49 protein-coding genes (1 of these 49 running past the window's edge) are annotated in these 57671 nt (G+C 70.0%); 35 read left to right on the top strand and 14 right to left on the bottom strand.

Features of this window, described 5'->3' with window-relative positions:
• The 19 genes from RT2_RS18525 to RT2_RS26140 all read left to right on the top strand — a co-directional run.
• A protein-coding gene (locus tag RT2_RS18525; protein ID WP_072846269.1) for a UDP-N-acetylmuramoyl-tripeptide--D-alanyl-D-alanine ligase crosses the window boundary here: on the top strand, positions 1 to 1496 show its 3' portion. It extends 34 nt beyond the left edge of the window; only the last 1496 of its 1530 coding nucleotides appear in the window; its start codon lies off the left edge, out of view; it ends in the stop codon at positions 1494 to 1496.
• The gene (mraY, locus tag RT2_RS18520) at positions 1493 to 2581 is read left to right on the top strand and encodes a phospho-N-acetylmuramoyl-pentapeptide-transferase (RefSeq protein WP_072846268.1); all 1089 of its coding nucleotides are present in this window, start codon (positions 1493 to 1495) and stop codon (positions 2579 to 2581) included. The genes RT2_RS18525 and mraY overlap by 4 nt, the downstream gene beginning before the upstream one ends.
• Before the next feature lie 24 nt (positions 2582 to 2605).
• Positions 2606 to 4051: a UDP-N-acetylmuramoyl-L-alanine--D-glutamate ligase gene (gene murD / locus RT2_RS18515; RefSeq protein WP_072846304.1), complete on the top strand. Its 1446-nt coding sequence runs from the start codon at positions 2606 to 2608 to the stop codon at positions 4049 to 4051.
• 95 nt (positions 4052 to 4146) lie between these two features.
• Positions 4147 to 5625, top strand: a complete 1479-nt coding sequence (ftsW, locus tag RT2_RS18510) for a putative lipid II flippase FtsW (RefSeq protein WP_371851186.1) — start codon at positions 4147 to 4149, stop codon at positions 5623 to 5625.
• Positions 5622 to 6803: an undecaprenyldiphospho-muramoylpentapeptide beta-N-acetylglucosaminyltransferase gene (murG, locus tag RT2_RS18505; protein WP_072846266.1), complete on the top strand. Its 1182-nt coding sequence runs from the start codon at positions 5622 to 5624 to the stop codon at positions 6801 to 6803. The genes ftsW and murG overlap by 4 nt, the downstream gene beginning before the upstream one ends.
• A gap of 64 nt (positions 6804 to 6867) precedes the next feature.
• Positions 6868 to 8376 carry a UDP-N-acetylmuramate--L-alanine ligase gene (murC, locus tag RT2_RS18500; protein WP_072846265.1) on the top strand — a complete coding sequence of 503 codons (1509 nt, stop codon included), beginning with the start codon at positions 6868 to 6870 and terminating at the stop codon, positions 8374 to 8376.
• A complete protein-coding gene (locus RT2_RS18495; protein WP_307718220.1) occupies positions 8373 to 9137 on the top strand; it encodes a cell division protein FtsQ/DivIB in 765 nt (254 codons plus the stop codon). Before murC ends, RT2_RS18495 begins: the two co-directional genes overlap by 4 nt.
• A gap of 288 nt (positions 9138 to 9425) precedes the next feature.
• The gene (gene ftsZ, locus RT2_RS18490; protein ID WP_072846264.1) at positions 9426 to 10673 is read left to right on the top strand and encodes a cell division protein FtsZ; all 1248 of its coding nucleotides are present in this window, start codon (positions 9426 to 9428) and stop codon (positions 10671 to 10673) included.
• Entirely contained in the window at positions 10670 to 11398 is a 729-nt protein-coding gene (gene pgeF / locus RT2_RS18485; RefSeq protein ID WP_072846263.1) for a peptidoglycan editing factor PgeF, read from the top strand. Before ftsZ ends, pgeF begins: the two co-directional genes overlap by 4 nt.
• A gap of 1 nt (position 11399) precedes the next feature.
• Entirely contained in the window at positions 11400 to 12155 is a 756-nt protein-coding gene (locus RT2_RS18480) for a YggS family pyridoxal phosphate-dependent enzyme (RefSeq protein ID WP_072846302.1), read from the top strand.
• Positions 12156 to 12201: 46 nt separating this feature from the next.
• Positions 12202 to 12825: a cell division protein SepF gene (locus RT2_RS18475; protein ID WP_072846262.1), complete on the top strand. Its 624-nt coding sequence runs from the start codon at positions 12202 to 12204 to the stop codon at positions 12823 to 12825.
• 80 nt (positions 12826 to 12905) lie between these two features.
• A complete protein-coding gene (locus RT2_RS18470) occupies positions 12906 to 13193 on the top strand; it encodes a YggT family protein (protein ID WP_072846261.1) in 288 nt (95 codons plus the stop codon).
• A 146-nt stretch (positions 13194 to 13339) separates the two neighbouring features.
• Positions 13340 to 14155, top strand: coding sequence for a DivIVA-like cell division protein Wag31 (gene wag31, locus RT2_RS18465; protein ID WP_072846260.1), 816 nt, complete (start codon positions 13340 to 13342; stop codon positions 14153 to 14155).
• A 47-nt stretch (positions 14156 to 14202) separates the two neighbouring features.
• The gene (locus RT2_RS18460) at positions 14203 to 14421 is read left to right on the top strand and encodes a hypothetical protein (RefSeq protein WP_072846301.1); all 219 of its coding nucleotides are present in this window, start codon (positions 14203 to 14205) and stop codon (positions 14419 to 14421) included.
• A gap of 242 nt (positions 14422 to 14663) precedes the next feature.
• Positions 14664 to 17840: an isoleucine--tRNA ligase gene (gene ileS, locus RT2_RS18455; RefSeq protein WP_092776362.1), complete on the top strand. Its 3177-nt coding sequence runs from the start codon at positions 14664 to 14666 to the stop codon at positions 17838 to 17840.
• A gap of 47 nt (positions 17841 to 17887) precedes the next feature.
• Positions 17888 to 18223, top strand: a complete 336-nt coding sequence (locus tag RT2_RS18450; protein WP_072846258.1) for a TfoX/Sxy family protein — start codon at positions 17888 to 17890, stop codon at positions 18221 to 18223.
• A 58-nt stretch (positions 18224 to 18281) separates the two neighbouring features.
• Positions 18282 to 19616: a DNA polymerase IV gene (locus RT2_RS18445; RefSeq protein WP_443096390.1), complete on the top strand. Its 1335-nt coding sequence runs from the start codon at positions 18282 to 18284 to the stop codon at positions 19614 to 19616.
• Positions 19617 to 19699: 83 nt separating this feature from the next.
• The gene (locus RT2_RS18440) at positions 19700 to 20194 is read left to right on the top strand and encodes a WKL family lipoprotein (RefSeq protein ID WP_174556730.1); all 495 of its coding nucleotides are present in this window, start codon (positions 19700 to 19702) and stop codon (positions 20192 to 20194) included.
• Between the two features lie 242 nt (positions 20195 to 20436).
• Positions 20437 to 20640 (top strand): hypothetical protein, encoded by a 204-nt coding sequence (locus RT2_RS26140; RefSeq protein ID WP_072846255.1) that lies wholly within the window; start codon positions 20437 to 20439, stop codon positions 20638 to 20640.
• Here the strand turns inward: RT2_RS26140 and RT2_RS18425 are convergent.
• Positions 20637 to 21398: a sensor domain-containing protein gene (locus RT2_RS18425; protein WP_245709493.1), complete on the bottom strand. Its 762-nt coding sequence runs from the start codon at positions 21396 to 21398 to the stop codon at positions 20637 to 20639. The two genes, RT2_RS26140 and RT2_RS18425, sit on opposite strands and share 4 nt — an antisense overlap.
• Complete coding sequence (locus tag RT2_RS18420) at positions 21395 to 22318, bottom strand: hypothetical protein (protein WP_072846253.1); 924 nt, start codon at positions 22316 to 22318, stop codon at positions 21395 to 21397. The genes RT2_RS18425 and RT2_RS18420 overlap by 4 nt, the downstream gene beginning before the upstream one ends.
• Before the next feature lie 191 nt (positions 22319 to 22509).
• Between RT2_RS18420 and lspA the strand changes: the two genes are divergently transcribed.
• The 3 genes from lspA to RT2_RS18405 are packed head-to-tail and all read left to right on the top strand — an operon-like array spanning position 22510 to position 24627.
• The gene (gene lspA, locus RT2_RS18415) at positions 22510 to 23040 is read left to right on the top strand and encodes a signal peptidase II (protein ID WP_217635625.1); all 531 of its coding nucleotides are present in this window, start codon (positions 22510 to 22512) and stop codon (positions 23038 to 23040) included.
• The gene (locus tag RT2_RS18410) at positions 23040 to 23966 is read left to right on the top strand and encodes an RluA family pseudouridine synthase (protein ID WP_072846251.1); all 927 of its coding nucleotides are present in this window, start codon (positions 23040 to 23042) and stop codon (positions 23964 to 23966) included. The genes lspA and RT2_RS18410 overlap by 1 nt, the downstream gene beginning before the upstream one ends.
• Complete coding sequence (locus RT2_RS18405; protein ID WP_072846250.1) at positions 23959 to 24627, top strand: hypothetical protein; 669 nt, start codon at positions 23959 to 23961, stop codon at positions 24625 to 24627. Before RT2_RS18410 ends, RT2_RS18405 begins: the two co-directional genes overlap by 8 nt.
• A gap of 16 nt (positions 24628 to 24643) precedes the next feature.
• On the opposite strand, the gene RT2_RS18400 is transcribed toward RT2_RS18405, so the two are convergent.
• Positions 24644 to 25693, bottom strand: coding sequence for an alpha/beta hydrolase (locus RT2_RS18400; protein WP_072846249.1), 1050 nt, complete (start codon positions 25691 to 25693; stop codon positions 24644 to 24646).
• A gap of 158 nt (positions 25694 to 25851) precedes the next feature.
• Complete coding sequence (locus tag RT2_RS18395; protein WP_072846248.1) at positions 25852 to 26928, bottom strand: alpha/beta hydrolase; 1077 nt, start codon at positions 26926 to 26928, stop codon at positions 25852 to 25854.
• Between the two features lie 191 nt (positions 26929 to 27119).
• Here RT2_RS18395 and dnaE point away from each other — a divergent pair, with 191 nt between their 5' ends.
• Positions 27120 to 30662, top strand: coding sequence for a DNA polymerase III subunit alpha (dnaE, locus tag RT2_RS18390; RefSeq protein WP_072846247.1), 3543 nt, complete (start codon positions 27120 to 27122; stop codon positions 30660 to 30662).
• 34 nt (positions 30663 to 30696) lie between these two features.
• Here the strand turns inward: dnaE and RT2_RS18385 are convergent, their stop codons facing one another.
• Positions 30697 to 30939 carry a hypothetical protein gene (locus RT2_RS18385; RefSeq protein ID WP_072846246.1) on the bottom strand — a complete coding sequence of 81 codons (243 nt, stop codon included), beginning with the start codon at positions 30937 to 30939 and terminating at the stop codon, positions 30697 to 30699.
• A 112-nt stretch (positions 30940 to 31051) separates the two neighbouring features.
• On the opposite strand from RT2_RS18385, the gene RT2_RS18380 reads away from it, so the two are divergent.
• The 4 genes from RT2_RS18380 to gabT all read left to right on the top strand — a co-directional run bounded on the left by RT2_RS18380 (position 31052) and on the right by gabT (position 34843).
• Positions 31052 to 31486: a nitroreductase family deazaflavin-dependent oxidoreductase gene (locus RT2_RS18380; protein ID WP_072846245.1), complete on the top strand. Its 435-nt coding sequence runs from the start codon at positions 31052 to 31054 to the stop codon at positions 31484 to 31486.
• A gap of 312 nt (positions 31487 to 31798) precedes the next feature.
• On the top strand, positions 31799 to 33148 hold the full coding sequence (gene ilvA / locus RT2_RS18375) for a threonine ammonia-lyase IlvA (RefSeq protein ID WP_072846244.1): 1350 nt from the start codon (positions 31799 to 31801) through the stop codon (positions 33146 to 33148).
• 29 nt (positions 33149 to 33177) lie between these two features.
• Positions 33178 to 33489: a DUF6191 domain-containing protein gene (locus tag RT2_RS18370; protein ID WP_072846243.1), complete on the top strand. Its 312-nt coding sequence runs from the start codon at positions 33178 to 33180 to the stop codon at positions 33487 to 33489.
• 13 nt (positions 33490 to 33502) lie between these two features.
• On the top strand, positions 33503 to 34843 hold the full coding sequence (gene gabT / locus RT2_RS18365) for a 4-aminobutyrate--2-oxoglutarate transaminase (protein WP_072846242.1): 1341 nt from the start codon (positions 33503 to 33505) through the stop codon (positions 34841 to 34843).
• Positions 34844 to 34949: 106 nt separating this feature from the next.
• On the opposite strand, the gene RT2_RS18360 is transcribed toward gabT, so the two are convergent.
• A complete protein-coding gene (locus RT2_RS18360) occupies positions 34950 to 35507 on the bottom strand; it encodes a TetR/AcrR family transcriptional regulator (RefSeq protein ID WP_072846241.1) in 558 nt (185 codons plus the stop codon).
• Positions 35508 to 35627: 120 nt separating this feature from the next.
• Between RT2_RS18360 and RT2_RS18355 the strand changes: the two genes are divergently transcribed.
• Positions 35628 to 37154 carry an MFS transporter gene (locus tag RT2_RS18355; protein WP_245709492.1) on the top strand — a complete coding sequence of 509 codons (1527 nt, stop codon included), beginning with the start codon at positions 35628 to 35630 and terminating at the stop codon, positions 37152 to 37154.
• A gap of 6 nt (positions 37155 to 37160) precedes the next feature.
• Here RT2_RS18355 and treZ read toward each other — a convergent pair whose 3' ends face one another.
• Positions 37161 to 38954 carry a malto-oligosyltrehalose trehalohydrolase gene (gene treZ, locus RT2_RS18350; RefSeq protein ID WP_083577478.1) on the bottom strand — a complete coding sequence of 598 codons (1794 nt, stop codon included), beginning with the start codon at positions 38952 to 38954 and terminating at the stop codon, positions 37161 to 37163.
• Between the two features lie 176 nt (positions 38955 to 39130).
• Here treZ and RT2_RS18345 point away from each other — a divergent pair, with 176 nt between their 5' ends.
• Together RT2_RS18345 and RT2_RS18340 are read left to right on the top strand one after the other, a co-directional pair.
• Positions 39131 to 39580 carry an FAS1-like dehydratase domain-containing protein gene (locus RT2_RS18345; protein ID WP_072846300.1) on the top strand — a complete coding sequence of 150 codons (450 nt, stop codon included), beginning with the start codon at positions 39131 to 39133 and terminating at the stop codon, positions 39578 to 39580.
• Positions 39577 to 40005, top strand: coding sequence for a MaoC/PaaZ C-terminal domain-containing protein (locus tag RT2_RS18340; protein WP_072846239.1), 429 nt, complete (start codon positions 39577 to 39579; stop codon positions 40003 to 40005). Before RT2_RS18345 ends, RT2_RS18340 begins: the two co-directional genes overlap by 4 nt.
• A 68-nt stretch (positions 40006 to 40073) precedes the next feature.
• On the opposite strand, the gene RT2_RS18335 is transcribed toward RT2_RS18340, so the two are convergent.
• On the bottom strand, positions 40074 to 41960 hold the full coding sequence (locus RT2_RS18335; protein ID WP_072846299.1) for an alkyl/aryl-sulfatase: 1887 nt from the start codon (positions 41958 to 41960) through the stop codon (positions 40074 to 40076).
• 237 nt (positions 41961 to 42197) lie between these two features.
• On the opposite strand from RT2_RS18335, the gene RT2_RS18330 reads away from it, so the two are divergent.
• On the top strand, positions 42198 to 42803 hold the full coding sequence (locus RT2_RS18330; RefSeq protein ID WP_072846238.1) for a DUF4203 domain-containing protein: 606 nt from the start codon (positions 42198 to 42200) through the stop codon (positions 42801 to 42803).
• A 90-nt stretch (positions 42804 to 42893) separates the two neighbouring features.
• Here RT2_RS18330 and RT2_RS18325 read toward each other — a convergent pair whose 3' ends face one another.
• The 3 genes from RT2_RS18325 to glgX form a co-directional block, all read right to left on the bottom strand.
• Entirely contained in the window at positions 42894 to 43709 is an 816-nt protein-coding gene (locus tag RT2_RS18325; RefSeq protein ID WP_072846237.1) for a mycofactocin-coupled SDR family oxidoreductase, read from the bottom strand.
• A gap of 110 nt (positions 43710 to 43819) precedes the next feature.
• On the bottom strand, positions 43820 to 46168 hold the full coding sequence (treY, locus tag RT2_RS18320; protein ID WP_072846236.1) for a malto-oligosyltrehalose synthase: 2349 nt from the start codon (positions 46166 to 46168) through the stop codon (positions 43820 to 43822).
• Positions 46165 to 48285, bottom strand: a complete 2121-nt coding sequence (gene glgX, locus RT2_RS18315) for a glycogen debranching protein GlgX (RefSeq protein WP_072846235.1) — start codon at positions 48283 to 48285, stop codon at positions 46165 to 46167. Before glgX ends, treY begins: the two co-directional genes overlap by 4 nt.
• Here glgX and RT2_RS25540 point away from each other — a divergent pair.
• The 4 genes from RT2_RS25540 (at position 48277) to RT2_RS18300 (ending at position 52273) form a co-directional block, all read left to right on the top strand.
• On the top strand, positions 48277 to 49119 hold the full coding sequence (locus tag RT2_RS25540; RefSeq protein WP_342742032.1) for a DUF4097 family beta strand repeat-containing protein: 843 nt from the start codon (positions 48277 to 48279) through the stop codon (positions 49117 to 49119). The two genes, glgX and RT2_RS25540, sit on opposite strands and share 9 nt — an antisense overlap.
• 51 nt (positions 49120 to 49170) lie before the next feature.
• Positions 49171 to 50682 (top strand): HNH endonuclease signature motif containing protein, encoded by a 1512-nt coding sequence (locus tag RT2_RS18310; protein ID WP_083577471.1) that lies wholly within the window; start codon positions 49171 to 49173, stop codon positions 50680 to 50682.
• 162 nt (positions 50683 to 50844) lie between these two features.
• Positions 50845 to 50970, top strand: coding sequence for a hypothetical protein (locus RT2_RS26550; RefSeq protein ID WP_255312553.1), 126 nt, complete (start codon positions 50845 to 50847; stop codon positions 50968 to 50970).
• A gap of 109 nt (positions 50971 to 51079) precedes the next feature.
• Positions 51080 to 52273, top strand: coding sequence for a TRAFAC clade GTPase domain-containing protein (locus RT2_RS18300; protein WP_072846234.1), 1194 nt, complete (start codon positions 51080 to 51082; stop codon positions 52271 to 52273).
• A gap of 439 nt (positions 52274 to 52712) precedes the next feature.
• On the opposite strand, the gene RT2_RS26135 is transcribed toward RT2_RS18300, so the two are convergent.
• The 3 genes from RT2_RS26135 to RT2_RS18280 form a co-directional block, all read right to left on the bottom strand.
• On the bottom strand, positions 52713 to 53456 hold the full coding sequence (locus RT2_RS26135; protein WP_072846233.1) for a GDSL-type esterase/lipase family protein: 744 nt from the start codon (positions 53454 to 53456) through the stop codon (positions 52713 to 52715).
• Positions 53457 to 53586: 130 nt separating this feature from the next.
• Positions 53587 to 55569 (bottom strand): Ig-like domain repeat protein, encoded by a 1983-nt coding sequence (locus RT2_RS26545; protein ID WP_245709491.1) that lies wholly within the window; start codon positions 55567 to 55569, stop codon positions 53587 to 53589.
• Between the two features lie 232 nt (positions 55570 to 55801).
• The gene (locus tag RT2_RS18280; protein WP_072846231.1) at positions 55802 to 57511 is read right to left on the bottom strand and encodes an Ig-like domain-containing protein; all 1710 of its coding nucleotides are present in this window, start codon (positions 57509 to 57511) and stop codon (positions 55802 to 55804) included.
• Positions 57512 to 57671: the final 160 nt, after the last annotated feature.

The raw sequence follows: 57671 nt of genomic DNA, 5'->3' as shown, positions 1-57671 counted from the left end.
TCGTCGGCGGCACCCTGCACGACGTGCCGGACCCCGACGTCCTCGTCACCGGCGGCGTCGAGTTCGACTCGCGCAAGATCACGTCCGGCGGACTGTTCCTGGCACTGCCCGGCGCCCGCGTGGACGGCCACGAGCACGCCGCGGCCGCCGTCGCGGCGGGCGCGGTCGCGGTACTCGCGGCCCGGCCGGTCGGGGTGCCGGCGATCGTCGTCTCGCCGCTGTCGCCGACGCAGACCAACGCGATGGCGCTCGAACACGACACGGACGGTTCCGGCGCGGCGGTGCTCGCGGCGCTGGCGAAGCTGGCCCGGGTGAGCACCGACCAGCTGACCACTGCCGGTCTCACCGTCGTCGGGGTCACCGGCTCGTCCGGCAAGACCTCCACCAAGGACCTGCTGGCCGCCGTGCTCACCCCGCTGGGGTCGGTGATCGCCCCGCCCGGGTCCTTCAACAACGAGATCGGCCACCCCTGGACCGCGCTGCGTGCGGACGCCGACACCGACTACCTGGTCCTCGAGCTGTCGGCCCGGGGCGTCGGACACGTCGCGGCGCTCGCCGAGACGGCGCCGCCGCGGATCGGTGTGGTCCTCAACGTCGGCACCGCACACCTCGGCGAGTTCGGCTCGCGTGAGGCGATCGCGGAGGCGAAGGGTGAACTGGCACAGGCGCTTCCGCCGGCCGACCAGGGCGGTGTCGCGGTCCTCAACGCCGACGACCTGCTGGTCGCGGCGATGGCGGAGCGGACCCGCGCGCGGGTGGTGCTGGTCGGTCAGTCCGAGCGGGCGCACGTGCGGGCGGTCGACGTCCGGCTCGACGACGAGGCCCGGGCCTCCTTCGACCTGATCTGCCCGCAGGGCACCGTCGCGATCACCCTCGGCGTGCACGGCGAGCACCAGGTCGGCAACGCGCTCGCCGCGGCCGCGGTGGCGCTCGAGTGCGGCGCGAGCCTCGACCAGGTGGCGGCGGCGCTGGCCGCGGCCCGACCGGTCTCCGCGAAGCGGATGCAGGTGCAGCAGCGCGGCGACGGCGTGACCGTCGTCGACGACTCGTACAACGCGAACCCGGACTCGATGCGGGCGGCGCTCAAGGCGCTGGTCACCATGGCGCGCGCCGGTTCCGGCGGGAAGCGTCGTACCTGGGCGGTGCTGGGGGAGATGGCGGAACTCGGACCGGAGTCGGTCATCGAGCACGACGCCATCGGCCGCCTCGCGGTCCGCCTCGACGTCACCCGGCTGATCGTCGTCGGCACCGGCCGGCCGTCGCGGGCGATGAACCAGGGCGCGGTGATGGAGGGCTCCTGGGGCGAGGAGTCGATGGTGGTGCCCGACGCGGACGCCGCGCTCGCGGTGCTGCGGGCCGAGGTGGCCGAGGGCGACATCGTGCTGGTGAAGGCCTCCCAGGCGGTGGGGCTGTGGGCGGTCGCCGACGCGCTGCTCGCCGACACGGGGTCCACCGACGAGACGGGTAACACGACGACCACCAGGGAGAACCAGTGAGACAGATCCTCTTTGCGGGAGGCATCGCGCTTGCTGTGGCGATCCTGCTGACCCCGATCCTGATCAAGATGTTCTCGCGGCAGGGCTTCGGCCAGGAGATCCGCGTCGAGGGCCCGGCCAGCCATCAGGCCAAGCGCGGCACCCCGACCATGGGCGGCGTCGCGATCATCGTGGCGCTGTGGGCCGGCTACTGGGGCTCGCACCTGATCGGCATCGGTTACGACGCCCAGGGTCCGACCGCCTCCGGCCTGCTGGTGCTGGGCCTGGCCACCGCGCTCGGCGCGGTCGGCTTCCTCGACGACTTCATCAAGATCCGCAAGCAGCGCAACCTCGGCCTCAACAAGACCGCCAAGCTGGTCGGGCAGTTCGTCGCCGCCGTCGTCTTCGGCATCCTGGCGCTGCGGTTCCCCGGTGCGGGCGGCCTCACCCCGGGCAGCACCCACCTGTCCTACGTCCGTGACATCGCCACCGTGTCGATGGGCTCGATCGTCTTCATCCTGTTCTGCTACCTGCTGATCAGCGCGTGGTCCAACGCGGTGAACCTCACCGACGGGCTCGACGGCCTGGCCGCCGGCTCGATGAGCATGGTGCTCGGCGCCTACGTGGTGATCACCTTCTGGCAGTACCGCAACGCCTGCGTCGGCGGCCCCAACGAGCCGACGATCGGCTGCTACGACGTGCGCGACCCGCTGGACCTGGCGCTGATCTGTGCCGCCGCCGCCGGCGCCTGCATCGGCTTCCTGTGGTGGAACGCCGCACCCGCGAAGATCTTCATGGGCGACACCGGCTCGCTGGCCCTCGGTGGCCTGCTCGCCGGCCTGTCCATCACCACCCGCACCGAACTGCTGATGGTCGTCGTCGGCGCGCTGTTCGTCGCCGAGGCCACCTCGGTCGTCATCCAGGTGGCGGTGTTCCGTTCCAGCAGACGCCGGGTGTTCCGGATGGCCCCGTTCCACCACCACTTCGAGCTCGCCGGGTGGGCGGAGACCACGGTCATCATCAGGTTCTGGCTGCTCGCCGGGATCGCGTCGGCGGTCGGCCTCGCGCTGTTCTACAGCGAGTACCTCTCCGTCATCGGGAACTAGGCCGTGACCGTGCACCCCGAGAACCTGCCGACCGAACTGGGCGGCCTGCGCGGTCGTGGCGTGCTCGTCGCGGGCGCCCGCGTCTCCGGTCTCGCGCTGGTGGCGCCGTTGCGTGACCTCGGCGCCGTGGTCACCCTCACCGACGGCAACCAGGCCTCCCTCGACGACGCGGCGGCCGAACTCGCGGTCGACACCCTGACGCCCGAGGCGGCGGCCGCCGGGATCGAGCGGTTCGCGCTGGTCGTCACCAGTCCCGGCTGGCGGCCGGACTCGCCGGTGCTCGCCGCGGCGGCTGCCGCCGGGGTGCCGATCTGGGGGGACGTCGAGTTCGCCTGGCGGCTCGACCGCGCCGAGGTGTACGGCCCGGCGCGGCAGTGGCTGGTGGTGACCGGAACGAACGGCAAGACCACCACCACCTCGATGCTCGAGTCGATCCTGCGGGCCGGCGGGGTCCCCGCGGTGGCGTGCGGCAACATCGGCCTGCCGATCACCGACGCCCTGCGCGCGGACCCGCGCAACGACGCACTCGCCGTGGAGCTGTCCTCGTTCCAGCTGCACTGGGCGCCGTCGGTGCGCCCGGCGGCGGGCGTGGTGCTCAACATCGCCGAGGACCACCTGGACTGGCACGGTGGCATGGCCGGCTACGTCGACGCGAAGGCAGGCGCGCTCACCGGCGACGTCGCCGTCCTCGGTCTCGACGACCCGGTCGCGGCCGGCCTGGTCACCCGCTCGACCGCGGGACACACGGTCGGCTTCCGGCTCGGTGCCCCGGCGGCGGGCGAGCTCGGCGTCGAGGACGGACGCCTGGTCGACCGCGCCTTCGCCGACGCGGCGACCCTCGCGCTGACGTCGGAGATCACCCCGCCCGGACCCGCCGGACTGATGGACGCACTCGCCGCGGCCGCGTTGGCCCGCTCGATCGGCGTCCCGGCGGCGGCCGTGGGCGACGGACTGCGCAGCTACAAGGTGGGCCCGCACCGGGCCGAGCGGGTCGCCGAGCTGGACGGCGTCACCTACGTCGACGACTCCAAGGCGACCAACCCGCACGCGGCCCGGTCCTCGCTGCTCGCGCACCCTCGGGTGGTGTGGGTGGCGGGAGGCCTGCTCAAGGGAGCCCGCGTCGACGAACTGGTCGCCGAGGTCGCCGACCGGCTCGCAGGCGCGGTGCTGCTCGGCCGGGACGCGGACCAGATCGCCGAGGCGCTGCGGCGACACGCGCCCGAGGTCCGCGTGGTCCTGGTGCCGACGGGAGACGATGGCACGGTGAGCTCCGATCCGAGCCGGGAACCGGACCCCGACGCAGTGATGGCCGAGGCCGTCACGGTGGCCGCCGCCCTGGCGACGCCGGGGGACACGGTGCTGCTGGCGCCGGCCGCCGCCTCCCTCGACATGTTCACCGACTACGGGCACCGCGGTCGCGCCTTCGCGGAGGCCGTGCACCGCCTCGGCGGGTCGGGCACGCAGCGATGAGTGCGCCCGCGGGTCCGCGTGCCCGGTCCGGATCCGGGTCGAAGAAGGTGTCCGCGGGTCCGCGCACCCGGGTCGGTGCCTGGCTGGCCCGACCCATGGCCTCCTTCCACCTGATCGTCACCATCGCCACCCTGCTCACCGTGCTCGGCCTGGTGATGGTGCTCTCGGCGTCGAGCGTCGAGGCGTACGCGGACACCGGCTCGGCCTACGGCATGTTCACCACGCAGCTGATCTTCGCGGTGCTCGGCGTGGTGCTGTTCTACGTGGCGCTGTGCACGCCGGTGCGGCTGATGCGCAAGCTCGCCCTGCCCGCCTTCGTGGTGTCGGTCGTGATGCTGGCGCTGGTCCTCGTCCCCGGCATCGGCAAGGAGTCCGGCGGCGCCCGGCGCTGGTTCGAACTCGGTGGGTTGTCCTTCCAGCCGTCGGAGCTCGCCAAGGTCACGCTGGTGGTGTGGGGGGCGTCCGTGCTGGCCACCCGTCGTCCGGGTGCGCCGCTCAAGGAACTGCTGATTCCGCTGGTCCCGGGCGCTCTCCTGGCGTCGGTCCTGGTCATCCTCCAGCCGAACTACTCGACGACGGTCACGTTCGTGATCGTGGTCGGCGCCCTCCTGTGGTTCGCCGGGTTGCCGCTCCGGATCTTCGGGGTCGCGGTGGCGGGCGTCGCGGTCGCCGGGGTGGTCCTGGCGCTGTCCGCCGACTACCGGGCCGCCCGCATCTTCGGCTTCCTCAACCCCGGCGACGACCCGCAGGGCGCCAACTACCAGAGCCGTCAGGCGAAGTTCTCGCTCGCCGACGGCGGCCTGTTCGGTCGTGGTCTCGGTCAGTCCCGCGCCAAGTGGAGCTACCTGCCGAACGCGCACAACGACTTCATCTTCGCGATCATCGGCGAGGAACTCGGCTTCATCGGTTGTGTCGCGGTGCTCGGGCTCTTCGCCCTGTTCGTGTTCACGGGCCTGCGGATCGCGATGCGTTCGGTCGACCCGTTCCTGCGGTTGCTGACCGCGGCGGCGACCACCTGGATCCTGGCCCAGGCGATGATCAACATCGGTTACGTGATCGGCCTGCTCCCGGTCACCGGGCAGCAGCTGCCACTGGTCTCGGCGGGCGGCACCTCGACGGCGATCACACTGCTGATGTTCGGCATCCTCGCCAATGCCGCGAGGCACGAGCCGGAGGCGGTGGCCGCGCTGCACTCCGGGCCCGACGGCCGCTTCGCCCGGCTGTTGCGGCTGCCCAAGCCCGAGCACTACTCGGCCGCGCGTGCGGAGGCGGCGCGCAAGGCCGCACAGGCCAAGGCCAAGGCCAAGGCGGCGCAGGCGAAGGCCGTGCAGGCGCAGCAGAAGGCCGCGCAGGCCAAGGCGGTCGCCAAGCGTCGCGCGCTGGCCGCCGGGCCGCCGCCGGGCGAACGTCGGCGGCCGGCTCCGGGCCAGCAACCGCCGGTCCGGCGGCGCACCGACCCCCGCGCAGCGGCCGACCCGCGGCGGTCGGATCCGCGGCGCGACCAGGCACTATCATCAGACGAGCGGCTGCGTCGATCGAGCGGCCGAACAGGAGAGCGAGGATTTCGTAGGTGAGCGGCACTTCAGAGGAACATCCCGTCGCGTCGCCCACTTCGGCCGGCCAGTCCGGCCCGTCCGTCGTCGTTGCCGGCGGCGGCACCGCCGGACACATCGAACCCGCGTTGGCCGTGGCCGACGCGCTGCGCCGGCTCGACCCCACCGTCACGGTGACCGCGCTGGGCACCGAGCGGGGCCTCGAGACCACGCTGGTACCCGAGCGTGGCTACCCGCTCGCACTGATCCCGCCGGTGCCGTTGCCGCGCAAGCCCACGATGGACCTGCTGCGGCTGCCCGGCCGGGTCCGGAACTCGGTCCGGCGCACCCGCGAGGTGCTCGACACCACGCAGGCCGACGTGATCGTCGGGTTCGGCGGCTACGTCGCGTTGCCCGCCTACCTCGCCGCGGGCCGCGGCCTGCTGCGCCGGCGCCGCGCGGTGCCGGTGGTGGTGCACGAGGCCAACGCCAGCGCCGGTATCGCGAACAAGATCGGCGCCCGGGTCGCCGCCCGGGTGCTGGCCGCCGTGCCCGGATCGGGCGTCGCCGCCCGCGGCCGACACGACGCGGAGGTGCTCGGCATCCCGGTCCGCGCCTCGATCACCGGGCTGGACCGCGCCGCACTGCGCGCCGAGGCCCGGGCCCACTTCGGGTTGCCCGCCGAGGGACCGGTGCTGCTGGTGTTCGGCGGCTCGCAGGGCGCGCGCTCGCTCAACGAGGCGGTCTCCGGCGCGGCCGCCGCGCTGGCCGAGGCCGGTGTCTCGGTGCTGCACGCGCACGGCCCCAAGAACACCCTCGACGTGGCGCAGGTGAACCCGGCGACGCCGTACGTGGCGGTGCCGTACCTGTCCCGGATGGACCTGGCCTACGCCGCCGCCGACGCCGCGATCTGCCGGTCCGGCGCGATGACGGTCGCCGAGGTCTCCGCCGTCGGGCTGCCGGCGGTGTACGTGCCGTTGCCGCATGGAAACGGCGAACAGGAACTCAATGCCAAGCCGCTGGTCGCGGCGGGTGGCGGCGTCATCGTCGCCGACGCCGAGCTCACCGCGCAGTACGTGGCCGAGACGGTGGTCCCGCTGCTGCGGGACCCCGACCGGCTGGCGGCGATGGGCGCGGCGGCGGCCGGTGCCGGGCACCGCGACGCCGCCGACGCGGTGGCACGGATCGTGCTCGACCTGGTGAAGGGCGCGAAGCCATGATGGTCGCGGTTTTGTCGAAGGACTCGGCTCTGTTGGAAGGACGAGACATGTCGGAGGTCAGACGATGACCGATCAGCGTGGCTCGGAGCTGCCCGCGCACCTGCAGCGCGTGCACATGGTCGGGATCGGCGGCGCCGGCATGTCGGGGATCGCGCGGATCCTGCTGGCCCGGGGCGGGGAGGTGTCCGGGTCGGACGCCAAGGAGAGCCGCACGGTGCTCGCGCTGCGGGCCCGCGGCGCCCAGGTCCGGATCGGGCACGACGCCAGCGCACTAGACCTGCTGCCCGGCGGCCCGACCGTGGTGGTCACCACGCACGCCGCGATCCCGAAGGACAACCCCGAACTGGTCGCCGCGGCGGCCCGCGGCGTCCCGGTGATCCTGCGGCCGGCGGTGCTGGCCTCGCTGATGCACGGGCACCGCACCCTGTTGGTCGCGGGCACCCACGGCAAGACGTCCACCACCTCGATGCTGGTGGTCGCGTTGCAGCACTGCGGCCTGGACCCGTCGTTCGCGGTCGGCGGCGAGCTGAACGAGGCGGGCACCAACGCGCACCACGGTTCCGGTGACGTCTTCGTCGCGGAGGCGGACGAGAGCGACGGGTCGCTGCTGCAGTACGACCCGAACGTCGTGATCGTCACCAATGTGGAGGCGGACCACCTCGACTACTTCGGCACCACCGAGGCGTACGAGCAGGTCTTCGACGACTTCGCCGACCGGATCGAGCCCGGCGGCCTGCTCGTGGCGTGCCTGGACGACCCCGGGTCGGCGGCGCTGGCCGAGCGGGTGGTCGCGCGTGGCCTGCCGGTGCGGGTGCTCGGCTACGGCACCGGCGAGCAGGAAACGGCTGGTGACGTGCCACTCGGCGCCCGGATGCTCAGCTGGGAGGCCCGCGACGTGGGCGGGCTCGCGGAGGTCCAGCTCTCGGGCGAGAGCGGCACCCGCACCCTCCGGCTGGCGGTCCCCGGACGGCACATGGCGCTGAACGCGCTGGGTGCGATCCTGGCCGCGCGGGAGGTCGGCGCCCCGGTCGACGAGATCTTCGAGGGCCTCGGCGGCTTCGGCGGTGTCCACCGCCGGTTCCAGCACACGGGCCGGGAGAACGGCGTCCGGGTGTTCGACGACTACGCCCACCACCCGACGGAGGTGCGCGCCGTGCTCGGCGCCGCCGCCGAACTGGTCCGGCCCGGCGGCGAGCCGGCCCGCGGTCGGGTGATCGTGGTGTTCCAGCCGCACCTGTACTCGCGCACCGTGGCGTTCGCCGAGGAGTTCGGCGCCGCCCTCGACCTCGCCGACGAGGTGGTCGTCCTCGACGTCTACGGCGCCCGCGAGGAGCCGCTGCCCGGGGTGTCCGGCGCGCTCGTCGCCCAGTTCGTGACCCGGCCCGTGCACTACCAGCCGGACCTGTCGGCGGCGCCGCGGCAGGTCGCCGGGCTGGCCCGCGCCGGCGACGTCGTGATCACCATGGGCGCCGGTGACGTGACGATGCTCGGCAAGGAGATCCTCAGCGCGCTCGCCGCGTCGCCCACCCGCTCCCGCCTGCCCGACGCCGGACAGCCGCGGGACGGGTCGTGACCGGCGGCGCGGCCGCCCGGACCGGGAGCAGGACGCGCCCGCCCCGGGAGCGTCGCACCACCCGCACCCCGCGTCCGGCCCCGCGGCGGGTCGCGCGGGTGCGCAACCGCAAGCCGCTGCTCCTGGCGGCGCTGGGTGTGGTCGTCCTGGTTGCGCTCGGCGCGGTGGCCTGGTTCACCCCGCTGCTCTCGGCGCGCACCATCGAGGTCGTCGGGAACGTCGGGGTGCCGGCCGAGGAAGTCCTTGCGGCCCTTGCGGTTCCGGGCGGCACGCCGCTCCTGCAGGTGGACACCGGCGGCGCGGCGAACCGGGTTGCGGGGATCGCCAAGGTAGACCAGGCCCGGGTCGAACGGGTCTACCCCTCGACCGTGCGGGTGACGGTCGTCGAACGGACGCCCGCCGTGTTCTACGACGCGCCGGAGGGGACCCGCCTGATGGACGGGGGCGGCGTCTCCTACTCGATCGAACCCGCACCGCCCGGGGTGCCGCGGCTGAAGGTCTCCACGCCCGGGCACGACGACCCCGCGACCCTGGACGCGTTGACCGCCCTGAACTCGATGCCGGCGCCGCTGCGCGGGCAGGTGACGGAGATTTCGGCGGCGACGCTGTCCGACATCCGGGTGACGCTGGCCGACGGCCGACAGTTGTTGTGGGGGAGCGCAAATGCCTCCGAACACAAGGCCGCGATCGCGTTGCCGCTGCTCGGCCAGCCCGGGCAGCTGTACGACGTGTCCAGCCCCGACCTGCCGACGATCAGGTAGCCGGTGGGCGTGACCTGTGCACAAATCGCCGCGCTGTTCGGCGCGCCTGCTGGCACATTGTCCTCGCCGTGCATACCGTCACGCACTAGTCAGCAACTTGACATAACACTAAGCCTATGGTTGAGGTTGAGGGTTTTTCCCGCAACACGACGCCACCGGTGGCACCAGCTTGACCGTTAACACCGGCAACACCAGTAACGTCAACGTCAGTAACGTCAGCACCACAAGTACACGTCAGCATCGCCAGGCATCCCGAGCGCGATTCACACACACGGAAGGCGAAAGCCAATGACGCCCCCGCACAACTACCTCGCCGTTATCAAGGTCGTCGGCATCGGCGGCGGCGGTGTCAACGCGGTCAACCGCATGATCGAACAGGGACTCAAGGGAGTCGAGTTCATCGCGGTCAACACCGACGCACAGGCGCTGCTCATGAGTGACGCCGACGTCAAGCTCGACGTCGGCCGGGAACTGACCCGCGGCCTCGGGGCCGGCGCGGATCCTGAGGTCGGCCGCAAGGCCGCCGAGGACCACAAGGACGAGATCGAGGAGGTCCTCAAGGGGGCCGACATGGTCTTCGTCACCGCGGGCGAGGGTGGTGGCACCGGCACCGGTGGCGCACCCGTCGTCGCGAGCATCGCCCGCAAGCTCGGCGCGCTCACCGTCGGCGTGGTCACCCGCCCGTTCTCCTTCGAGGGCAAGCGCCGCGGCGGCCAGGCCGACAGCGGCATCCAGTCGCTGCGTGAGTCCTGCGACACCCTCATCGTGATCCCCAACGACCGGCTGCTGCAGCTGGGCGACGCCGCCGTCAGCCTGATGGACGCGTTCCGCTCGGCCGACGAGGTGCTGCTCAACGGCGTCCAGGGCATCACCGACCTGATCACCACCCCGGGCCTGATCAACGTGGACTTCGCGGACGTCAAGGGCGTGATGTCCGGAGCGGGCAGCGCGCTGATGGGCATCGGCTCCTCGCGCGGTGAGGGACGCGCCATCAAGGCCGCCGAGTCGGCGATCAACTCGCCGCTGCTCGAGGCCTCGATGGAGGGTGCGCGCGGCGTGCTGCTGTCGATCGCCGGCGGCTCGGACCTCGGTCTGTTCGAGATCAACGAGGCCGCCTCGCTGGTCCAGGAGGCGGCGCACATCGACGCGAACATCATCTTCGGCACCGTCATCGACGACTCGCTGGGCGACGAGGTCCGGGTCACGGTCATCGCGGCGGGCTTCGACGGCGGCACCCCGGTGCGGCGTCCGGCCGAGCAGGTCGCGGCGGTCGGACGCGGAGCCATCGGCGTCGGCCGGGCCGGCGAGATCGGCCGCTCGGCGGCCGCCCCCGTCGAGGAGCCGGTCAGCCCCCCGCCCGCGCGGGAGACCGCCGAGCCTCGCGAGCAGCCCAAGGAGGCCCGCGAGATGGGCGGGTTCCGGGATCTCGGCGGATCCGCTCTCCCGCCGATCCCGGTCAGCGCGAACCGGGCCCCCGCTCCCGTGGTCGACGAAGACGACGGCGACGTCGACGTGCCGGACTTCATGCGTCGGTGAGTGCCGCGGTACGGGTTCGCCGGGTGGTCACCTCGCGAACCGGGGGCGTCTCGGTTGCCCCTTACGACTCGTTCAACCTTGGCGACCACGTCGGTGACGACCCGGCCGCGGTCGACGCCAACCGGCGTCGGCTCGCGGCCGGGATCGGCCTGCCCTTCGAGCGTCTGGTGTGGATGGAACAGATCCACAGCCGTAACGTCACCGTGGTCGACGGCCCGGTCGACGGGGTGGTGGAGGCGACCGACGCGCTGGTCACGGACGTGCCCAACCTGGCGTTGGTGACGCTCAGCGCGGACTGTGTCCCTGTGCTGCTCTCCGACGACGAGGCGGGTGTGATCGCCGCCGTGCACGCAGGCCGGGTCGGGGCGCGGATCGGCATCGTGTCCCGGGTGCTCGACGCGATGGTCGCCAAGGGCGCCGCCGTCGAGCGCATCGGCGCGTTTCTCGGACCCGCGGCCAGCGGTCGGCAGTACGAGGTGCCCGCCGCCATGCGCGCGGACGTCGAGCGGCATCTTCCCGGCAGCGCCAGCAAGACCGTCAGGGGCACGCCCGGACTGGACCTGCGGGCCGGCCTGCGTCGGCAGTTGCTTGCCGCCGGGGTGTCGGGCGTGGCGGAGGACCCCCGCTGCACCATCGAGGACCGCGCGCTCTTCAGCCACCGCCGGGAGGGCCGCACGGGCCGGCTGGCCGGGGTGATCTGGATGGAGTCGACGAGGGGTGCCTGAGATCGATCCGGCGCGGCGGGCGTCGCAGGTCGCGTCGGCGCTGGCCGAGGTGCGGGCCCGGCTCGACCGGGCCTGCGACGACGCCGGCCGCGACCGCGCCGACGTGCAGTTGCTGCCGGTGACCAAGTTCTTCCCCGCGTCCGACGCGGCGATCCTGTACGGACTGGGCTGCCGGGAGTTCGGCGAGTCCCGCGAGCAGGAGGCCACGGCCAAGGTCGCGGAGCTAGCCGACCTGCTGGCGTCCGCCGGTACCGGCGAGGGCGCCGATGCGGTTCGCTGGCACATGATCGGCAGCCTGCAGCGAAACAAGGCCCGGGCGGTCGCCCGGTGGGCCCACGCGATCCACTCGGTGGACAGCGTCCGGCTCGTCGACGCGCTGTCGCGGGCCGCCTCGGCCGCACTGGCCGAGGGGGAGCGTCCGGAGCCGCTGCGCGTGCTGCTGCAGGTGAGCCTGGACGGGGACCCGGCACGTGGCGGCGTGCGGGGGCACGAGCTGACGGAACTGGCCGCGCGGACCGAGGATGCCGACGGCCTGGAGCTGGCCGGACTGATGGCGGTGCCGCCCCTGGGTGCCGACCCGGAGCGGGCGTTCGAGGCGCTGGCCGGCGTGCACCGGGACCTGCTGCGGGAGCACCCCCGGGCCACCGCGCTGTCGGCGGGGATGACCGGCGACCTCGAAGCGGCGGTCCGGTACGGTTCCACCTGCGTGCGTGTCGGAACCGCCCTGTTGGGTTCGCGCCCGATAACCTCGTATTGATCGGCGTCCGGCCCGATTGTCCACCACGCCAAAGGAAGGTCGATTGATGAGCACTCTGCACAAGTTCAAGGCTTACTTCGGCATGGTCCCACTCGACGACTACGAGGACGACTACCTCGAGGAGCCGCGGCGTTCGGCTCGCGCAGACCGTTACGAGGACGGCGTCGAGCGTGGCTACGACGACGGCTACGACGCACGCGAGGACCTGGACCCGGTCGACCGTCAGCCCGCACCACGCCGGATGGAGCCCCTGCCCACTCGCACCACCCCCCGGCCCGGCGTCGGCGTGGGTGCCCGTACCACCACCACTCGCGGCTCGCTGGCCGTCGACGCGCGGACCGAGGCCCGCATCGACGCCCGCCGCGCACCAATCTTCGACGAGGGCGGACCACTGTCCAAGATCACCACGCTGCGTCCCCGTGACTACGGGGAGGCGCGCATCATCGGCGAACGCTTCCGCGACGGGACTCCCGTCATCATGGACCTGGTGGAGATGAGCAACGCGGACGCCAAGCGTCTCGTCGACTTCGCGGCCGGACTGGCGTTCGCGCTGCGCGGTTCGTTCGACAAGGTCGCCACAAAGGTGTTCCTGCTCTCACCTGCGGACATCGACGTGTCGGCGGAGGAGCGCCGGCGGATCGCCGAAAACGGCTTCTACAACCAGAAGTAGCTGATTTTGCCGGGGAGTAGTAGGGCGACGCTGCCGAACCTCGTTTTGATTGGTTCGGTCGCGTCAGGCAAAGTGATGGAGTGCCCTTGTTCGCGGTGATCTACTTCCTGCTGTTCGTTTTCTGGCTGCTACTGATCGGACGCATCGTCGTCGAGTTCATCCGGACATTCGCCCGAGATTGGCGACCCACCGGCATTGTGGTGGTCATTCTCGAGGCCATATTTACAGTCACAGATCCTCCGATCCGGCTGCTTCGGCGGCTTATTCCGACGGTTAACCTCGGCGGAGTTCGGTTGGATCTTTCAATCATGGTCTTGCTATTCATCGTGTTCATCCTGATGCAGGTCGTTCAAGGGCTTGCAGCATGATGAGCACGGCTTGGGGACTAGCGCAGTCGACGGGTCCGGTGTGACAGAATGGACCAGTCTTGCAGTGTGAATGTTACATCGAGCACCGTATGCGCTATAACTGAATGCTTGCTAGACCGCCAACAGACGCGTGAAGGGATCCTTCCATGCCGCTGACACCAGCTGATGTGCACAACGTCGCGTTCAGCAAGCCTCCGATCGGAAAGCGGGGCTACAACGAGGACGAGGTAGATGCCTTCCTCGACCTTGTCGAGCAGGAGCTCTCGCGCCTGATCGAGGAGAACGCCGACTTGCGCCAGCGCGTCGGTGAGCTCGACCAGGAGCTCGCGGACGCCAAGAAGGCCCCGCGTCCGGCAGGCGCTGCTCCCGCGGCCCCCGAGCCGGCCCGGATCGTCGAGCCGCCCAAGCCGGTGCCCGCTCCCGTCGTCGCGGCCCCGGTCGCCCCGGCCGCACCCCCCGCGCGCGCCGGCAACACCGAAGAGGCGAACCTGCAGGCCGCGAAGATCCTGGGCCTGGCACAGGAGATGGCCGACCGCCTCACCGGCGACGCGAAGACCGAGTCCGAGCAGCTGCTCACCAACGCTCGCACCAACTCCGAGCAGCTGGTCGGCGACGCGCGGACCCGTTCCGAGGCGATGATCACCGACGCCCGGCAGAAGTCCGAGGCGCTGCTCGCCGACGCCCAGACCCGCTCCGAGACGCAGCTGCGTCAGGCCAAGGAGAAGGCCGACGCCCTGCAGGCGGACGCCGAGAAGAAGCACACCGAGATCATGGCCACCATCAACCAGCAGCGCAGCGTGCTGGAGGGCCGGATCGAGCAGCTCAAGACCTTCGAGCGCGAGTACCGGGTGCGGCTCAAGTCCTACCTGGAGTCGCAGCTGCAGGAGCTCGAGCAGCGCGGTTCGGCGGTCCCGGTCGACGGTGGCCAGGAGGCCTTCGGCGGCGCCAAGGGAAGCAACTGATCGGCACCGGCTAGCGCTCGGTCCGGCCCAGTCCCTAGGGGTGTGTGGTGCTTGTACTGACGCTCGTGATGGCCGCGGTGGGGTTCCTCCTGCTGGTGGTCTCGCTACTGACCGGATCCGTCGTGTGGGCCTGGGGATGCATCGTGGTCTGCGTCGCCGGCGCGGTGTTGCTGCTTGTGAGCTCGCTCCGCAGCAACTCCGCGCCGCGCGCAGGCGGCGGCACCCACCGCTCGCTGCCGACGGAGCGATTTGACGAGCCCGACTAGAATCGGGCCACAGCAGTACGGCGACGATCCGGCCATCACCGGGGAGCCTTCGGAAGAACGGCGCCAGCGGCGGCATGCCCCCGCGAACGCCCAGTAGAACCGAACGGGTGGGCCCGTCACAGCCCGGTACGAGAGGTCCGGACGGCCACGGCCGTCCCGGGCAAGCGGGGTGGTACCGCGGCCGCGGCGCAGAGGCGTCGTCGGTCGTCCCCGTGCCAGCACGGGCACGAGGGAGTACTGAGTTGACTGACGCCACTTATCCGCTGGTGGACCTCGGCGGTGGCAAGGCCACTGCCGGCGTCCGGTTCCCGGACCTCGAGCAGCGGGTCCTCGCCGAGTGGGAGGCCGACGACACCTTCCGCGCATCCGTGGCGAACCGCGCCGACGCGCCGGAGTTCGTCTTCTACGACGGCCCGCCCTTCGCCAACGGCCTGCCGCACTACGGCCACCTGCTCACCGGGTACGTCAAGGACCTGGTCCCGCGCTTCCAGACCATGCGCGGCAAGCGCGTCGAGCGCCGGTTCGGCTGGGACTGCCACGGCCTGCCCGCCGAGCTCGAGGCGGAGAAGCAGCTCGGCATCAAGGACAAGTCCGAGATCGAGACGATGGGCCTGGCCGAGTTCAACGCCGCCTGCAAGTCCTCGGTGCTCCGCTACACCGACGAGTGGCGCGACTACGTCACCCGGCAGGCGCGCTGGGTCGACTTCGACAACGACTACAAGACCCTCGACCTGGACTTCATGGAGTCGGTCATGTGGGCGTTCAAGGAACTCCACGACAAGGGCCTGATCTACCAGGGCTTCCGGGTGCTGCCGTACAGCTGGTACGAGCAGACCCCGCTGTCGAACCAGGAGACCAAGCTCGACGACGCGTACAAGATGCGTCAGGACCCGGCGGTCACGGTCGACATGGTGATCACGGCGCCGGAGCGGAGCCTGCGGAGCGACCAGAAGGACCTTTCGCCCCTCGACGGTGCGAACGCCCTGATCTGGACCACGACGCCGTGGACGCTCCCGTCCAACCTCGCGATCGCGGTGCACCCCGACGTCGACTACGTGCACGTCGCCGGTGCCGACGGCAAGACCTACCTGCTCGCCGCAGCCCGCGTCGGCCACTACTCGCGCGAACTCGGCGAGGCGCCCGAGGTGCTCGGCGAGTACAAGGGTTCGGAGCTGGTCGGTCTCGACTACGCGCCGCCGTTCGACTTCTTCCACGGCCCCGGCAAGGGCCACGAGAACGCGCACCGGGTGCTCTCCGCCGACTACGTCACCACCGAGTCGGGCACCGGGATCGTCCACCTCGCACCGGCTTTCGGTGAGGAGGACATGGACGTCGCCGCGGCGAACGGCATCGAGATCGTGCAGCCGCTCGACGCGGGCGGCAAGTTCACCTCGATGGTGCCGCCGTACGAGGGCCTGCAGGTCTTCGACGCGAACCCGGTGATCATCAAGGACCTCAAGGCCGCGGGAAAGCTGCTGCGGCACGAGACGATCGAGCACTCCTACCCGCACTCGTGGCGGTCGGGCCAGCCCCTGATCTACATGGCGGTGCCGTCCTGGTTCGTCGCCGTGACCAAGTTCCGTGACCGGATGGTCGAGCTGAACCAGGAGATCACCTGGGTGCCCGAGCACATCCGCGACGGCCAGTTCGGCAAGTGGCTCGAGGGTGCCCGCGACTGGAACATCAGCCGGAACCGCTACTGGGGCAGCCCGATTCCCGTCTGGGTGTCGGACGATCCGGCGTACCCGCGGACGGACGTGTACGGCTCGCTCGACCAGCTGGAGGCGGACTTCGGCGTGCGGCCGACCGACCTGCACCGGCCGGTGATCGACGACCTGGTCCGCCCGAACCCGGACGACCCGACCGGCAGGTCGATGATGCGCCGCGTCCCGGAGGTGCTGGACTGCTGGTTCGAGTCCGGCTCCATGCCGTACGCGCAGGTGCACTACCCGTTCGAGAACAAGGACTGGTTCGACGGCGGCAACGGTCAGGAAGGTCACAACCCCGGCGACTTCATCGTCGAGTACAACGGCCAGACCCGTGGCTGGTTCTACACGCTGCACGTGCTGGCGACCGCGCTCTTCGACCGTCCGGCGTTCAAGACCGTTGCGGCACACGGCATCGTGCTCGGCGACGACGGCCTCAAGATGAGCAAGTCCAAGGGCAACTACCCGGACGTCAACGAGGTGTTCGACCGCGACGGCTCCGACGCCATGCGGTGGTTCCTGATGTCCTCGCCCATCCTGCGCGGCGGCAACCTGGTCGTCACCGAGCAGGGCATCCGCGAGGGCTCCCGGCAGGCACTGATGCCGCTGTGGAACGCGTGGAGCTTCCTGCAGCTGTACGCGGGCAAGCCCGGACAGTGGCGCACCGATTCGCCGAACGTGCTCGACAAGTACATCCTGGCGAAGCTGTCCGCCACCCGTGACGCGATCACCGACGCGCTCGAGGTCAACGACATCGCGGGTGCCTGCGACGAGCTGCGGACCTTCTGCGACGCGCTGACCAACTGGTACGTGCGCCGTTCCCGGTCGCGGTTCTGGGACGAGGACCGCGACGCCATCGACACCCTGCACACCGTGCTCGAGGTCGTGACCCGCCTCGCGGCCCCGCTGTTGCCGTTGGTGACCGAGGTGATCTGGCGCGGGCTCACCGGGGGACGTTCGGTGCACCTCACGGACTGGCCCGAGGCCACCGACCTGCCGTCCGATCCCGAGCTGGTCGAGGCGATGGACGAGGTCCGTTCGGTCTGCTCGACGGTGCTCGGCCTGCGCAAGGCGCAGAACCTGCGGGTGCGGTTGCCGCTGCCCGAGGTGACCGTCGCGGCGGCGGACGCGGAGCGGCTGCGTCCGTTCCTCGGCATCATCGCCGACGAGGTCAACGTCAAGAAGGTCGACCTGACCGAGGACGTGGACGTCCACGGCAAGTTCGAGCTCGTCGTCAACGCGCGGGCGGCGGGCCCGCGTCTCGGCAAGGACGTGCAGACGGTGATCAAGGCGGTCAAGGCGGGGGACTGGTCCGAGGTCGACGGCGTGGTCACCGCGGCGGGCATCGCGCTGCTCCCGTCCGAGTACACGCAGCGCCTGGTCGCCGCCGAGCCCGAGTCCACCGCGGCCCTGCCGGAGAACGCGGGCCTGGTGGTCCTCGACTCCGCGGTCACCGAGGAGCTCGAGGCCGAGGGCTGGGCGAAGGACCGGATCCGCGAACTGCAGGACGCCCGCCGCGCGGCCGGCCTGGAGATCTCGGACCGGATCGTCGTCACGCTGCAGGTGCCCGAGGACCGGCTGGACTGGGCCGCTCGGCACCGCGACCTCATCGCGGGCGAGGTGCTGGCGACCACGCTCGAGCTCGGCGAGGTCAGCGGCCCCGACGCGGTCGACCTGGGCGAGGGTGTCCGGGTCGTCATCGCCAAGGCGTGAGGTGTGCCGGTGCCCCTTTGTCGGGGCACCGGCGTAGCTTGCAACGCATGAGCACCAGCAAGGAGACGGTCGCGTACGTCCTGGGGCAGCTCGAGCCTCTGGACGTGCGCGCCCGCGCGATGTTCGGCGAGTACGGGCTGTACTGCGACGAGAAGATGGTCGCGCTGATCTGCAACGACACCGTCTTCGTGAAGCCGACGGCGGTCTCGGGTGACTACCTCGACGCGTCGGCGCTCGCACCGCCGTACCCGGGCGCGAAGGACCATCTCGCGATTCCCGGGGACCGGCTCGAGGACACCGACTGGCTGCACGCGTTCGTCCAGCGCACCGCGGACGTCCTGCCCCAGCCGAAGAAGAAGCCGAAGAAGCCGACATCGCGATGAGGCCCACACCACTGTGACCAGACCGCCCACGTCCCGACGGTGGGTGCTGCACCTCGACATGGACGCGTTCTTCGCGTCCGTCGAACAGCTGACCCGTCCCACCCTGCGCGGTCGGCCCGTGCTCGTCGGCGGGGCGGGCGGGCGCGGGGTGGTCGCGGGCGCCAGCTACGAGGCACGCGCCTTCGGCGCCCGGTCCGCGATGCCGATGCACCAGGCCCGGCGGCTGGTCGGGGCGGGCGCGGTGGTGCTGCCGCCACGCGGGCGGCTGTACTCGACGATGAGCACGGCGGTGTTCGACGCGCTGCGGACCCGGATGCCGGTTCTCGAGATGCTCTCGCTGGACGAGGCGTTCGGGGAGCCGCCGGAACTCGCCGACGCCGACGCCGACGAGGTCCGCGAGTTCGCCGAGCGACTACGCGCCCTGATACTCGACCGCACCGGCCTGGTCGCCTCGATCGGCGCCGGGGCCGGCAAGCAGATCGCGAAGATCGCCTCGGGTCTGGCCAAGCCGGACGGCGTCCGGGTGGTCACCCCGGACGAGCAGGGGCCGCTGTTCGAGGCGCTGCCGGTGCGGAAGCTGTGGGGGATCGGGCCGGTGGCGGACGACAAGCTGCGCCGGCTCGGCATCGACACCATCGGCGCGCTGGCCGCCACCTCCGAGACGGAGGTGGTCTCGGTCCTCGGGGCGACGGTCGGCCCGAGCCTGCACCGGCTGGCCCGCGGCATCGACGACCGCCCGGTGGCCGAGCGTGCCGACGCCAAGCAGGTCAGCGCGGAGACGACCTTCGCGGTGGACCTGGTGACCCTGGACCAGCTGCGGGCCGCGGTGGAACAGACCGGTGCCAGCGCACACGGCCGGCTGCTGCGCGACGGCCGGGCCGCCCGGACCGTGGTGCTCAAGCTGAAGAAGTCGGACATGTCGATCGTGACCCGGTCGGCGACCCTGCCGTACGCGACCGCGGACCGGGAGACCCTGGTCGCGACCGCGCAGCGACAGGTGATCGACCCGCGGGAGATCGGCCCGGTGCGCCTGGTCGGGGTGTCGCTCGGCGGGCTGTCCGCGGTGCGTCAGGGCTCGCTGTTCCCGGACCTGGACCGCGGTGAGGCGCCCGCGGCCGAATCGGACGAGACGGACATTGTGAGACTCGACACAACCGTGCCGACGGTGCCGGGACCGGCGCCGGCGCCGGTAGCGTCGACGTCGACTTCGACGTGGCGTCCGGGCCAGGACGTGGCCCACAGCGAGTTCGGTCACGGCTGGGTGCAGGGTTGCGGCCATGGGGTTGTCACGGTCCGGTTCGAGACTCGCTCGACCGGTCCTGGGCAGGCGCGGACGTTCGCGGAGGCGGACGAGGCGCTCGCCCCGGCGGACCCGGAGGCCAGCCTGCTGTGAGGCCGTCGTTTAGGAACCCCTTATTTTGTTCCTGTTAACTATCGTGACAGGTGAAGTGTTCAACTGATGAAAAGGACAAGCAATTGATGCTCCGCAAGACCCTCGTTGCCGGTGTCGCCGTCGCGGCCGCACTCACCCTGGGCGCGTGCAGCTCTGACGGTGGAGACACCCCCAAGACGTCGACCAAGGCCGCGGCCACCACCACCACCGCGGTCGACGATGCCTTCCCGCCGGCGCCCACCGCCGCCGAGCTGAACGCCATGCTGGTCAAGGGCCTCGACCCGGCCACCCCGGAGGCCGTGAAGGTCACCCTCGTGCAGGACGGCGAGTCCGATCCCGGACTGTTCGGCCAGGTCGCCGCGGCCGCGACCGCCGCGAACGCCAAGGTCACCGTCGTGGACCCGATCCTCGACAACGGCGATGGCACCCTGACCGCGACCGTCAACATGGACATCGGAGGCCAGGTCAACCCGGGCACCGCCGGCTTCGTGGTCGAGAACGGCCAGTGGAAGCTGTCCAAGGAGTACGCCTGCAACATCGTCAAGCTCGCGAGCCTGACCTCGCCTGCCTGCGTCTGACGCCGGCGCCAGTAGCGACAACCGAATGCCGGCACCCCGCACGGGGTGCCGGCATTCGGCCGTCCGGAGGGTCCCCCGTAGTCGCCGCGGCGGACCCGACGACTGCCAGGTCGCCCGCGAGCTGGCCGAGGCCGAGCTGACGCAGCTCGCCGACAAGATCGCCGACCTGCAGCGGATGCAGCAATCGATCACCGAGCTCGTCATCACCTGCGAGCTGCCCCGAGCCCGGTTCGGCGCCGAGCGTGTCGTGCCGCCTGTACCGGGCACCCGGCGGCGGCATCGACGGTGCCCCGTCCGTCGCCGCGCTGCGTGCCGCCCTGCACCTCGCCCCGGCCGGAACCTCGACCGAGCTGTCCGCGGAGCCGGTGGACTGCTGCGCGCCTGTGACGGGAGACGGGTCCCCGATCGCAGCGTTGGGCGCGCGGCGCGGCCGTCCGGGGCTCTAGACCCCGGCGCGCAGCCGGTTGACCGCGGCCGCGGCCAGCCCCGCCAGTACCTCGGGCTCGACCGGCTGCTGACCGGTGGCGGCCACCTGCACCACCGTGGGGCCGACCACGGCGACCACCACGTCCGAGATCATCGTGAAGCCCTCGCTGGTGGTGACCAGCCGGACCGCGGTGGACGCGTCGCCCACGGAAGGCTGCTCGAGCCCGCCGAGCCGGTACTGCACGGCGATGCCGTCGGCGTCGGTGCCGCGGTACTCGGCGCAGGAGGCCAGCGTCGACTGCAGGTGGGCGAAGGCCTGGGCGGCGCCGTCGCCCGCGTAGCTGGCGGCGTCGGTGTCGATGCTCGCGAAGTCGGGTCCGCTGAACCGCGACGCGGCCCGAGTCGTCGCGCCCGGTGACTGGTCCGCCACCTCGCGCAGCACCCCGGCGCAGACCTGCGGATCGGTGCTCGACCGGTCCGTTTCCGATCCGGCGGCAGTGTCTTCGGGCAGCGGGGGCAGGCCGAGGTCCCGCACCGGGTCCGGCAGGACGGCGAAACCGGCCGGTAGCTGGCCGGTGGTCAGCAGCGCCGCCTGCAGCCTGGCCTCGTCGGTGATCGGCGCCGCTCCGGGGTTCGGGGGTGCGGCGACGGGCGCGGGCAGCGGCGCCAGCGACGCCTCAGCGCCAGATGCCGCGCCACCCGGGGAGGTGCCGCAGCCGGTCAGCAGTACCGCCGCCGCCGACAGTGCCGCGACGAGGACGGGTCCGCGCGGCGTCACGGCGCCGACCACGTGACCGTGCTGGTGGTGCTCTGCCGGAGCCGTGTGCTGCTGTTCGGGTCGCTGTAGGTCTGCTCGCCTCCGACGGTCACGGTGCCGTCGACCGGCAGCGGGACGCCGAGGTCGAGCACGAGGGTGCCGGTGCCCGCCATCGAATAGGTGTCGACATTGAGGGCGCCGGCCTCCCCGGGCAGGTCCCACACCGTCGAGTTCGGGGTCTGGTTGACCGAGAGGTCCACGGTCAGCCGGTCGCCGACCCGTTCGCGGAGGGTGGCCGTGGTGGTCTGGTTCAGTGCGATGCCGCTCATCACCTGCTGCTGCATGGTCCACACCGCGCCGACGCCGATCTCCGCGTCCGGGAAGGCCACCGTGCGGTACACGGCCTGGTAGAAGGCCTGTTCGATCGCGGAGCGGGCGATGTCCCGCGAGTCCGGTGCGGGGGTGAGCCGGAGGGCGGTGATCGCTCCCGACGGCTGCATGGTCAGTCCGGCCTTCGAACCCTCGCTGGCGCGCAGTGCGTCCTCGAGCCGGGGGTCCGGGGCGGTCATCTCGCCGAGCGTCAGGTCCACCGAGAAGGCCGGGTCGGTCTGGCCACCCGGCACCCGTGCGGTCAGGTCGGTGGTGACCGCAGGGGTGGAGAAGTCCTGCTGCGGCTGCGCGTCGATCTGTTGGTACACAGTCGAACTGGTCACCAGCCGGGCGTGCTGGTCGGCGTCGGGGCGCGGGTGGAACGTCACCTTCTGCCGCGGCTCCGCGCCCGCGTCGAGCACCGACGTCGTGATCGCGGAGACCGGCACGGTGGTCTCCTTGGTGGTGGACTGGGCGATGACCGCGGGTGCCGGGTCCTCGCCACTTCCACACGCGGAGACGAAGGCCACCACGGTGAGGGTCGCGGCGACCAGGGCAGTGCGGACCGCCACGACGGGGGAGGGGCTGGACCGAATACAGAACACAGGCACCCGACCAGGTTAGCGACGGCGGGTGGGATGCGGCCGCGGATGCCGCGGTAAGGGATGATGGCGGTGTGAGTAGAGCGGAAAAAGCGGAGGACCCCGGGGCCGGGGCGAGCGAAGCGGCGGGGGGAGTAGCTGCCGCGCAGGCGCCGCTGCGGATGCGGATGCTGGTGGCGATCGCCGCGACGATCCTGGTGCTGGACCTGGTGACCAAGGTCATCGCGGTGCGGTTCATCGATCCCGGCGACCCGATCGAGGTGGTCGGCGACGTGGTGCGACTGACCCTGATCCGCAACCCCGGTGCGGCCTTCTCGATGGCCACCGGGATGACCTGGCTGCTGACCCTGGTGGCGATCGGCGTGGTGGTCGGCGTCGTCAAGATCGGCCGGACCATGCGGTCGCCGTGGTGGGCGCTGGGCCTGGGCCTGGTGCTCGGCGGTGCGCTGGGCAACCTGATCGACCGGCTGTTCCGGGCGCCCGGACCGCTGCAGGGCCACGTCGTCGACTTCGTGTCGGTGGGCTGGTGGCCGGTGTTCAACGTCGCCGACTCGGCGATCGTCTGCGGCGCGATCCTGTTGGTCGCGCTCACGCTGTTCGGGCTGAACCCGGACGGCACCCGTGGCGACGACACGGCACACACCAACGCGTCGGACGGCAGCGCCGCCGACGCACCCGAGGGGAATTCTTGATGCGCGAGACACGATCGATGCCGGTGCCCGACGGGTTGGAGGGCATGCGGGTCGACGCCGGTCTGGCCCGGCTGCTCGGACTGTCCCGGACCGCGGTGGCGGCTCTCACCGACGAGGGCGCGGTGCTGATCGACGGCTCGGCGGTCGGGAAGTCCGACCGGCTGCCGTCGGGTGCCTGGCTGGAGGTGGAGCTGCCGGAGCCGGCACGCCCGCTGACCGTCGAGGCCCAGCCGGTGGAGGGCATGAACATCCTGTACGCCGACGACGACATCGTCGCGGTGGACAAGCCGGTCGGTGTCGCCGCGCACGCGAGCGTCGGCTGGACGGGGCCCACCGTGGTCGGCGGACTGGCCGCGGCCGGGTACCGCATCTCCACCTCCGGTGCGCACGAGCGTCAGGGCATCGTGCACCGGCTCGACGTCGGCACCTCCGGGGTGATGGTGGTGGCGACCAGTGAGCGGGCGTACACGGTGCTCAAGCGGGCGTTCAAGCAGCGCACCATCGACAAGCGGTACCACGCCCTGGTCCAGGGTCATCCGGACCCGAGCAGCGGCACCATCGACGCGCCGATCGGCAGGCACCGCAGCAACGACTGGAAGTTCGCGGTCACCGCGGACGGCAAGCCCAGCGTCACGCACTACGACACGGTGGAGGCGTTCCAGGCGGCCAGCCTGCTCGACGTCCACCTCGAGACCGGCCGCACCCACCAGATCCGGGTGCACTTCGCGGCGCTGCGTCATCCCTGCTGCGGGGACCTGACCTACGGCGCCGACCCGCGGCTCGCGGAGCGGCTCGGTCTCGAGCGGCAGTGGCTGCACGCCCGGCAGCTCGGCTTCGCGCACCCGGCGGACGGCCGCTGGATCGAGATCACCAGCGAGTACCCGAAGGACCTCCAGCACGCCCTCGAAGTACTGCGGAGTGCGTGACCGGACGCGGTCGGCGGCGACCGCCGGCTGCGTCCTTGCGCTGGTGGCGCTCGTGGTGGTGCTGGGCGTGCTGAACCCGCCACAACGCCCGCCCGTCGCCACGGACCGGCTCGGCCCGGACTCCGGCGAGCCGGTGGCGCAGTACCTGGACCGGGCCGCGGCCGGCCTCGCAGACCTGGACACGGGCACCGCCACCGCCGAGCACTGGGCGCTGGTGTCGTTGACGACCGAACGCACGGCACCCGACGCCTACCGGCTGGCGGCCGGGGTGCGGGTATCGGAACTGCTGTTCCGGGTCCCGCTGGACCGGGTCCAGACCCCGCTGGTCGTGGTCGGGGTCGCCGGCGAGCGGTCCGCGGCCCGTGCCGCGGCCGTGGCGGCCGGCCGGATGCAGGGCAGCGCCGGCGAATGGGACCGGCAGGCCCAGATCGACGCGGTCTCCGCGGCGCGGCTGTCCGCCGACTGTGCCTGTGTGGTCGGACTGACCGTGCGTGGCGACCCCGCGTCGCTGCGGGCGCTCGCGGCCACCCCGGGGGTGCGGTCCGTCGAGGCGCTGCCCGCGGACGCCGTCTTCGGCCGCTTTGCCGTGGTCCCGCTGCTGCCCGGGCAGACCGAGACCGTGGCCCCGGGCCCGGACGACGGCGAGGTGCCCCGCCGGTGAGAACTTCCCTGCCCGGTCAGTTTTGTTCGGTGTGCTTGCGCAGGAACTCGATGGTCCGCTCCAACGCCCACCTGCCGTCCTCGTTGTCGAGCTTGAACTGGTATTCGTGCCCGAGCGCCGGCTTGTGGTCGTCCGGGTAGAAGACGGTGGTGACGTCCACCCCGAGCCCGCGCAGCGTCTCGGCGAGCGGCACCGACTGGGAGTCGGTGAGCGGGTCGGCGTTGCCCCCGCTGACGTAGGTCGGCGGGAACTGCGCGGTCACGTGCCGGATCGTGGACATCTGCGCCACGGCGGCCGAGTCGCGCAAGTCCTTGGTGCCGATGTACGACCACGCCAACTGGTCCATGGCCCGTGCGAGGATTCCCGGCCCGCCGACCACCTTCGTCATGTCGTAGACACCGCAGTTGAGCACGACGCCGCGCAGCTGGTCGGGGCGCAGCGCGGGGGTGACCCCGACCTCGCGGGCGTAGTCCGGGTTGGTGATCAGCGCCGCGAGCTGGCTCGAGAGCTGGGCCCCGGCCGAGTCGCCCGCCAACACGATCCGAGTCGGGTCCACGTGCAGCCGTTCGGCGTTCGCGACCAGGTAGGCGTGCGCGTCGTTGAGCTGGTGCACGGGGGTGGGGTAGGTCTGCTCGGGGCCGAGTGAGTAGTCGAGCGAGACCACGGTGAAGCCGGCGGCCGCGAGCAGCCGGTAGTAGGGCGCGAAGTCGGTCTTGTGGCAGGAGATCCAGCCGCCGCCGTGGGTCCAGATCACCGTCGGCAGCGGGCCCGCCGCCGACTCGGGGAGGTAGACGTCGAGTCGGGCATCGGGGTCACCGTCCCGGTACTGCTGGTCCGTGACGCGGGCGACCCCAGCGGGCTCGTGCGCGCCGAGCGCCGCGGTGACGCGCGCAGCGTCCAACTCGAAGGCCCAGCGCACCGCCTTGGTGACCGGCCGCGGGGTGGTGCGGGCGACCATCACGCCTGCCGCCGCGGTCACCACGGGGACGGCGAGCCCGAACAACGCGAGCCGCCGCCGTCGCGCACGGGCGCGCGGCGCCCTCGAGTTGTCGCCGGCATCGGTCATGGTGGTTCCTTCCGTCCGTCCGCGGTGTCACGCCGTTCGGCGGCCGCGCGGACAGTCTCGCTCGGTCGGGGCTGGGTGGGGTACCCGCGCTGTGGACACCGACGCGGTCGATGGGCTTCCTGCCGCCGATCCCACGCTGTGCGCAACCTGCCCGGGAACTACAGCTGGGGCGCGGTGTGCGCCTTCAGGAACTCGACGGTTCGCTCGAGCGCGCGCGTGCCGTCCTCGTTGTCCAGATCGAACTGGTACTCGTGCGGCAGCGCCGGCTCGTGGTCGGCCGGGTAGAACACCGTGGTGACGTCGACGCCGAGACCGCCCAGCTTCTCGGCCAGCGGCTTGGACTGCTTGTCGGTCAGCGGGTCGCCGTTTCCACCGGCGATGTACGCGGGCGGGAACCGGTCGGAGACGTGGTGCAGCGTCGACATCTGCTGCACGGCGGTCGAGCCCGCGAAGTCCTTGGTCCCGGTGTACGCCCAGATCGACTCGTCGGCTCCCCAGCCGACGATGCCCGACCCGCCGACCATCCGGTTCACGTCGTAGATGCCGCAGTTGAGGACCACGCCGCGCAGCTGCTCCGGCCGCAGCGACGGGGTGATGCCGAGGTCGCGGGCGTAGTCCGGGTTGGTGACCAGGGTGGCGAGCTGGCTCGACAGCTGCGCTCCCGCGGAGTCCCCGGCCAGCACGATCCGGTTCGGGTCGACGTGCAGCCGCTCTGCGTTGGCGACCACGTAGGCGTGCGCGTCGTTGAGCTGGTTCACCGCGGTCGGGTAGGTGTGCCCAGGTCCGAGCGAGTAGCCGAGCGAGATCACGGTGAAGCCCTGCGAGGCGATCAGCTCGTAGTAGGTGGCGTAGTTGCTCTTGTCTCCGGAGACCCAGGCGCCGCCGTGGGTCCAGATCACGGTGGGCAGCGCGTCGGCGGTGCCGGCGACCCGGTCGGGGTGGTAGACGTCCAGGAAGGCGTCCGAGTCGCCGCCGCGGTACTGCTGGTCGGTGAGCGAGTCGACGCCGCCGGGTGCGTGCTTCTCGAGCGCGGTGGTCACCTTCTCTGCGCCGCGGTCGAACACGAAGCGCACCGCGAGGGTGCCGGGCCACGGGTTGACGGCAACGGCCAGCGCGGTCGTCGCGACCAGCGCGACGGGGACGCCCAACACCCAGGGCCAGCGCCGCCGGCGGGGCCGCGTCGGCGGTTCGGGGCTGGTCGTCGCGGTCGCGTCGGTGGTCTCCGGGGTGGCCATCCGGCCAGTATCGCCTACCGGGTTGGCGTGGTCGGGCAGCACCACGCCGAGGGTTGGCTCACACCGCGGCGCGGGGGCGGTGGAGCTGTCGGGGTGAACGCCTACACTCAGAGCGCTTCCAGTCATTCCCCGGTCGCACCTGGTCTGGCACGTACGAACATCGAAGGCGACCCGAGCACGGAGAGGCGCGCGTGGCTGACTCGTTCGTTCACCTGCACAATCACACCGAGTACTCGATGCTCGACGGCGCGGCGAAGGTCGCGCCGTTGTTCAAGGAGGCTCAGCGGCTCGGGATGACCGCGGTCGGCATGACCGACCACGGCAACATGTTCGGGGCGAGCGAGTTCTACAACGAGGCCAAGAAGCACGACATCACCCCGATCATCGGGATCGAGGCGTACATCGCGCCGGAGTCGCGGTTCAACACCAAGCGTGTGCTGTGGGGCGACCGCAGCCAGAAGTCGGACGACGTCTCCGGTAGCGGCGCCTACACCCACATGACGATGGTCGCGGAGAACGCGACCGGCGTCCGGAACCTGTTCAAGCTGTCCTCGCGGGCCTCGATCGAGGGCCAGCTCGGCAAGTGGGCCCGGATGGACGAGGAGATCATCGCCGAGCACCACGAGGGGATCATCGCCACCACCGGCTGCCCCTCCGGCGAGGTGCAGACCCGCCTGCGTCTGGGCCACGACCGCGAGGCACTCGAGGCCGCCGCCAAGTGGCAGGAGATCTGGGGCAAGGACAACTTCTTCCTGGAACTGATGGACCACGGGCTGTCCATCGAGCGCCGGGTCCGCGAGGGTCTGCTGCACATCGGCAAGCAGTTGGGAATCCCCCCGCTGGCGACCAACGACTGCCACTACGTCACCAAGGACGCCGCGGAGAACCACGAGGCGCTGCTGTGCATCCAGACCGGTAAGACGCTCAGCGATCCCACCCGGTTCAAGTTCGACGGCGACGGTTACTACCTCAAGTCTGCCGAGGAGATGCGCGCGATCTGGGACGACGAGGTGCCCGGTGCCTGCGACTCGACCCTGCTGATCGCCGAGCGCATCCAGCCCTACGACGACGTGTGGAAGCACCGCGACCGGATGCCGATCTTCCCGGTGCCGGAGGGCGAGACCCAGGCCAGCTGGCTGCGCAAGGAGGTGCTCGAAGGCCTCGACCGCCGCTTCCCGGGTGGCCCGCCGCAGGAGTATCTGGACCGGGCCGACTACGAGATCGACGTCATCAACGAGATGGGTTTCCCGGCCTACTTCCTGGTGGTCGGCGACCTCATCAACCACGCCAAGGAGGTCGGGATCCGTGTCGGCCCCGGCCGTGGCAGTGCCGCCGGTTCGCTGGTCGCCTACGCGATGGGCATCACCAACATCGACCCGATCCCGTACGGGCTGCTGTTCGAGCGGTTCCTCAACCCCGAGCGCGTCTCGATGCCGGACATCGACATCGACTTCGACGATCGACGCCGCGGCGAGATGGTCCGCTACGCCACGGAGAAGTGGGGCAGCGACCGCGTCGCGCAGGTCATCACGTTCGGCACCATCAAGACGAAGGCCGCGATCAAGGACTCGGCCCGAGTCCAGTTCGGCCAGCCGGGGTTTGCCATCGCGGACCAGATCACCAAGGCGCTGCCGCCGCCGATCATGGCCAAGGACATCTCGGTGTCCGGCATCACCGACCCGGAGCACGAGCGCTACAAGGAGGCCGTCGAGGTCCGGGCGCTGATCGACTCCAACCCGGACATCGCGAAGATCTACCAGACCGCCAAGGGCCTCGAGGGCCTGATCCGCAACGCGGGCGTGCATGCCTGCGCGGTGATCATGTCCTCCGAGCCGCTGACCGACGCGATCCCGGTCTGGAAGCGCGCGCAGGACGGCGCGATCATCACCGGCTGGGACTACCCGTCGTGTGAGGACATCGGCCTGCTCAAGATGGACTTCCTGGGCCTGCGGAACCTCACGGTGATCGGCGACGCGCTCGAGAACATCAAGGCGAACCGGGGCATCGACCTGGACCTGGACTCGCTGCCGATGGACGACCCGGCCACCTACGAGCTGCTCTCGCGCGGGGACACGCTCGGCGTGTTCCAGCTCGACGGCGGCGGCATGCGGGAGCTGCTGAAGCTGATGCAGCCGACCGGCTTCGGCGACATCGTCGCCGCCCTCGCGCTGTACCGTCCCGGCCCGATGGGCATGAACGCGCACACCTCCTACGCCAAGCGCAAGAACAACCTGGAGGAAGTCAGCCCGATCCACCCCGAGCTGGAGGAACCCCTCAAGGAGATCCTCTCGGAGACGTACGGCCTGATCATCTATCAGGAGCAGATCATGCAGCTGGCCCAGAAGGTGGCCGGCTACTCGCTCGGACGAGCAGACATCCTGCGCCGCGCCATGGGCAAGAAGAAGCAGTCGGTGCTCGAGGCCGAGTTCGAGGGCTTCGAGGCGGGCATGCTGGAGAACGGGTTCGGCGCCAAGGCAATCAAGGCGCTGTGGGACACCGTGCTCCCGTTTGCCGGTTACGCGTTCAACAAGTCGCACTCCGCCGGGTACGGACTCGTCTCCTACTGGACTGCCTACCTCAAGGCCAACTACCCGGCCGAGTACATGGCCGGCCTGCTCACCTCGGTCGGCGACGACAAGGACAAGTCCGCGATCTACCTCGCGGACTGCCGGAAGATGGGCATCACCGTGATGCCGCCGGACGTCAACGAGTCCGCGGTCAACTTCGCCTCCGTGGGCAGTGACATCCGCTTCGGCATGGGCGCGGTGCGCAACGTGGGTGCCAACGTGGTGGCCTCGATCATCAAGGCGCGCAACGAGAAGTCGAAGTACACCGACTTCTCCGACTACCTCAACAAGATCGACGTGATCGCCTGCAACAAGAAGGTCACCGAGTCCCTGATCAAGTCCGGTGCGTTCGACTCGCTCGGGCACCCGCGCAAGGGCCTGTTCCTGGTCCACACCGACGCCATCGACTCGGTGCTGGGCACCAAGAAGGCCGAGGCGGTCGGTCAGTTCGACCTGTTCGGGGATGCCGGTGGCGGCGGGGACGAGTCACTGTCCTCGGTGTTCGCGATCAAGGTCCCGGACGAGGAGTGGGACACCAAGCACCGCCTGGCGTTGGAGCGGGAGATGTTGGGGCTCTACGTCTCCGGGCACCCGCTCAACGGGGTCGAGCACATCCTGCGGCAGCAGTCCGACACCTCGATCGCCTCGATTCTCGAGGGCGAGGTCAAGGACGGCGCGCAGGTGACCATCGGCGGCATCGTCGCCTCGGTGGACCGACGGGTGAACAAGAAGGGCCAGCTGTGGTGCATCATCCAGCTGGAGGACCTCATCGGCGGCATCGAGGTGCTGTTCTTCCCGCAGGCGTACGCGGTGTACGGCATGGACATCGCCGAGGACTCCATCGTGTTGGTCAAGGCGCGGGTGTCGATCCGGGACGACCGGATGTCGTTGATCGGCAACGACCTCGCGGTTCCGGACCTGTCGGCGGTCGGCGTGGCGAAGCCGGTCGCGGTGAGCCTGCCGACGCGGCTGTGCACACCCGAGAAGGTGGGGGCGCTCAAGCAGGTGCTGACCCGCCACCCGGGTACCTCGGACGTCCACCTGCGGCTGATCAGTGGGGACCGGATCACCATGCTCAAGCTGGACGACAGCCTGCGGGTGGAGCCGTCGTCCGCACTGATGGGCGACCTGAAGGCGCTGCTCGGGTCGAACTGTCTGACGGTCTGAGGGCCTGGCGGGGCGGGGCCGGGGCCGGCGGGTGTCAGTCCCGGACGCGGGCCCAGTAGGCCCGACGGACCCACCACGCGGTCACCGTCGCGGCGGCGGCCGCGAGGACGGCAGGCTGCAGGGTCGCCGTCGTCGCCAGGATCACCACGAACACCAGCACGCCGACCGCCAGGGCCTCGAGCTTGTAGAGCGGCCAGGCGGTGCCGGCCAGGTCGACGGTGTGCGCGCTGCGCGGCGCGCCGGGGCGCGGCGCAAGCAGGCGGTCGACGGTGGTCATGGGATCAGGCTACGTGAAATCTCGAGTTCGGGTCAACGAACATTTCAGTTCGAGTCGTTGATCTCGCGCGTCACGCTGTGTCGACGAGGGCGCGGGGTGTTGACTGGACGTCATGCCTCTCACCGGTGAGTACGAACCCAGTCCGAGCACATGGGCCGCCGACCAGGTCGATCTCTACGAGCGCTCCGGCGGTAGGGAGGGGACGGAGATGCAGGGCAAGCCCGTCGTCATCCTCACGACCAAGGGCGCCAAGTCCGGCAAGCTCCGCAAGAGCCCGCTGATGCGGGTCGAGCACGACGGCGAGTACGCCGTCGTGGCCTCGCTGGGCGGCGCGCCGACGCACCCGGTCTGGTACCACAACGTGGTCGCGGACCCGCACGTGGAACTGCAGGACGGCCCGGTCAAGAAGGACATGACCGCACGCGAGGTCACCGGCGACGAGAAGGCGGTGTGGTGGGAGCGCGCTGTCGCGGCGTGGCCCGACTACGCGGAGTACCAGAAGAAGACCGATCGCCAGATCCCGGTCTTCGTGCTCACCCCGCACTAGGCCCGTTCCACGCAGTTGGCCAGTTCCACCGACACCCCAGGTCGCCTGCCCGGGTCGGCAGGGGATCTCCGTGTCGGGCGACGGTGGGCTGGCGATGCTGCTGGGGGAGCTGGTGACGGTGGCGGCCTGCCGGCGGCCAGGTCAAGGGTTTCGCGCTCGCGATGTCGCGGATGGTGATGAACGGCGGGGTGGGCGAGGCGGTGCGGATGGCGAAGTCGAATCTGCGGAACATTCCGCGGCCGTCACAGTTCGATCCGCGTGCTTGAGCGGGGCGGGTACGCGGCCCGGGCGGCGAGGTGGCAGCATAATTGGGTGTCCAACTCGCCCGAACTCGCTGACCTGAAGGCCGCGCCGCTCGACGCGCGCGAAATCGACGCCGCCGCCAAGCGAATTTCCGGCGTGGTGGAAGCCACGCCGCTGCAGCTGAGCCCGCGACTGTCGGAGCTCATCGGAGCCAAGGTGTACCTCAAGCGCGAGGACCTGCAGGTGGTCCGCTCGTTCAAGCTGCGCGGCGCCTACAACCTGATCGTCCAGCTGGACGCGGAGGAACGCGCCGCCGGTGTGGTCTGCGCCAGCGCCGGAAACCACGCGCAGGGCGTCGCATACGCCTGCCGGACGATGGGCATCCGCGGCCGTATCTACGTGCCGGCCAACACCCCCCGGCAGAAGCGGGACCGGATCCGCGCGCACGGCGGCGAGTTCGTCGAACTGATCGCGATCGGGGACACCTACGACGCGGCCGCGGCCGCGGCGGACGAGGACGTGCGGAGCACCGGTGCGACGATCGTGCCGCCGTTCGACGACCCCCGCACGGCGGCGGGCCAGGGCACCATCGCCGCGGAGATCCTCGAGCAGCTCGGCACCGAGCTCGGCACGGTGATCGTCCCGGTGGGCGGCGGCGGCCTCATCGCCGGAATCGCCACCTACCTGCACGAGCGGTCCCCGCACACCGCGATCGTCGGTGTCGAGCCGAGCGGTGCGGCGTCGATGACCGCGGCACTGGTCGCGGGCGCACCGGTCACCCTGCCCGAGATCGACCCCTTCGTCGACGGCACGGCCGTCCGGCGGATCGGGAACCTGCCGTACCAGGTGATGTCGGCCCTCGGCGCGGGTGTGGTCTCGCACGGGTCGCTGCCGCTGGTGGCGCAGCCGCGCTCCGGGGTGCCGGGCGAGGGCACGTTCGCGATGATCCACACCGACGAGGGCGCGGTCTGCACATCGATGCTCGAGCTCTACCAGAACGAGGGCATCATCGCCGAGCCGTCGGGTGCGCTGTCGGTGGCGGCGTTGCGCCACGTCAACGTCGAGCCGGGTTCCACCGTCGTGTGCCTGATCTCGGGTGGCAACAACGACGTCTCGCGCTACGGCGAGATCCTCGAACGGTCCCTGGTCCACCTCGGGCTCAAGCACTACTTCCTCGTGGACTTCCCGCAGGAGCCGGGCGCGCTGCGCAGGTTCCTCGACGAGGTGCTCGGCCCGGACGACGACATCACCCTGTTCGAGTACGTCAAGCGCAACAACCGGGAAACCGGCGAGGCGCTGGTCGGAATCCAACTCGGCGCGGCGTCGGGGCTGCCGTCGCTGCTCGAGCGGATGGCGGACTCGCGCATGCACGTCGAGCAGCTCGAGCCGGGGTCGCCGGCGTACCGCTACCTGACCTAGGCGTCCGGCGGGCACTAGACTCCGCTGTCATGGGCGCGCTGTTCGCGATGACGATCCCGGGGCTGGTGGTCCTGCTGGTCGTGCTCGCCTTCGCCGAGACCCTGTGGAACCGGATGACCGGCGGCCGGGCGCTGCCCTGGACCCGGCGGCGCGGTGGCAGGACGGTCGCGGCGACGGGTTTCGAAGAGGTCACCGCCCTGTTCCAGGGTTCCAAGCTGCACGAGTTCGAGCAGCGGCAGAGCGCGCTGATGCACCGCGAGGAGGCGGGCGACGCGGCGCCGCCGCGGGTGCGCGTCGACATCGACGCGAACACGGTGGTGTTGCGCGGCGGGAACGGCTGATCCGGGCGGCGCGATGACGGAACTCCGGTACCGACTGCCGCAGCGGCGCGAACTGGTCAGCGAGGTTCCGGGTCCGCGGTCGCGAGCCCTCGACGTCCGGCGGCGGGCGGCGGTGGCGGCAGGGGTCGGGTCCAGCGTTCCGGTGTACGCCGCCGACGCGGACGGCGCCGTGGTGATCGACGTGGACGGCAACTCATTCCTCGACCTGGGTGCCGGCATTGCGGTCACCAGCGTCGGTGCCTCCAATTCCGCGGTCGCGCAGGCGGTCTCGGAACAGGTCGCGCATTTCGCGCACACCTGCTTCATGGTCACCCCGTACGAGGGCTACGTGCGGGTCGCCGAGGAACTGGCGGCGCTGACCCCGGGCGAGCACGAGAAGCGGTCGGTGCTGTTCAACTCCGGCGCCGAGGCGGTGGAGAACGCGGTCAAGGTGGCGAGGCTGGCCACCGGCCGCGCCGCCGTCGTCGCGTTCGATCACGCCTACCACGGGCGGACCAACCTGACGATGGCGTTGACCGCGAAGTCGATGCCGTACAAGGCGCATTTCGGTCCGTTCGCCCCGGAGATCTACCGGATGCCGATGTCCTACCCGTTCCGCGACGAGCCCGGGCTCACCGGTGAGCGGGCCGCGCGCCGGGTGGTCAGCCGCATCGACAAGCAGATCGGCGCCGACAGCGTGGCCGCGATCGTCCTCGAGCCCATTCAGGGGGAGGGCGGGTTCATCGTTCCCGCACCGGGATTCCTGCCGGCACTGGCGCAGTGGGCACGGACCAACGGCGTGGTGTTCGTCGCCGACGAGGTGCAGACCGGGTTCGCCCGTACCGGCAGGTGGTTCGCCAGCGAGCACGAGGACGTGGTGCCCGACATCGTCACCATGGCCAAGGGGATCGCGGGTGGCCTGCCGCTGGCCGCGATCACCGGCCGGGCCGACCTGCTCGACGCGGTGCACCCCGGCGGGCTCGGAGGCACCTACGGGGGCAACCCGGTTGCCTGTGCCGCGGCCCTGGCCGCGATCGACTTCATGCGGGCACACGACCTGCCGGCGCGGGCCCGCCGCATCGAGGCGATCGCGCTGCCCCGGCTGCGCGCGCTCGCCGCCGAGTGCGACGCGGTCGGCGACGTCCGCGGTCGCGGCGCGATGCTGGCGATGGAATTCGTCGAACCCGGTGGCGCCGAGCCGGATCCGGAGCTCACCAGGGCGGTCGCGGCCAAGGCGCTCGAACAGGGCGTCATCCTGCTCACCTGCGGCACCTACGGCAACGTGATCCGGCTGCTGCCGCCGCTGGTGATCGGTGACGACCTGCTCGGTGATGCGCTCGACGTGCTCGAGGCGGTCGTCCGCGCGGTGGCCTGACAGCCGAACGCCCCGCAGCCCGGGTGGGGGCTGCGGGGCATCGGGTGCTGCGGGGTGTCAGTTGGTGGTGATGGTGAAGCCGCTGCCGACGATGTTCCGAGTTGAGCTAGTCGGTCGCCCTGTCGCGCCCGAGCAGCCGGTCCACGACCTTCCGGTGCAGCTCCGGGTCGGGCTGAGGGAGGCCCATCAGGGCGGCGAGGTAGAGGCCGTCGCCGGCGAGCCGGACGATCTCGGCCTGGACCGGGTCGGAAATCTCGGCGCGCAGGCCGTCGTCCCAGGACCGCATCATGTCGATGACGGCCTGCTGGATCTCGCCCTGTTGGCCGTCGACCGACCGCAGTGCGGCGATGGTGGACTGGAAGAGGGCGAGCTCGTTGGTGCTGCTGGCGTCCACCGTCTGCAGGTACCACTCGGCGACCGAGTTGCCGGACTCTGCGAGTTGCTTGTCGGACCGTTCGCCGAGGCGTCGGACCATGCCTGCGATCAGGGCGTCCTTGCTGCGGAAGTGGTAGAGCAGCCCGCCCTTGGAGACGCCGGCCGTGGCCGCGACCGCCTCGAGGGTGATGTGCGACAGCCCGCGGTCGAGCAGCAATTTCTCGAGCGCGTCGAGGATGCGGTCGCGGGTGCTGGGTGCGTCTGGGTCGGTTGTTGCTGTCACGAACATCACTGTACCGGCTGGACGGTTCACTGTTAATCTGGATGGGCAACTGTACCGGCTGGACGGTTTAGTCCGTACGGGTCGCGGTGGCCGCATCAATCGCTACGACATTCAATGGGAGAAATCGTGTCTGTCCGCACGGACATCCGCCTGCAGGAGAGCCCGCTCGACGTGCGGGCGACCGCGCGCGACTGGGTCGGCCTCGTCGTGCTCGCGTTCGCCGTGCTGTTGATCTCCGTCGACGCCACGGTCCTGGACCTGGCGCTGCCGTTCATCAGCGCCGACCTCGCGCCGACCGGCAACGAGTTGCTCTGGATCATCGACGTGTACTCCTTCGTCCTCGCCGGCCTGCTCATCACCATGGGCACCCTCGGCGACCGGGTCGGTCGCCGTCGCCTGCTGCTGATCGGCGCCGCCGGATTCGGCATCGCCTCGCTCATCGCAGCCTGGTCGGTGAGCCCCGAGATGCTGATCGCGGCACGGGTGCTGCAGGGCATCTCCGGCGCCACCCTGATGCCGGCGACGCTCGGCCTGATCCGCACCATGTTCGTCAACCCGCGTCAGCGCACCACCGCGATCGCGGTGTGGGGCGCGATGGCCAGTGGCGGCGCGGCGGCCGGCCCGCTGGTGGGCGGCTGGCTGCTCGAGCACTTCTGGTGGGGTTCGGTGTTCCTGGTGAACATCCCGGTGATGTTGGGCCTGATCCTGTTGGGGCCGATCGTGATTCCCGAGTCGAAGGACCCGAACCCGGGCAAGTTCGACCTGCCCAGCGCCGGCCTGTCGATCCTGACCCTGGTGCCGCTGGTCTACGCGGTCAAGGAGACGGTGGTGCACGGGCCGAGCGTGACCTACGCGGTTGCCGCTCTGGTGGGCCTGGCGTCCGGATTTGCCTTCGTGCACCGTCAGCGGGTCCTCGCGGACCCGATGGTGGACCTGAGCCTGTTTGCGCGGCCGGCGTTCTCGACGGCGGTGCTGACCAATCTGCTGTCGATCTTCGCGATGGCGGGCGTGCTGTTCTTCGGCTCGCAGTACCTGCAGTTGGTGCTGGGCAACTCGCCGTTGCAGGCCGGGCTGTTGATGCTGCCCGGAACCGCGATGAGCATGGTGTTCGCGTTGCTGGCGGCGTGGTTCGTCCGGCGCTGGCAGCCGGGCACGGTGCTCACCGTCGGCCTGATGATGTCCGCGCTCGGCACCGCGATCCTGACGTTCCTCCGGGTCGACGGCGGTGCCGGAATGTTCGTGGTCGGTTTCATGCTGGCCGGGGCCGGCGTCGGCATGGCGTTGACGCTCACCTCCGACCTGGTGGTCGGCGCGGTGGAACCGGAACGGGCGGGTGCCGCGTCGGCGGTGTCCGAGACCGCGTACGAGCTGGGCGTCGCCCTGGGCGTGGCGGTCCTGGGCAGCGTCGTGATGGCGATCTACCGGCGCGGGCTCGACGTGTCCGCGCTGAGCGCGGAGGCCGGCGCCGCCGCCCACGACACCCTCGGCGGTGCCGTGGCCTACGCGAAGTCGGTCCCGGCCGAGATCGGCACGCAGGTCCTCGATGCCGCGCAGTCCGCATTCGTCGACGGCATGCACGTGGCGGCGGTGGTGACCGCCGTGGTGCTGCTCGCCAACGCGGTGCTGGTGTTCCGGATGATGCGCTCGCGCTAGCCCACGTCAGTTTTCATCCACGCGGCCCGCGTCAGTTTCATTGACGCGGGCCGCGTCAGCTTCATGGGCGTGGCCCGCGTCGAGGATCGCGAAGGAGTGCCCCGGGAGTACGGTCGCCGCGCCGGTCTCGTCCTGGCTGGGCGGCTCCCACCACACCAGTGGGCGGCCGCCGACCGGGACGGTCACCGGCCCCGGGCCGAGGTTGCACGCCACCCGGAGACCGCCGCGGTGCAGCACGATCCAGCGCCGCTCCTCGTCGTAGTCGACGGCCAGGTGCTCGAGCCACGGGTCGGTGAGCTCGGGGCGACGGGCGCGTAGGTCGATGAGCTTGCGGTAGCAGTCGAGCAGCGCCGCGTGCGGCGGGCGGCCCAGTTCGTTCCAGTCCAGCTTGGACCTCAGGAACGTCTGCGGGTCCTGCGGGTCGGGGATGTCGGCGCTGTCCCAGCCGTGGTCGGCGAACTCGTCGGCGCGGCCGAGCGCGGTCGCCCGGGCCAGGTCCGGCTCGGGGTGCGAGGTGAAGAACTGGAACGGGCTGCTCGCGCCCCACTCCTCGCCCATGAACAGCATCGGCGTGTACGGCGACCCGAGGATCAGCGCGGCCTTGACGGCCAGCTGGCCGGGGGAGAGGTAGTGCCCGGGGCGGTCGCCGGTGGCGCGGTTGCCGATCTGGTCGTGGGTGCAGGTGTACGCGAGCAGCGCGCTGGCCGGGGTGCGGCGCACGTCGAGGGGGCGGCCGTGCAGGCGACCGCGGAAGCTGGAGTAGGTGCCGGCGTGGAAGAAGCCCTGCCGCAACGTGTTCGCCAGGCCCTGCAGCGAACCGAAGTCGCCGTAGTAGCCATGCCGTTCACCGGAGACGGCGGCGTGCACGGCATGGTGGATGTCGTCGTTCCACTGGGCGTCGAGGCCGTAGCCGCCCGCGGAGCGGGACGTGACGAGGGTGGGGTCGTTGAGGTCGCTCTCCGCGATCAGGGTCAGTGGTCGTCGCAGATGGGTTGACAGGGTGTGGGTCTCGACGGCGAGCTGCTCGAGCAGGTGCGTGGCGGTGCGGTCCTCGAGCGCATGCACGGCGTCGAGCCGGAGGCCGTCGAGGTGGAACTCGTGCATCCAGCGCAGGGCGTTGTCGACGATGTACCGGCGGACCTCGTCCGACGACGGCCCGGCGATGTTCACCGAACGGCCCCACGGGGTCGCGGTGTCCGACTGGTACGGACCGAATCGGTCGAGGTAGTTTCCGGACGGTCCGAGGTGGTTGTAGACGACGTCGAGGAGGACGCCGAGGCCGCGGCGGTGGCAGGCGTTCACCAGGCGCTGCAGGCCGTCCGGGCCGCCGTAGGCCTCGTGCACCGCGTACCAGAGGACGCCGTCGTACCCCCAGTTGTGCTCGCCGTTGAAGGCGTTGACGGGCATCAGTTCCACGAAGCCGACGCCGAGTTCGACGAGGTGGTCCAGGCGTCGTGCCGCCGCGTCGAAGGTGCCCTCCGGGGTGAAGGTGCCGACGTGGAGTTCGTAGACGACGTTGCCGGCGAGCTGGCGGCCGGTCCAGTCCCTGTCGCCCCAGGCCTCGGGGTCGAGGGTGTGCAGCTGCGACGGCGCGTGCACGCCGTCGGGTTGGCGCGGCGAACGTGGGTCGGGCAGGACGGTCTCGGAGTCGTCGAGGACGAAGCCGTACCGGCTGTCCTGGTCGGCCGGGAGGGCGGTTCGCCACCAGCCGTCGGCCTCGCGAGACATGGGATGCAGCGTGCCGTCCAGGTACAGCCGGACCCGTCGCGGGAGGGGCGCCCAGACCTCGAAGTTGTGCACGGAAGCCATGTCCCCAGCATGCCTGACGCGTGGTGCGGGTGCCGGGCTGGGAGCTCGCGTGCGTCGCCTCGGCACCGTGACGATCGCGTCGCGACAGGGTGTCGACGCCGGTCCGTCGCCCGGGCAATCCGCCGGAACGGCCGGTCGGCGACTGGACGGTCGGTAGGGTGTCGCGGGTGCCACTGAATCCAAACCTGCAGGGTCGCGTCTTCCCGGCGACCGCCCCGTACCTCGTCGGCCGGGAGAAGATCCGCGAGTTCGCCCGCGCGGTCTCCGCCACCAGCCCGACCAACGTCGACGTCGACGCGGCCCGCGCCGCCGGCCACGCCGACCTCGTCGCGCCGCCGACGTTCACCGTGGTGATCCAGGAGCGGGCCCTGGCCCAGCTGGTCGCGGCGCCCAACACCGGGCTGGATCCCACCCGCGTGGTGCACGCCACCGAGAAGGCGGTCTTCAGCCGGCCGATCGTGGCGGGGGACGAGCTCACCGCCGTGCTGACCATCACCTCGGTCACCGAGCGGGCCGGCAACGCGATCCTCGGTATCGACAGCGACATCCGCGACAGCGCGGGCGGCCACGTCGCGACCATCACCTCCACCATTCTCACCCGAGGAGACGACGCATGACCGCCCCGACTCTCGGCACGCTCACCCCCGGCGACGTCGTCGCGAAGGCCGCCCACACACTGACCCGGGACACCCTGGTGCGGTACGCGGGCGCGTCGGGCGACTTCAACCCGATCCACTACCGCGACGACATCGCCGCGGAGGCCGGACTGCCCGGCGTGCTCGCGCACGGCATGCTCACCACCGGGCTGGGGCTGCAGTGCGTGGTCGACTGGCTCGGCGACTCGGCGCGGATCGTCAGCTACGAGACCCGGTTCACCCGCCCCGTCGTCGTGGACCCGAAGACCGGCGCGAACATCGAGATCAGCGCCAAGGTCGGACGCGTCGACCCCGAGGCCGGCACCGCCCGGATCGACCTCTCCGTGACCTGTGCGGGACAGACCGTGCTGGGCAAGACCCAGGTGCTCGTCGCGCTCGACGGATAGGCATTTGAGCCGGGGGGTGCGACGTCCTGGCGGACGCCGCATCCCGGCTCGGTCTTGCCCGTGATCTGCTACGGCGTGACGATTGCGAAGTTCTTGTCACCCGGGTCGAGAACGGCGCCGAGTCGAGCGAGAACGGTTGCGTCACCATCAAGTTCGATGCCGGCCTGGGCGAGTCTTTCCGCCGACAGTTCGCCCAACGCGATAGCGGGTAGTGCCTTTCGCGTCGTGGTGAGGGTCGCGTCCGCCTTGCCCTGCTGAGGCCGACCGCTGTAGGTGAGCACGCCGTTGGCCAGCCGCAGGCGGTACCGCTCGTCGGAGTCGGTGAGGACGACGTCGATCGACAGCTTCTCGTCCCACGCCTTGGGCCCGTCGACCTGGATGGCGATGGCGTCGAAGAGCATGTCCGGGGTCAGCTGAGCGATGACGTCGGGTGCGGCGGCCTCGGTCGGCGTGCCGAACTGCCCCTCCCGGAGCTCGGTCACCGCGGACAGGTACCAGCTGCGCCAGGTGCCGTTCTCCGCGCCGTAGCCGAGCTGCTCGTAGGTGTCGGCCAACAGCTCCCGGGCCTGCGGGTGGTCCGGCTGTGTGAAGATCACGTGATTGAGCACCTGGGCCACCCAGCGGTAGTCCCCGGCGGCGAACGACTCCCGCGCCTTCGTGACCACCGCGTCGGCGCCGCCCATGAACTCGACGTACCGCTTGGACTGCTCGACGGGGGTGTGCTCCCACAGGCTCGCCGGGTTGCCGTCGAACCAGCCGAGGTAGCGCTGGTAGATCGCCTTGACGTTGTGGCTGACCGAACCGTAGTAGCCACGTGCGCTCCACGCGTTCTCGAGCGAAGCCGGCAGCTGGATCTGTTCGGCGATCTCGGGGCCGGTGAGTCCCTTGTTGATCATCCGCAGTGTCTGGTCGTGCACGTAGGCGTACAGGTCGCGCTGGGTGGAGAGGAAGTCGACCACCCGCTTGTTGTCCCAGGTCGGCCAGTGGTGCGAGGCGAACACGACCTCGACGTCACTGCCGAACAGGTCGATGGTCTCGGTGAGGTAGCCCGCCCAGCCGTGCGGGTCCCGGACGACTGCGCCACGCAGGGTCAGCAGGTTGTGGAAGTTGTGCGTGGCGTCCTCGGCCGCGCACAGCGCCTTGAAGTCCGGGAAGTAGAGGAGCATCTCCGACGGGGCCTCGGTGTCCGGCGCCATCTGGAAGACCATCCGGACGCCGTCGACCGTCACCTCCTGACCCGTCGTGGTGATGATGTCGGTCGGGGGGATGAGGGTGACGGTGCCGGTCGACGTCGTCTGCCCCAGACCGGCGCCGACCTGCCCCTGCGGACCGCGGGCGAGCGCGGCGCCGTACATGTAGCCCGCCCGGCGGCCCATCGCTGTCCCCGCGAACACGTTCTCGGAGACAGCGTGCTCGGTGAATCCCTCCGGGGCGAAGATCTTCACCTGGCCGGCGTCCACCTCCTCCTGCGACACGAAGCCCCGCACGCCGCCGAAGTGGTCGACGTGCGAATGGGTGTACACGATCGCCTTCACGGGCCGGTCGCCGCGATGCTCGCGATACAGCTCGAGAGCCGCGCGGCCGGTCTCCTCGCAGAGCAGGGTGTCGACGACGACCACTCCCTCGTCGCCCTCGATGAAGGAGGTGTTCGACAGGTCCATGCCGCGCACCTGGTAGATGCCCGGGACCACCTCGAACAGTCCGTCGATCGCGTTGAGCTTGGACTGCCGCCACAGGCTCGGGTTCACGCTGTCGGGGGCCTCGCCCTCGAGGAAGGCGTAGGTGTCGTTGTCCCAGAGGACCGTTCCGTCCTCGGCCGTCACCGCGTTCGGTGACCGGCGGCCGACAAGACCGCGGGTGGCATCGTCGAAATCCTGGGTGTCGGCGAAGGGCAGACTCTCGAGCAGTTCCTTCTGCTGTCGGACGATGGACTCGGATGCAGGCTTCGACGTCATGACCATGCCGCCATGCTGCGGCGCCCGGCGCTCACCCACCTCACCTGAGGCGGGTGATTCGTCACCCTCACCGAGCGGTCACAGTCGTTGTGGCAGAACTGATGACGTACCTTGCCGTCATCGAAGTGTTGGCACAGGGAGGTAGCTTCACCCGGCCCAGGTGAGGCGAGCGGGACGCTCGATCTGCAAGTTGCGTGAGGGCATGTTGCCCGCGGATTGGTCGACCGAGGAGCGCACATGAATGGGATCGTGATCCTCCTGGTCGGTGCCCTGCTCTGTTTCTACGGCATCCGTTCGTTGCATCTGGCCGTGCTGGCCACGGGATTCGGGCTCGGTTGGCTGGTTGCGGACCTGTTCGACGCGTCCGTGTCCGCGTTGTTTCTCTTCGCACTCGTCGGAGCCGTCACCGCGTGGGTTGTCACGTCCCTGGTCTTCAAGTTCTCCGCCTACTTCATCGGTGGCCTGGCGGGCGCGATGGCCGGGGCCCGCGTTGCCGACGTTGTCCAGCCCGGTGACAACGACTGGGCGCTGAGCGCGATCGTCGTACTCGCCGTCACGGTCACGGCCGCCTTCCTCGCCGACAAGTATCGCGCCCGAGCGCTCCTGTGGCTCACCTCGATCGGAGGCGCGAGCATGATTCTCAACGGCGTGGGCCGGACCGTCGGCTTCCTCGACTTCTTTCGCAGCCCTACCACGGCTTGGCAGCAGGTCCTGGCAACCACGGCATGGATCGCGCTCAGCGTCGCGGGATGGGCAGTCCAACGCCGTCTCTTCGCGGAGAAACTCGGGATCGAGACCACGAATCGCGATTGGCGAGCCGGGCACGTGAACAGTCAGCGCTGAGCATCCCGACGTCGACTGAACCGTCGAATCCAAAACGACTGCGGGCGCACACCGGAAGCCGGTGTGCGCCCGCCGTCGTGACGACTGGGGTCAGCGCGCGGCGTTGCCCAGGTCGATCGGCATGTTGATGCCGGTGATGTGGTGCGCCTCGTCGGAGGACAGGAAGGCGACCACGTTCGCGACGTCCTCGGGCTCGCTGAAGCCGTAGGGCAGCGACGCCATGAACGTGGGCGCGAGGGTGTCGGCGAACTGGCCCATCAGCGGGACCACGTCGGTCATGATCATGCCGGTGTTGACGCCGTAGGGGTGCACGCTGTTGACGCGGATCTTGTGCATGCCCAGCTCGTTGGCCATGGTCCGGGTCAGGCCGGCGACACCGGCCTTGCTGGCCACGTAGTGACCGAAGAACGACGCGCCGGTGAGTGCGGAGACCGAGCTGGTGATGACGATGGACCCGCCCTCGCCCTGCTCGATCAGCTTCGGGATGGCGGCCTTGCAGGTGAAGAAGACGCCGGTCAGGTTGACGTCGATGGTCTCGCGCCACTGCTCCGGGGTGATCTCCCAGGACAGGTTGGCCGAGCAGATGCCCGCGTTCGCGACCACGTAGTCGAGCCGGCCGAAGGCCTCGACGCCGGCGTCGAGTGCGGCGGAGACGGCGTCGAAGTCGCGCACGTCGGCCTTGGTGGCGACGATCTTGCGGCCCTGCTCCTCGACCAGGCGGACCGTCTCGGCCAGGTCTTCCTCGGTGGCGCCCTCGTAGGCGGTGGAGTCGAGCTTCTTACACACGTCGAGGGCGATGATGTCCGCGCCCTCCGAGGCGAACTTGACCGCCTCGGCCCGGCCCTGACCGCGCGCCGCGCCGGTGATGAATGCGACCTTGCCCTCGAACCTGTCGTTCGATGCCATAGTTTGTGCCTCCGTGCAGCTCGTGTCCGTTAGGTGTGACCCAAGTTACCGAACGGCGGGGTGCGGGCGACGGGCGTTCTCGCTGGGTGGACAGTTGTCCGGATCGGTGGTCAGTCGCGAACCAGCAGGGCCACCGGGAGGTCCAGGTCGGCCGCCGACAGGCTCCCGCTGTAGGGGACCTCGGTGAGCCGGTCCACCCAGGTTCCCGGCGGCAGCGCGACGGTGGTCCCACGCCAGCCGGAACTCTGCCGGGTGGCGCCGTGCCGGGTGGCCAGCACGAGCACGTCGGGCGCCAGACCCGGTGCCCCGCGGGTGAACCCGACGAGGTGTCCGGCGAGCGGCCCCGCCGCACGTGCCGGGTGGTAGTCGCCGCCGACGAAGCTGTCCGGGCGTTCGCGGCGCAGGCGCAGGGCGGTCCGGGTCACCCACAGCTTGGTCTGGTCGGCTCCGACGTCGGACCAGCTCACGCCGCCGGGCGGCGTGGCCGCGAGCCCGCCGGCCGCCCGAACCCGAGCCACGTAGTCCACCGGCCGCCGGTTGTCGGGATCGACCAGGGAGTCGTCGTGGAACTCGGAGCCCTGGTACACGTCGGGGACACCGGGACCGCACAGCTGCAACAGTTTCTGCCCCAGGGCGTCGGCGCGGCCGTGGACGGCCAGTTCGCGGACCAGCACGCTCATCGAGTTCGCGACGGGGCCGTCGAAGACCCGCTCGAGCCAGGCGTGCACCCGTCGCTCGTAGTGCTCGTCGACGCGGTCCCACGCGGTGTTCACGGCGGCCTCCCGCAGCGCCTTCTCGGCGTAGCCGTGGATCCGGGTCCGCAGGCCCGTCGTGACCGCACCGTCCTCCGGCCACACGCCGAAGAGGTTCTGCCACAGGAAGAGCCCGGCGCCCTCGGGGCTGGGTACGCGGCCCTCCCAGTCCGCGACGCACCGCGCCCACAGCTGCGGAACCTGCGAGAGCACCCCGATCCGGGCGCGCACGTCCTCGCCGCGCTTGGTGTCGTGGGTGGACAGGGTGGTCATGGCCGCGGGCCACCGCCGGGCCCGCTCGGCCTGCGCCAGGTGGAACTCGGCCGTCGAGACCGCGAAGCGGGCCGGGTCGCCGCCGACCTCCTGCAGTGACACCAGGCGGGCGGCGCGGTAGAACAGACGGTCCTCGACGGCCTTCGCCGTTGCCGCGCCGCACAGTTGGGCGAACCTGCCGGCGGCTTCGGTGGAGCGCAGCAGGTCGCCGCAGATCCGGTCGAGGGCGGGGGCGAGTTCGGGGCGCGCCCGGGCGACCTCGGCGACCACCCGCCCCAGCATTCCGGACGAGCCCGGGTAGTCGGCTCGGTAGACCGGAACCGCCGCAACAAGTTCGACGAGTGATTCGGTCACCGTCGTGTCCGTCGGCCCGGCGCCGAGGACCCGCAGGAGCCGGCCGACCTCGGCGCGCAGCGCGGTGCCGAGCACCTCCCGCTTCAGTGCCCGCTCCTGTGCGTGCAGCCAGGAGGCGTCGCCGGCCTGCCCGGTGCGGGCGAGGGTCAATGCGGTCAGTCCCGACTCGCCGCGGGGGTCGACGAACACGCCGCCGAGCTCGCGCAGCGCGTCGTAGCCGGTGGTCCCGTCGACCGGGAGCGTCGGGTCCAGGGTTTCGGCCGGGCCGAGGATCTTCTCCACCACCAGGTACCGGTCGGGCCCGAGCAGGGCGCGCAACCGCGCGAGATAGCCGACCGGATCGGTGAGGCCGTCCGGGTGGTCGACCCGCAAGCCGTCGATCAGGTCGTCCGCCACCCACGACCGGATTTCGGCGTGGGTGGCCTCGAAGACCTCCGGGTCCTCCTGGCGCACCGCGGCCAGTTCGCTGACGGTGAAGAACCGGCGGTATCCGCAGCGGCCGGACCGCCAGTCGACCAGGCGGTAGTGCTGGCGGTCGTGCACCTGCCTGCCGGTGCCCGCGTCGGTGCCGTCGGCGACCGGGAAGCGCTGCCCGCTGACGGCCAGCAGCGGCTCCGGGCCGGACCATTCGACCGTGGCGCCGTCGAGTTCGTCCTCGCCGCCGAGCACCGGCAGCACCAGCCGGCCCTCGCCTGCGTCCCAGTCGATGTCGAAGTAGTGCGCGTACCGGGACGCCCGCCCGTGCCGCAGCACGTCCCACCACCAGGCGTTCTGCCGCGGGTGGCCGACGCCCATGTGATTGGGGACGATGTCGACGACCAGGCCCATGCCGCGGGCCCGGACGGCGGCGGAGAGTGCCTCGAGCGCGCCGCGCCCGCCGAGCGCGGCGGACACCGAGGTGGGGTCGACGACGTCGTACCCGTGTGTGGAGCCCGCGACGGCGGTGAGGACGGGGGACAGGTAGAGATGTGAGACGCCGAGATCGTCGAAGTAGCCCACCAACTTGCGCGCGTCGTCGAGGGTGAAGCTGTCCGGTCGCAGTTGGAGCCGGTAGGTCGAGGTGACCGGCCGCACGCTCATGCCTGCCGGCGCAGGACGGCCAGCGACCGGGACGGCAGCTTCAACGATGAGCCAGCGCCGAGCACCGTCTCGGACGCCCCGGTCGGGCTGGCGGTGTCCAGGGCCACCACCCAGTGGGCGTCGGCGCCGTCGTCGGGGGTGGTGAACTCGATCTCCTCGTCGTGGGCGTTGAAGCACAGCAGGAACGAGTCGTCGACGACCCGCTCGCCGCGCTGGTTCGGCTCCGGGATGCCCTCGCCGTTGAGGAACACCGCCAGCGACTTGCCGAATCCGCTGTTCCAGTCCGCGGGGGTCATCTCGACGCCCGCCGGCGTCAGCCACGCGATGTCACGTGCCTGTCCGCCGGTCCGGATCGGCAGGCCCTCGAAGAACCGGCGGCGCCGGAACACCGGGTGCGCGGTGCGCAGCGCGACCGCCCGGCGGGTGAACTCGACCAGGTCCGAATTCGTCTCCGCCAGTGACCAGTCCATCCACGACAGCGGCGAGTCCTGGCAGTACACGTTGTTGTTGCCGCGCTGGGTCCGGCCCATCTCGTCGCCGTGGGTGAGCATCGGGGTTCCCTGGCTCAGCATCAGGGTGGCCAGCAGGTTGCGGCGCTGGCGGGCACGCAGCTCCAGGATCTCCGGGTCGTCGGTGGGGCCTTCCGCTCCGCAGTTCCAGGACCGGTTGTGGCTCTCGCCGTCCTGATTGCCCTCGCCGTTGGCCTCGTTGTGTTTCTCGTTGTAGGACACCAGGTCCGCGAGGGTGAAGCCGTCGTGCGCGGTGACGAAGTTGATGGACGCGCCGGGGCGTCGGCCGGTGGCCTCGTACAGGTCCGAGGACCCGGTCAGCCGGGACGCGAACTCGCCCAACGTCGCCGGCTGGCCGCGCCAGTAGTCGCGGACGGTGTCGCGGTACTTGCCGTTCCACTCCGTCCACAGGCCCGGGAAGTTGCCGACCTGGTAGCCGCCCTCGCCGATGTCCCAGGGCTCGGCGATCAGCTTGACCTGGCTGACCACCGGGTCCTGCTGGACCAGGTCGAAGAACGCGGACAGTCGGTCGACGTCGTGCAGTTCACGGGCCAGGGTGGACGCGAGGTCGAAGCGGAAGCCGTCGACGTGCATCTCGATCACCCAGTAGCGCAACGAGTCCATGATCAGCTGCAGGGTGTGCGGGTGCCGGGCGTTGAGGCTGTTGCCGGTCCCGGTGTAGTCCATGTACAGCGACTTGTCGTCGTCGACGAGCCGGTAGTACGCGGCGTTGTCGATACCCCGGAAGTTGATTGTCGGGCCGAGGTGGTTGCCCTCGGCGGTGTGGTTGTAGACCACGTCGAGGATCACCTCGATGCCCGCCTGGTGGAAGGTACGGACCATGGCCTTGAACTCGGAGACGGTCGCGCCGGGCTTGGCCGCGGACGCGTACTCAGCGTGCGGCGCGAGGAACCCGAAACTGTTGTAGCCCCAGTAGTTCCGCAGTCCCTGGTCGAGCAGTACCTGGTCCTGGAGGAACTGGTGCACCGGCATCAGCTCGATCGCGGTCACCCCGAGACTGCGCAGGTGGTCGACGATCACCGGATGTGCGAGCCCCGCGTAGGTGCCGCGCAGTTCCGCCGGGACCCCGGGGTGGGTGGCGGTCATGCCCTTCACGTGCGCCTCGTAGATCACCGTCTCGTGGTACGGCCGCCTCGGCCGATGGTCCGACGCCCAGTCGAAGAACGGGTTGATCACCACCGTGGTCATGGTGTGGCCGAGGGTGTCCGCACCGAACGTGTGCAGCGATGCGTCGCCGGCGAAGTGGCCGTCGAAGGCCTTGCCGTAGGGGTCGAGGAGCAGCTTGGAGGGGTCGCACCGGTGTCCGTCCACCGGCTCGAACGGTCCGTGCACGCGGTACCCGTACCGCTGGCCGGGGGTGACCGAGGGGAGGTATGCGTGCCAGACGAAGCCGTCCACCTCCTCGAGCGGCACCCGGGTCTCGGTCCCGTCCTTGGCGATCAGGCACAGCTCCACCGCGTCGGCGACCTCGGAGAACAGCGAGAAGTTGGTGCCGGCGCCGTCGTAGGTGGCGCCGAGCGGATATGCGGCCCCCGGCCACACCGCCATCCCGGCGCCCGGGGCGCGTTCACTCTCGGGTTGTGCCATCTCTCGACCCTAACGGCCGCCGTTCACCGGCGCGCACATCGTCACCACCGGGCGGTCACGCAGTCGAATCGGCGCTCCGGAGCAGCGACCGGACAGACGAAGGAGCCCGACTGGGGCAAGGAAGCTGTCGACTCCGTCGGACGCTCGGCCGACAGCACGTGGTGGACACAGGCCTGGCCGATCGATCTGCCCGTCGGATCGAACGTCGAGGCGGTCGGCTTCGCGGCTGAGTTCGACACGGTAGGTGAGCTCGGTCGGTGCCGTGTGAAGACGGGGCGAGGCGACGTCTCACTCGAGGGCGTCGACACCCTCGACGTGAGCTGTGGGATGGGCGCGATCGTGGTGGACAGGGTCGGCGGCGACGCGACGCTCAGTTCCGGTTCGGGTCGGGTTCGCCTCGGCGAACTCTCGGGCAGTGCCGTCGTCAAGAACTCCCACGGCGACATCCGGGTCGGCACCGCCGGTGGCGACCTGCGGGCTAGCACGGCGAAGGGAGATGTCACGGTCGAGAGTGCGCTCGCCGACGTGACAGCCGCGACTTCCTACGGCGACGTCCGAATCGGCGAGGTCGTCCGGGGCGCGACTTCACTCAAGACTGCACGCGGCGAGATCGAGATCGGCATCCGTTCCGGCACTACGGCATTGCTCGACGCGCGCAGCATTCGGCCGGGTGCGCAACGACCTCGAGGCCGTCGGCGGTCCCGAGTCCGACGGCGAGACGCTCCGGCTCAGTGCGCACACAAGCTACGGCAACATCGTGATTCGGCGTGCGCAGGAGGCGCATGCGAACTGACCGTCGCGAACAGGAATATTTCCGATTCGCGCACCTTTTGACCAGCGTAAATACACTAGAAATCGAATGTGCGTGCGAGTAGAATTCGATGTATGAAACTCGACGCCATGCTCACCGACCCCACCCGGGTCGAGGCATGGCGACTCGACGAAACCGAGCTTCTGGCGGCAGTGCCTGACGTGTCGGAAGCGATCCTGAAACTCGAAGCCCTCCGCGTCCGACTGGTCCACGAAGCCGACGAGAGGTGCCTACCCACCCACGTCGGCGCCGCCGACACCGCCTCATGGCTCGCCGACGCCACCCACATGACCGCCGCGATGGCAGGCAGGATCGTCCGACTCGGCCGCGAACTGCCCCTGCACCCGAGGATGGCCACCGCACTCGACGCCGGACGGATCGAACTCGGACACGTCCAGGTGATCGTCAACTTCCTCGCCCGACTCACCAACCTCACCGCCGACCAACCCGACGTCGAGTCCGTGGAGACCGACTGGGACCACCCCGACCCCGAAAGCGGCAGACCCGACGACTGCCAGGCCTACCTCCTCATCGCCGCGCACCTCGAGAACGTCACCACCCTGCGCCGACGCGCCCGCGCGTTGGAACTGCTGCTGCAACTTGACGGGACTGTGCCGCCCGACGGCGAGAACCCCGAACTCAACGAGTTCTTCGCCAGCACAACGCTCGGTGGACGGGTACTCGTGAAGGGCACCTTCGACGCCGAAGCCGGCGAGGCCCTCCAGACCGCGTTGTCGGGCCTGTCGAAGCCGCACCCGACCACCGACGAGCACGGCCACCCCATCCGCGACCCCCGCTCCGCCGCGAAACGCCGCGCCGACGCCCTCGAACAGATCATCCGCGGACACCTCGACGCGGCACGCGGACCGATGGAAGGCGGCGAACGACCCCACGTCACCGTCACCATCGACCTCGACGCCTTGAGAGATGCGGTGTCCGCGACGGCGCCCACCCCGACGACCGGAGCATGGGTCGGAACCGGCTGGGACTACCACTCCGACAACGCAACCGGACCCGTCACCCGGCTTCCTGACGGCAACGGCATCGCCTGCGGGACCTGCGAGAACCGCACCGCGGGCGAGGACTGCGAGCAGCACACCGGCTGCACCAGCCACTCCGGATCCAGACCGCCCCGTCGATACCGCCGCGGCAGGCACGCCGCCATGCCCTGGGCCGGACCGATCTCCGCGGCCATCGCCGCACGCATCTCCTGCGACGCGCAGGTCACCCCGGTCTTCGTCGACCGGGGCGGAAACCCCCTCGACGTCGGCGTCACCACCCGCATCATCTCCCCGCGACTACGGAAAGCGCTGGTCGCCAGGGACTGCGGCTGCGCCTTCCCCGGCTGCGGGCGCCCCGCTGCCTGGACCGACGCCCACCATATCGTCCACTGGTCCGACGGCGGCCGCACCGCGCTCGCAAACCTGGTGCTGCTCTGCAAGAAGCACCACACCATCATCCACAAGAACCACTGGGCCGTGCAGATCGAATCAGACGGATTTCCTTGGTTCACCCCACCGGCCTGGGTGGACCCGTTGCGAAGACCGAGGCCGGCCCACAACCGGCGCACAATCCCTGGAGTCTGACCGGCAGGCACAGACCTCGACACCTCCTCAGCACACGAAGACCTGCACCCACCACAACCAGACCGGTTGCGGCCGAGACACACTCGGCCGCAACCGGTCTGCCATGTGTGCCAGGCAGGGCGGTGGTGCGATGGATTATCCGGGTCTTGCAACCCGCAGGTGATGGCCACGATCCGCAACACCATCGTCAGCGTCCTGCGCTTGGCCGGCCACGACAACATCGCTGCCGCGCTACGGCATCACAGCCGCAACCCGCACCGGCCGGTAGACCTGCTTCATGCGGCTTGACGTGCGGCTATGCGACTTTGTCTGGGCCCTGGGCCCTGGGCCTGGGCGTCAGGCCGAAGTACACCCGTCCCTACCGATAGCGTCGGACGGCTGGGATAGGTTTCCGGCCATGGCGAAGCATCCGCGAATTCGGCAACAGAACATCGCAGTCTTTGGTGAGGCAGGGTCGGGCAAGACCGTGCTGGTGTCATCGTTCTACGGCCCCACCCAGGAGGGCTCCTTTAAGAACGACCTCTGGGATCTCGTTGCCAACAAGCTCGGGCAGGGAGTTCGCCTGTACCAGGACTATCTCGAGATGCGAGACAATGCACGGGCGCCGATACAAACCCGCTTTGCCAACACCACATACGACTTCTCGGTCAAGCTCAAGGCCGGCGAAAGCGATGAGGAAGAGAAGCGTCCCTTCGACGAGTTGCGTCTGGCATGGCACGACTACCCGGGAGAGTGGTTCACTGACGATCCCAGCAGCGAGGAAGAGGCTCTGCGCCGGATCGACACCTTCAAGACCCTTCTCAGTTCGGATGTTGCCCTCCTCCTCGTCGATGGACAGAAGCTTCTCGACCATCGCGGCGAGGAAGAGAAGTACCTCAAGTCCCTCTTTCACAACATTCGCCACGGCTTGGCTCAACTCAATGGCCCTCTCCTCGGCGAAGATGGGCCGCTGATCGAGTTCCCTCGAATCTGGATCCTGTCGCTGTCCAAGGCCGATCTGTTCCCAGACTGGGACGTGAACACGTTCCGCGACCTCGTAATCCTGAAGGCTGCGGGCGATATCGAGCTGCTTCACGCGGAAATCGCGAAAATGATCGTCACGCCGGATGCACTGTCCATCGGCGAGGATTTCATGCTCCTCTCGTCTGCCAAGTTCGAACTCAAAGCAGACAGCGCCGAGCCGGTCGAGATCGACCTGAAACAGCGCATCGGCCTCGATCTGATACTCCCCATCGCGTCACTTCTGCCGATGGAGCGTCGTGTCCTGTGGGAGAAGAAGATGGAGCTTCCACGGAAGGTGGTTGACTCGCTCGCTGACGGGGCGGACGTGATCGCGGCCGCCTTTACGGGTGAGAGCTTCGCAGTAATCGAGAAGTTCCTGCGGAAGATCGCCAAGTCCAACGTCAAGACCGAGTTTATGGTCAAGGCTCTCCCGGTGCTCGTTTCTGCGATCACGGTTGTCGGCCCGAAACTCAAGGAGATGAACGCGGAGGCGCGCGCGAAACACCAGTACCTGCGGGCCATGCTCACGCAGTTCAAGATCGACCTCGACCAAGCGGTGACCGAGAACGTGCTCAGGAAGCAGAAGTGACTGCGGACGAGGTGTCCCGATCACGCCTGATCTGGGCGACTCGGGGCCGGAACTGGGGCTTTCGATTCCTGCTCGATGCAGGATTACGCGATCCGCTTCCCGAGTACGAGCGTGCATTCGCCGAACTCGCGGACGAACCCGCGGCCTGGTGCCGAAACGGACACGTGGTCGCTGTGCGATTCCCGGACCCGGAGGGGCGACGAGACGCAGCGGGACGAGTCATCCCCCACGAGTTCGTGGTCTTCGGCGACGGTGCCGACATCGTGAACTCGGTGCACGACGGGGAACAGCACCTGTGGCCACTAGTCGAACAATCCTACGAACACGTGTGGGATGCCGATACGACGCCGTCCGTCGCCGACCTGCACTTCGAATGAGCCGCCTCAGCTGATATGTAGGAAAGGCTGTCAAGAGGGCATGGTGAGGCGCCGCCGGGGAGCTACCCCGATGGCGCCTCGTAACTTCCTCGGCGAGTGCGTCGAGGATCCCGGTGTCGGACACTCGGGCATGCACGGGCGAGGACGGGACTGCGGGCACGACTCGTTCCTGGTTGTGACGGTTGTGTCGGAACTTGAATCATCACCGAGACGGTCGTGCCCGCCCCAATCGACGTGTCTTGTCGGGCGCCATCTCGCCCTGAAGTCGCAGTCCAGCGGGTATCACTCATGACTTTGCCGGGGCCCTGCCACACGGGGTCGTCGGCGAGGGCACCGAAGGCGTCGACAAATGTCACTCCACGCGTGTGGCAGGCCGCCGCGAATCGCTCGCCTAGCGCGGCGGTGCGCAGGTTCTGTTCCCGGTCATCGATCGGCGGTGGCCCAACCACCAGGACCGGCCACCGGGCGGCGGCCGCCGTGTCGAGGATGTGGGTCAGGTTTTGGACCGACGTGTCCGGGTCGACTCGGGTGCCACCGCCGTTCGCGGTGGTGTCGTTGACGCCGATGGAGAGCACGATCCGGTTCTCGAGGTCGGAGGGAAAGCGAGACGTCGCCTCGCCGAACCATCGGGTGCGGACGTCGGTGGAGGTGTCCATCCGGATGCCGAGGTTGTACTCGGTGAGCGCGAGTCCGCGCTTCTCGGACTCGACCGCTACCCGACCGACCCAGCCCAGGTGTCGAGGATCGCCGACACCGGCGACGAACGAGTCGCCGAAGAAGCAGATTCGGATCTTGCGTTCGGTCACGGCGCGATCATGCCAGCAGACTCTGGATCTGCGCTGCAGGGTGCGCTTTCGGCCTGAGGTCGAAGGCGCACCCTGCTGACGTCGGTTCGTCCCGCCCGAAGCGGTTGACGCAACCCGAACGTGGTGCGGGTCAGGAGCCGAAGAGGTTCTCCAGGCTGCCCATCCCGCCGGGCGTACCCGGGTTGCCCGGATCGGGGTCGGCCGGAACGGTCAGCGTCTGCGGTGCGGACGCCGAGCCGATGAAGCCTGCCGAGGCGATGAATTCCGCGGTGACGCTGAAGGTGCCGGAGGCGGCAAACGTGGTCGCCAGCGTCGCGACGCCGCTGCTCACCGTCACGGGGCCGCCGAGCGGGGTGTCGCCGAGCTTGAACTGGACGGTGCCGTTGGCGTTGGCCGGGTCGACCTTGGCGCGCAGGGTGACCGGGGCGCCCTTCTCGACGGTGCCGACGGGGTCGAGCGTGGTGGTGGTCTGGACGTCGGTCGGGGGTGCGACGGTGACGTTGACCTGGAATGCGGGTGCGACCGCGGCCTCGGTGCCGGTGGTGCCGGAGTAGCGGGCGATCACGCTGTGGGTGCCGGCGGTCGTGAACTTGTACGCTGCGGTCGCGACACCGTCGGTGCCGACCGTGCCGGTGACCTTGTCACCGTCGTCGACGGTGAACTCGACGGTGCCGCCCTGTACCGCGGGGCTCACCTGTGCGTGCAGGTTCACCTCCTGGTCGACGAACGCCTTGTCCGGGCTCGTCATTGCCACGGTGGTGACGATGGCGTCGGTGCTCACGTTGACGGCCTTGACCTCGGAGGTGGAGGCGAGGAAGCCCGGCGAGCCGGAGAACACCGCGGTGATCGCGTGCGCGCCGTCGGTGCCGAAGGTGTGGGTGATCGAGGCCGTGCCGTCCGTGACCTCGACCGGTTCGCCGAGAGGCGTTGTGCCGTCGAGGAACTGGACGGTGCCCCCCTGCGCGGCCGGGTCGATGTTCGCCGTCAGGATGACCTCGGCGCCGTTCTTGACCGAGTCGGGAGCCGCGACGGTGGTGGTGGTCTCGGCGTCGGGGGTCGCGGTGTTGATCTGGTAGACCGCGAGAACCGCCTTGTGATCGGTCGGCCACGAGGTCGGCGAGGCGATGAAGTTGTCCTGGCTGGTCTCGGTCACTCGCTGGTTTCGCACGATGGTCGACCGCGGCCCGACGATGCCGGCCTCGGTCAACTGCAGCTTCGAGGCGCTGTCGGTGAAGATGTAGTCGATGCGGTCGCGCTCGTCGGCGGCCGGTGCCCAGGTGAGCTGCGACGGTGACTTGGCCGGGTTGTCCGAGGGCCAGGTGAAGCCGGGATGGGTCACCGGGTTCGGGTACTTGCTGCGGTAGGCGTCGACGAAACCGGCTTGTTCGAGGCGTCGCGTCGATTCCCACGGAATGACGACACCGTTGTGGTCGAACAGGGTCTTGGCTGCGTCGGTCCAGTCGAGGTGTGACGGTTCGTTGAAGTCTCCACCCAGGATGATCGAACGTCCCTTGGCCTGCTCCAACGCCGCGTCGTTGATGAAGTTCGTGATGGCTTGGGGTCGACCGGAATTGATGTTGACGCGCTGGACCGTTGTGACGTCGGTGACGGGCGCCGGCATCTTGTTCCAGCCGTACTGGGAGAACTCGCCTGAATCACTGCCCGGCCCGTATCCTCGGGGGAGGTAGGTGGCGTAGTACTTGTAGTTCAAATGCGCTGCGTATGTGGCAATTTGAGTGCCATCGACGGTGATGACGGTCTTGGTCATCCAGCCCAGGCTGGAGGACTCGGAGATCGGGAACTGCGAGAGGATTCCGCAGTCGGACGCGGTCGCCGCATAGAACTTTGTGCCGGCGTTGGTCAGTCTGGTCGCCACCGAGTTTGTTGCACTGCTGTTCGACTCCGTGAGGATCACCACGTTTGCGCGCGTGGCGGTGACGATGTCCGCGACCATGCTCAAGCCGCCCGATACGCTCGTTCCGTTGAGCCATGTGTTGATCGAGAGCACACGGATCTCAGTGCCGGGGGCTGCCCCTGCGACGCGAGTGCCGGTGCCCAGTGTCACTGCGCCCGCCGTGACCGCCATGGCCTTGAACATCTGTCGGCGTGTCAAACCATTCATCCTTCAAACCAGCTTCCATCGTTTGCGCGAGAGTTATGGGGGCACGGGGCCGCCTTCACGGTCAGTGTCGGAGGTGCTGCGGACGGGAAGCCGGCGCCCGGGTGATGGCCAGCTGCCGCAGTTGTGCAGAGGGCGCCGTCGGCCTGGGCCGACGGCGCCCCCGTTGCTACTGAGACTGTTGCTCGGGCCCGTGACTACTTCAGCTGTCCCGGGCCGGTGTCGATCAGGACTGGAAGAGGCTCTCCAGGCTGCCCGCGCCACCCGGAGTACCCGGATCGGTGGCACCCGGCACGGTCAGCGTCTGCGGCGCGGACGCCGAGTCGACGAACCCTGCCGAGGCGATGAATTCCGCGGTGACACTGTAGGTTCCGGACGCCGCGAACGTGGTGGGCAGCGTCGCGACGCCGTTGACCACCGTGACCGGGGCACCGAGCGCGGTGTCACCGAGCTTGAACTGCACCTTGCCGTTGGCGGCCGCGGGGTCGACCGTCGCCGTCAGCGTGACCGGCTGACCCTTCTCCACGGTGCCGACCGGGGCGAGCGTGGTGCTGGTCTGCACCGCCGCCGGCGGCGCGTGGGTGACGCTGACCGGGAACAGCGGCGCGACCGACCCCGCGACACCGGTGGTGCCGGAGTAGCGGGCGAGGACGCGGTGGGTGCCGGTGGTGGTGAACTTGTACGGCGCGACCGCGACGCCGTCGGTGCCGACGGTGCCGGTGACCTTGTCGCCGCCGTCGACGGTGAACTCGACGGTGCCGCCCTGCACGGCGGGGGTGACCTGGGCGTGCAGGTTCACGTCCTGGTCGACGAACGCGGTGTCGGGGCTGGTCATCGCGACGGTGGTGACGGTGTCGTCGGTGCTGACGTTGATGGTCTTGACCGCCGAGGTGGAGGCGACGAACCCGGTGGTGCCGGAGAAGGCCGCGGTGATGGCGTGGTCGCCGTCGGTGGTGAAGGTGTGCGTCATCGAGGCGGTGCCGTTCGCGACGGTGACCGGGCCGCCGAGCGGTGTTGCGCCGTCGGAGAACTGGACGGTGCCGCCGTTCGCGGCCGGGTTGACGTTCGCGGTCAGCGTGACCTCGGAGCCGTTCTTCACCGAGCCGGGGGCCACCACTGTGGTGGTGGTCTGCTTGTCGGCCTCGGTGATGGTGGTCGTGGCCAGCGGTCCGGCGCCCGAGTTGAGCGGGTCGGCGGCGCCGCCGGTGTTACGCGGGGTGCACTGGGTCGGCGCCCACGCGGTGATGACGAGGGTGGCCTTCGGCAGGAACGTCAGGAAGTTCTTGTCGTTGCCCCAGGCTCCCGCTTCACCGGCGGTGCGCAGCTTGATGTCGACGTTGCCGGACGGGCCGGCCTTGAGCCGTGCCTTGACCTGGGGCAGCTGGAAGGTGGTCTTTTCGCCGGAGACCGCTTTCGCGACGATGCCGCCCTCGGAGTTCTTGCTGGCACCGGGGCCGTTACCGATCACTGAGTTGTTGCCCGAGAGACGGATGATCGTCCCGTTCGGGTCGACATTGCCGTTCTCGTTGACCCGCAGCACGTTCGGCGTCACGCCGCTGAGGCCGGATCCGGTGCCGGGCACGATGGTGGCGCCGAGGAACTCCGCGTTCTGTGGGACGGCGACGTCGATCTTGATCCGGGAGACGTTCTGCACGCTGGCACCGGAGACCGAGTTGGGGTAGCTGATCGGCGGCGGCGCGATGGTGACGTCGTACTCCTCGCCGGCGTTGACCGTTGCCGGGGCGTCGATCGAGACCGAGGAATCCTGTGCCTCGGTGGTCGGTCCGGCGACCGCCGACGGGGTCACCAGGCAGGCCGCCTTGAAGGTGGTGGTGATCGGGGCGGCCTGGGCGGGGACGCCGCCGAGCATCGTGATGCCGACTACTGCCCCGGCGGTGATTGGAGTCGCCAACCGCCGAATTCTCTTGTTCTGCATGAATTCTCCTACGAATGAGGGAAAAGCCAGGGAGTCACCCGGTCCGGGGCGTGAGCAGCTCACGCCCCGGACCGGGGTGGGCAGAGCGGGGTCAGCTGTTGAACAGGCTGGCGAGCGAACCGCCACCGGGGGTGCCCGGGTCGGTGGCGTCGGTGACAGC

Source organism: Rhodococcus tukisamuensis NBRC 100609 (assembly GCF_001894985.1).
GTDB classification, from domain to species: Bacteria; Actinomycetota; Actinomycetes; order Mycobacteriales; family Mycobacteriaceae; genus Rhodococcus_G; species Rhodococcus_G tukisamuensis.
Note: the sequence above shows the minus strand (reverse complement) of the source record. Positions and strands in the feature narration are given on the sequence as shown.

What these genes read in the sequence shown, in the direction of transcription:
- RT2_RS18450 (WP_072846258.1), top strand. Translation starts at nt 17,888, where the DNA reads ATGAGCACCAGCAAGGAGACGGTCGCGTACGTCCTGGGGCAGCTCGAG.
- RT2_RS18400 (WP_072846249.1), bottom strand. Translation starts at nt 25,693, where the DNA reads ATGACCGATGCCGGCGACAACTCGAGGGCGCCGCGCGCCCGTGCGCGA.
- RT2_RS18335 (WP_072846299.1), bottom strand. Translation starts at nt 41,960, where the DNA reads ATGACGTCGAAGCCTGCATCCGAGTCCATCGTCCGACAGCAGAAGGAA.
- RT2_RS26550 (WP_255312553.1), top strand. Translation starts at nt 50,845, where the DNA reads ATGGCCACGATCCGCAACACCATCGTCAGCGTCCTGCGCTTGGCCGGC.
- RT2_RS18395 (WP_072846248.1), bottom strand. Translation starts at nt 26,928, where the DNA reads ATGGCCACCCCGGAGACCACCGACGCGACCGCGACGACCAGCCCCGAA.
- RT2_RS18385 (WP_072846246.1), bottom strand. Translation starts at nt 30,939, where the DNA reads ATGACCACCGTCGACCGCCTGCTTGCGCCGCGCCCCGGCGCGCCGCGC.
- RT2_RS18370 (WP_072846243.1), top strand. Translation starts at nt 33,178, where the DNA reads ATGGGCGCGCTGTTCGCGATGACGATCCCGGGGCTGGTGGTCCTGCTG.
- RT2_RS18475 (WP_072846262.1), top strand. Translation starts at nt 12,202, where the DNA reads ATGAGCACTCTGCACAAGTTCAAGGCTTACTTCGGCATGGTCCCACTC.
- RT2_RS18380 (WP_072846245.1), top strand. Translation starts at nt 31,052, where the DNA reads ATGCCTCTCACCGGTGAGTACGAACCCAGTCCGAGCACATGGGCCGCC.
- RT2_RS18445 (WP_443096390.1), top strand. Translation starts at nt 18,282, where the DNA reads ATGGACGCGTTCTTCGCGTCCGTCGAACAGCTGACCCGTCCCACCCTG.
- ftsZ (WP_072846264.1), top strand. Translation starts at nt 9,426, where the DNA reads ATGACGCCCCCGCACAACTACCTCGCCGTTATCAAGGTCGTCGGCATC.
- RT2_RS18410 (WP_072846251.1), top strand. Translation starts at nt 23,040, where the DNA reads ATGCGCGAGACACGATCGATGCCGGTGCCCGACGGGTTGGAGGGCATG.
- RT2_RS18325 (WP_072846237.1), bottom strand. Translation starts at nt 43,709, where the DNA reads ATGGCATCGAACGACAGGTTCGAGGGCAAGGTCGCATTCATCACCGGC.
- RT2_RS18280 (WP_072846231.1), bottom strand. Translation starts at nt 57,511, where the DNA reads ATGCAGAACAAGAGAATTCGGCGGTTGGCGACTCCAATCACCGCCGGG.
- murC (WP_072846265.1), top strand. Translation starts at nt 6,868, where the DNA reads ATGACCGATCAGCGTGGCTCGGAGCTGCCCGCGCACCTGCAGCGCGTG.
- RT2_RS18360 (WP_072846241.1), bottom strand. Translation starts at nt 35,507, where the DNA reads ATGTTCGTGACAGCAACAACCGACCCAGACGCACCCAGCACCCGCGAC.
- lspA (WP_217635625.1), top strand. Translation starts at nt 22,510, where the DNA reads ATGCGGATGCTGGTGGCGATCGCCGCGACGATCCTGGTGCTGGACCTG.
- treY (WP_072846236.1), bottom strand. Translation starts at nt 46,168, where the DNA reads ATGAGCGTGCGGCCGGTCACCTCGACCTACCGGCTCCAACTGCGACCG.
- wag31 (WP_072846260.1), top strand. Translation starts at nt 13,340, where the DNA reads ATGCCGCTGACACCAGCTGATGTGCACAACGTCGCGTTCAGCAAGCCT.
- RT2_RS18300 (WP_072846234.1), top strand. Translation starts at nt 51,080, where the DNA reads ATGGCGAAGCATCCGCGAATTCGGCAACAGAACATCGCAGTCTTTGGT.
- ftsW (WP_371851186.1), top strand. Translation starts at nt 4,147, where the DNA reads ATGGCCTCCTTCCACCTGATCGTCACCATCGCCACCCTGCTCACCGTG.
- RT2_RS18310 (WP_083577471.1), top strand. Translation starts at nt 49,171, where the DNA reads ATGAAACTCGACGCCATGCTCACCGACCCCACCCGGGTCGAGGCATGG.
- gabT (WP_072846242.1), top strand. Translation starts at nt 33,503, where the DNA reads ATGACGGAACTCCGGTACCGACTGCCGCAGCGGCGCGAACTGGTCAGC.
- RT2_RS18330 (WP_072846238.1), top strand. Translation starts at nt 42,198, where the DNA reads ATGAATGGGATCGTGATCCTCCTGGTCGGTGCCCTGCTCTGTTTCTAC.
- RT2_RS18340 (WP_072846239.1), top strand. Translation starts at nt 39,577, where the DNA reads ATGACCGCCCCGACTCTCGGCACGCTCACCCCCGGCGACGTCGTCGCG.
- glgX (WP_072846235.1), bottom strand. Translation starts at nt 48,285, where the DNA reads ATGGCACAACCCGAGAGTGAACGCGCCCCGGGCGCCGGGATGGCGGTG.